General features: G+C 71.6%; 59 protein-coding genes and 1 riboswitch (1 of these 60 cut by a window edge). Of the genes, 32 read left to right on the top strand and 27 right to left on the bottom strand.

The genetic code is table 11. The annotated features are described in order from the left end of the window. Window positions 1-555, top strand: partial view of a phenylacetic acid degradation protein PaaN gene (gene paaN / locus IF46_RS0121075; RefSeq protein WP_030490074.1) — the final stretch only. Its footprint begins 1,119 nt before the window's first position; only the last 555 of its 1,674 coding nucleotides appear in the window; its start codon lies beyond the left edge, outside the window; the stop codon is at window positions 553-555. A 171-nt stretch (window positions 556-726) separates the two neighbouring features. Here paaN and IF46_RS0121080 read toward each other — a convergent pair whose 3' ends face one another. Next, window positions 727-1,257: a GNAT family N-acetyltransferase gene (locus IF46_RS0121080; protein WP_030490075.1), complete on the bottom strand. Its 531-nt coding sequence runs from the start codon at window positions 1,255-1,257 to the stop codon at window positions 727-729. 213 nt (window positions 1,258-1,470) lie between these two features. Between IF46_RS0121080 and IF46_RS0121085 the strand changes: the two genes are divergently transcribed. The 3 genes from IF46_RS0121085 (at window position 1,471) to groL (ending at window position 4,808) form a co-directional block, all read left to right on the top strand. Further along, window positions 1,471-1,674 (top strand): cold-shock protein, encoded by a 204-nt coding sequence (locus IF46_RS0121085; RefSeq protein ID WP_030490076.1) that lies wholly within the window; start codon window positions 1,471-1,473, stop codon window positions 1,672-1,674. A 94-nt stretch (window positions 1,675-1,768) separates the two neighbouring features. Beyond that, window positions 1,769-2,914, top strand: coding sequence for a hypothetical protein (locus IF46_RS0121090; protein ID WP_157563271.1), 1,146 nt, complete (start codon window positions 1,769-1,771; stop codon window positions 2,912-2,914). A gap of 271 nt (window positions 2,915-3,185) precedes the next feature. After that, on the top strand, window positions 3,186-4,808 hold the full coding sequence (gene groL / locus IF46_RS0121095) for a chaperonin GroEL (RefSeq protein WP_030490078.1): 1,623 nt from the start codon (window positions 3,186-3,188) through the stop codon (window positions 4,806-4,808). Between the two features lie 58 nt (window positions 4,809-4,866). Here groL and IF46_RS0121100 read toward each other — a convergent pair whose 3' ends face one another. From IF46_RS0121100 to IF46_RS0121110, 3 genes are all read right to left on the bottom strand, one after another. Beyond that, entirely contained in the window at window positions 4,867-5,115 is a 249-nt protein-coding gene (locus IF46_RS0121100; RefSeq protein WP_030490079.1) for a hypothetical protein, read from the bottom strand. Between the two features lie 79 nt (window positions 5,116-5,194). Continuing rightward, window positions 5,195-6,130 carry a GNAT family N-acetyltransferase gene (locus IF46_RS0121105; RefSeq protein ID WP_030490080.1) on the bottom strand — a complete coding sequence of 312 codons (936 nt, stop codon included), beginning with the start codon at window positions 6,128-6,130 and terminating at the stop codon, window positions 5,195-5,197. A gap of 68 nt (window positions 6,131-6,198) precedes the next feature. Beyond that, window positions 6,199-8,742 (bottom strand): S8 family serine peptidase, encoded by a 2,544-nt coding sequence (locus IF46_RS0121110; protein ID WP_030490081.1) that lies wholly within the window; start codon window positions 8,740-8,742, stop codon window positions 6,199-6,201. A 251-nt stretch (window positions 8,743-8,993) separates the two neighbouring features. On the opposite strand from IF46_RS0121110, the gene IF46_RS0121115 reads away from it, so the two are divergent. Continuing rightward, complete coding sequence (locus IF46_RS0121115; RefSeq protein WP_030490082.1) at window positions 8,994-10,811, top strand: glycerol-3-phosphate dehydrogenase/oxidase; 1,818 nt, start codon at window positions 8,994-8,996, stop codon at window positions 10,809-10,811. An 88-nt stretch (window positions 10,812-10,899) separates the two neighbouring features. Beyond that, window positions 10,900-11,436, top strand: a complete 537-nt coding sequence (locus tag IF46_RS0121120) for a hypothetical protein (RefSeq protein ID WP_030490083.1) — start codon at window positions 10,900-10,902, stop codon at window positions 11,434-11,436. Between the two features lie 12 nt (window positions 11,437-11,448). Here the strand turns inward: IF46_RS0121120 and IF46_RS0121125 are convergent, their stop codons facing one another. Next, on the bottom strand, window positions 11,449-12,849 hold the full coding sequence (locus tag IF46_RS0121125; protein ID WP_030490084.1) for an FAD-binding oxidoreductase: 1,401 nt from the start codon (window positions 12,847-12,849) through the stop codon (window positions 11,449-11,451). Between the two features lie 68 nt (window positions 12,850-12,917). Between IF46_RS0121125 and IF46_RS0121130 the strand changes: the two genes are divergently transcribed. After that, window positions 12,918-13,202 (top strand): DUF4031 domain-containing protein, encoded by a 285-nt coding sequence (locus IF46_RS0121130; RefSeq protein ID WP_030490085.1) that lies wholly within the window; start codon window positions 12,918-12,920, stop codon window positions 13,200-13,202. Here IF46_RS0121130 and IF46_RS0121135 read toward each other — a convergent pair. After that, the gene (locus tag IF46_RS0121135; protein WP_232234103.1) at window positions 13,174-13,830 is read right to left on the bottom strand and encodes a metal-dependent phosphohydrolase; all 657 of its coding nucleotides are present in this window, start codon (window positions 13,828-13,830) and stop codon (window positions 13,174-13,176) included. The genes IF46_RS0121130 and IF46_RS0121135 overlap by 29 nt on opposite strands. A 106-nt stretch (window positions 13,831-13,936) precedes the next feature. Here IF46_RS0121135 and IF46_RS0121140 point away from each other — a divergent pair, with 106 nt between their 5' ends. Next, window positions 13,937-15,172, top strand: a complete 1,236-nt coding sequence (locus IF46_RS0121140) for an FUSC family protein (protein WP_051724050.1) — start codon at window positions 13,937-13,939, stop codon at window positions 15,170-15,172. A 24-nt stretch (window positions 15,173-15,196) separates the two neighbouring features. Here IF46_RS0121140 and IF46_RS0121145 read toward each other — a convergent pair whose 3' ends face one another. Next, complete coding sequence (locus IF46_RS0121145) at window positions 15,197-16,465, bottom strand: aminotransferase class V-fold PLP-dependent enzyme (RefSeq protein WP_051724051.1); 1,269 nt, start codon at window positions 16,463-16,465, stop codon at window positions 15,197-15,199. Between the two features lie 46 nt (window positions 16,466-16,511). Continuing rightward, window positions 16,512-16,632, bottom strand: a riboswitch (SAM riboswitch). Window positions 16,633-16,655: 23 nt separating this feature from the next. Here IF46_RS0121145 and IF46_RS0121150 point away from each other — a divergent pair. Continuing rightward, window positions 16,656-18,146, top strand: coding sequence for a PrsW family intramembrane metalloprotease (locus IF46_RS0121150; RefSeq protein WP_030490089.1), 1,491 nt, complete (start codon window positions 16,656-16,658; stop codon window positions 18,144-18,146). Window positions 18,147-18,165: 19 nt separating this feature from the next. Here the strand turns inward: IF46_RS0121150 and IF46_RS34845 are convergent, their stop codons facing one another. Together IF46_RS34845 and IF46_RS0121160 are read right to left on the bottom strand one after the other, a co-directional pair. Beyond that, window positions 18,166-18,333 carry a hypothetical protein gene (locus IF46_RS34845; protein ID WP_198041491.1) on the bottom strand — a complete coding sequence of 56 codons (168 nt, stop codon included), beginning with the start codon at window positions 18,331-18,333 and terminating at the stop codon, window positions 18,166-18,168. A gap of 93 nt (window positions 18,334-18,426) precedes the next feature. After that, window positions 18,427-18,765: a GroES family chaperonin gene (locus tag IF46_RS0121160; RefSeq protein WP_030490090.1), complete on the bottom strand. Its 339-nt coding sequence runs from the start codon at window positions 18,763-18,765 to the stop codon at window positions 18,427-18,429. A gap of 154 nt (window positions 18,766-18,919) precedes the next feature. Between IF46_RS0121160 and IF46_RS0121165 the strand changes: the two genes are divergently transcribed. Beyond that, window positions 18,920-20,248, top strand: coding sequence for an AI-2E family transporter (locus IF46_RS0121165; protein WP_051724052.1), 1,329 nt, complete (start codon window positions 18,920-18,922; stop codon window positions 20,246-20,248). A gap of 24 nt (window positions 20,249-20,272) precedes the next feature. Here the strand turns inward: IF46_RS0121165 and IF46_RS0121170 are convergent, their stop codons facing one another. Beyond that, window positions 20,273-22,477, bottom strand: coding sequence for an ATP-dependent DNA helicase (locus IF46_RS0121170; protein WP_030490092.1), 2,205 nt, complete (start codon window positions 22,475-22,477; stop codon window positions 20,273-20,275). Between the two features lie 103 nt (window positions 22,478-22,580). Here IF46_RS0121170 and IF46_RS0121175 point away from each other — a divergent pair, with 103 nt between their 5' ends. The 4 genes from IF46_RS0121175 (at window position 22,581) to IF46_RS0121190 (ending at window position 25,854) form a co-directional block, all read left to right on the top strand. Beyond that, window positions 22,581-23,087, top strand: coding sequence for a DUF402 domain-containing protein (locus IF46_RS0121175; RefSeq protein WP_030490093.1), 507 nt, complete (start codon window positions 22,581-22,583; stop codon window positions 23,085-23,087). 52 nt (window positions 23,088-23,139) lie between these two features. After that, complete coding sequence (locus IF46_RS0121180) at window positions 23,140-24,081, top strand: PPK2 family polyphosphate kinase (protein ID WP_030490094.1); 942 nt, start codon at window positions 23,140-23,142, stop codon at window positions 24,079-24,081. 128 nt (window positions 24,082-24,209) lie between these two features. Further along, window positions 24,210-24,836: a DUF47 domain-containing protein gene (locus IF46_RS0121185; protein WP_030327784.1), complete on the top strand. Its 627-nt coding sequence runs from the start codon at window positions 24,210-24,212 to the stop codon at window positions 24,834-24,836. 4 nt (window positions 24,837-24,840) lie between these two features. Further along, window positions 24,841-25,854 carry an inorganic phosphate transporter gene (locus IF46_RS0121190; protein WP_030490095.1) on the top strand — a complete coding sequence of 338 codons (1,014 nt, stop codon included), beginning with the start codon at window positions 24,841-24,843 and terminating at the stop codon, window positions 25,852-25,854. A 57-nt stretch (window positions 25,855-25,911) separates the two neighbouring features. Here IF46_RS0121190 and IF46_RS0121195 read toward each other — a convergent pair whose 3' ends face one another. The 4 genes from IF46_RS0121195 to IF46_RS0121210 all read right to left on the bottom strand — a co-directional run bounded on the left by IF46_RS0121195 (window position 25,912) and on the right by IF46_RS0121210 (window position 28,612). Continuing rightward, complete coding sequence (locus IF46_RS0121195) at window positions 25,912-26,880, bottom strand: Gfo/Idh/MocA family protein (RefSeq protein WP_030490096.1); 969 nt, start codon at window positions 26,878-26,880, stop codon at window positions 25,912-25,914. Between the two features lie 186 nt (window positions 26,881-27,066). Next, window positions 27,067-27,555, bottom strand: coding sequence for a hypothetical protein (locus IF46_RS0121200; protein WP_157563274.1), 489 nt, complete (start codon window positions 27,553-27,555; stop codon window positions 27,067-27,069). A gap of 128 nt (window positions 27,556-27,683) precedes the next feature. Further along, complete coding sequence (locus IF46_RS0121205; protein ID WP_030490098.1) at window positions 27,684-27,878, bottom strand: DUF397 domain-containing protein; 195 nt, start codon at window positions 27,876-27,878, stop codon at window positions 27,684-27,686. Next, window positions 27,866-28,612 carry a helix-turn-helix domain-containing protein gene (locus tag IF46_RS0121210; RefSeq protein WP_030490099.1) on the bottom strand — a complete coding sequence of 249 codons (747 nt, stop codon included), beginning with the start codon at window positions 28,610-28,612 and terminating at the stop codon, window positions 27,866-27,868. The genes IF46_RS0121205 and IF46_RS0121210 overlap by 13 nt, the downstream gene beginning before the upstream one ends. A gap of 846 nt (window positions 28,613-29,458) precedes the next feature. On the opposite strand from IF46_RS0121210, the gene IF46_RS0121215 reads away from it, so the two are divergent. Then, on the top strand, window positions 29,459-30,292 hold the full coding sequence (locus IF46_RS0121215) for an NUDIX hydrolase (RefSeq protein WP_030490100.1): 834 nt from the start codon (window positions 29,459-29,461) through the stop codon (window positions 30,290-30,292). A gap of 54 nt (window positions 30,293-30,346) precedes the next feature. On the opposite strand, the gene IF46_RS0121220 is transcribed toward IF46_RS0121215, so the two are convergent. The 8 genes from IF46_RS0121220 to IF46_RS0121255 all read right to left on the bottom strand — a co-directional run bounded on the left by IF46_RS0121220 (window position 30,347) and on the right by IF46_RS0121255 (window position 37,993). After that, window positions 30,347-30,667, bottom strand: coding sequence for an SH3 domain-containing protein (locus IF46_RS0121220; protein WP_157563277.1), 321 nt, complete (start codon window positions 30,665-30,667; stop codon window positions 30,347-30,349). Between the two features lie 188 nt (window positions 30,668-30,855). Continuing rightward, window positions 30,856-31,632: a phosphate ABC transporter ATP-binding protein PstB gene (gene pstB / locus IF46_RS0121225; protein ID WP_030327780.1), complete on the bottom strand. Its 777-nt coding sequence runs from the start codon at window positions 31,630-31,632 to the stop codon at window positions 30,856-30,858. Between the two features lie 17 nt (window positions 31,633-31,649). After that, window positions 31,650-32,738, bottom strand: coding sequence for a phosphate ABC transporter permease PstA (gene pstA / locus IF46_RS0121230; RefSeq protein WP_030490102.1), 1,089 nt, complete (start codon window positions 32,736-32,738; stop codon window positions 31,650-31,652). Next, complete coding sequence (gene pstC, locus IF46_RS0121235; RefSeq protein WP_030490103.1) at window positions 32,735-33,826, bottom strand: phosphate ABC transporter permease subunit PstC; 1,092 nt, start codon at window positions 33,824-33,826, stop codon at window positions 32,735-32,737. Before pstC ends, pstA begins: the two co-directional genes overlap by 4 nt. A 27-nt stretch (window positions 33,827-33,853) precedes the next feature. Next, complete coding sequence (gene pstS / locus IF46_RS0121240) at window positions 33,854-34,960, bottom strand: phosphate ABC transporter substrate-binding protein PstS (protein WP_030490104.1); 1,107 nt, start codon at window positions 34,958-34,960, stop codon at window positions 33,854-33,856. Between the two features lie 292 nt (window positions 34,961-35,252). Continuing rightward, on the bottom strand, window positions 35,253-36,179 hold the full coding sequence (mshD, locus tag IF46_RS0121245) for a mycothiol synthase (RefSeq protein WP_030490105.1): 927 nt from the start codon (window positions 36,177-36,179) through the stop codon (window positions 35,253-35,255). A 58-nt stretch (window positions 36,180-36,237) separates the two neighbouring features. Then, entirely contained in the window at window positions 36,238-37,119 is an 882-nt protein-coding gene (locus tag IF46_RS0121250; protein ID WP_030490106.1) for a polysaccharide deacetylase family protein, read from the bottom strand. A 154-nt stretch (window positions 37,120-37,273) separates the two neighbouring features. After that, entirely contained in the window at window positions 37,274-37,993 is a 720-nt protein-coding gene (locus tag IF46_RS0121255) for a winged helix-turn-helix transcriptional regulator (RefSeq protein WP_181518701.1), read from the bottom strand. Window positions 37,994-38,234: 241 nt separating this feature from the next. Between IF46_RS0121255 and IF46_RS0121260 the strand changes: the two genes are divergently transcribed. The 7 genes from IF46_RS0121260 to IF46_RS0121285 all read left to right on the top strand — a co-directional run bounded on the left by IF46_RS0121260 (window position 38,235) and on the right by IF46_RS0121285 (window position 43,301). Next, window positions 38,235-39,293, top strand: coding sequence for a hypothetical protein (locus IF46_RS0121260; RefSeq protein ID WP_030490108.1), 1,059 nt, complete (start codon window positions 38,235-38,237; stop codon window positions 39,291-39,293). A 104-nt stretch (window positions 39,294-39,397) separates the two neighbouring features. Next, the gene (locus IF46_RS0121265; protein ID WP_030490109.1) at window positions 39,398-40,186 is read left to right on the top strand and encodes a DUF2993 domain-containing protein; all 789 of its coding nucleotides are present in this window, start codon (window positions 39,398-39,400) and stop codon (window positions 40,184-40,186) included. Between the two features lie 104 nt (window positions 40,187-40,290). Then, a complete protein-coding gene (locus IF46_RS35645; RefSeq protein ID WP_310503780.1) occupies window positions 40,291-40,368 on the top strand; it encodes an Ms5788A family Cys-rich leader peptide in 78 nt (25 codons plus the stop codon). A 206-nt stretch (window positions 40,369-40,574) separates the two neighbouring features. After that, window positions 40,575-41,423 carry a sulfurtransferase gene (locus IF46_RS0121270; RefSeq protein ID WP_030490110.1) on the top strand — a complete coding sequence of 283 codons (849 nt, stop codon included), beginning with the start codon at window positions 40,575-40,577 and terminating at the stop codon, window positions 41,421-41,423. A 2-nt stretch (window positions 41,424-41,425) separates the two neighbouring features. After that, entirely contained in the window at window positions 41,426-41,746 is a 321-nt protein-coding gene (locus IF46_RS0121275) for a DUF1416 domain-containing protein (RefSeq protein ID WP_030490111.1), read from the top strand. A gap of 192 nt (window positions 41,747-41,938) precedes the next feature. Beyond that, window positions 41,939-42,394 (top strand): winged helix-turn-helix domain-containing protein, encoded by a 456-nt coding sequence (locus tag IF46_RS0121280; RefSeq protein ID WP_420063583.1) that lies wholly within the window; start codon window positions 41,939-41,941, stop codon window positions 42,392-42,394. Between the two features lie 55 nt (window positions 42,395-42,449). Next, window positions 42,450-43,301: a hypothetical protein gene (locus tag IF46_RS0121285; RefSeq protein WP_030490113.1), complete on the top strand. Its 852-nt coding sequence runs from the start codon at window positions 42,450-42,452 to the stop codon at window positions 43,299-43,301. Between the two features lie 19 nt (window positions 43,302-43,320). On the opposite strand, the gene IF46_RS0121290 is transcribed toward IF46_RS0121285, so the two are convergent. The 3 genes from IF46_RS0121290 to IF46_RS0121300 all read right to left on the bottom strand — a co-directional run bounded on the left by IF46_RS0121290 (window position 43,321) and on the right by IF46_RS0121300 (window position 46,206). Continuing rightward, entirely contained in the window at window positions 43,321-45,375 is a 2,055-nt protein-coding gene (locus IF46_RS0121290) for a glycogen debranching N-terminal domain-containing protein (RefSeq protein WP_030490114.1), read from the bottom strand. Then, window positions 45,372-45,752, bottom strand: coding sequence for an SCP2 sterol-binding domain-containing protein (locus IF46_RS0121295; RefSeq protein WP_030490115.1), 381 nt, complete (start codon window positions 45,750-45,752; stop codon window positions 45,372-45,374). The genes IF46_RS0121290 and IF46_RS0121295 overlap by 4 nt, the downstream gene beginning before the upstream one ends. Window positions 45,753-45,831: 79 nt before the next feature. Continuing rightward, entirely contained in the window at window positions 45,832-46,206 is a 375-nt protein-coding gene (locus IF46_RS0121300; RefSeq protein WP_030490116.1) for a DsrE family protein, read from the bottom strand. Window positions 46,207-46,218: 12 nt separating this feature from the next. Between IF46_RS0121300 and mtfM the strand changes: the two genes are divergently transcribed. Further along, window positions 46,219-46,323, top strand: a complete 105-nt coding sequence (mtfM, locus tag IF46_RS35540; RefSeq protein ID WP_030327764.1) for a small membrane protein MtfM — start codon at window positions 46,219-46,221, stop codon at window positions 46,321-46,323. Window positions 46,324-46,328: 5 nt separating this feature from the next. Next, entirely contained in the window at window positions 46,329-46,916 is a 588-nt protein-coding gene (locus tag IF46_RS0121310) for an FABP family protein (RefSeq protein ID WP_030490117.1), read from the top strand. Here the strand turns inward: IF46_RS0121310 and IF46_RS0121315 are convergent, their stop codons facing one another. Continuing rightward, entirely contained in the window at window positions 46,917-47,795 is an 879-nt protein-coding gene (locus IF46_RS0121315; protein ID WP_051724063.1) for an aminotransferase class IV, read from the bottom strand. It abuts the gene before it with no gap. Between the two features lie 30 nt (window positions 47,796-47,825). On the opposite strand from IF46_RS0121315, the gene IF46_RS0121320 reads away from it, so the two are divergent. The 4 genes from IF46_RS0121320 to IF46_RS0121335 all read left to right on the top strand — a co-directional run bounded on the left by IF46_RS0121320 (window position 47,826) and on the right by IF46_RS0121335 (window position 51,307). Further along, the gene (locus tag IF46_RS0121320; RefSeq protein WP_084597983.1) at window positions 47,826-48,293 is read left to right on the top strand and encodes a Fur family transcriptional regulator; all 468 of its coding nucleotides are present in this window, start codon (window positions 47,826-47,828) and stop codon (window positions 48,291-48,293) included. Next, window positions 48,290-49,402: a YgfZ/GcvT domain-containing protein gene (locus IF46_RS0121325; RefSeq protein ID WP_030490120.1), complete on the top strand. Its 1,113-nt coding sequence runs from the start codon at window positions 48,290-48,292 to the stop codon at window positions 49,400-49,402. The genes IF46_RS0121320 and IF46_RS0121325 overlap by 4 nt, the downstream gene beginning before the upstream one ends. Before the next feature lie 23 nt (window positions 49,403-49,425). Next, window positions 49,426-50,253: a 3-keto-5-aminohexanoate cleavage protein gene (locus IF46_RS0121330; RefSeq protein WP_030490121.1), complete on the top strand. Its 828-nt coding sequence runs from the start codon at window positions 49,426-49,428 to the stop codon at window positions 50,251-50,253. Between the two features lie 94 nt (window positions 50,254-50,347). Further along, window positions 50,348-51,307, top strand: a complete 960-nt coding sequence (locus IF46_RS0121335; protein ID WP_030490122.1) for an asparaginase — start codon at window positions 50,348-50,350, stop codon at window positions 51,305-51,307. A 7-nt stretch (window positions 51,308-51,314) separates the two neighbouring features. On the opposite strand, the gene IF46_RS0121340 is transcribed toward IF46_RS0121335, so the two are convergent. Next, a complete protein-coding gene (locus IF46_RS0121340) occupies window positions 51,315-52,112 on the bottom strand; it encodes an alpha/beta fold hydrolase (protein WP_030490123.1) in 798 nt (265 codons plus the stop codon). Between the two features lie 112 nt (window positions 52,113-52,224). Between IF46_RS0121340 and IF46_RS0121345 the strand changes: the two genes are divergently transcribed. The 4 genes from IF46_RS0121345 (at window position 52,225) to IF46_RS0121360 (ending at window position 54,729) form a co-directional block, all read left to right on the top strand. Further along, window positions 52,225-52,818, top strand: a complete 594-nt coding sequence (locus tag IF46_RS0121345) for a helix-turn-helix domain-containing protein (RefSeq protein ID WP_030490124.1) — start codon at window positions 52,225-52,227, stop codon at window positions 52,816-52,818. Next, on the top strand, window positions 52,815-53,459 hold the full coding sequence (locus tag IF46_RS0121350; RefSeq protein WP_030490125.1) for a hypothetical protein: 645 nt from the start codon (window positions 52,815-52,817) through the stop codon (window positions 53,457-53,459). Before IF46_RS0121345 ends, IF46_RS0121350 begins: the two co-directional genes overlap by 4 nt. 71 nt (window positions 53,460-53,530) lie before the next feature. Beyond that, the gene (locus IF46_RS0121355; protein WP_030490126.1) at window positions 53,531-53,845 is read left to right on the top strand and encodes a DUF2516 family protein; all 315 of its coding nucleotides are present in this window, start codon (window positions 53,531-53,533) and stop codon (window positions 53,843-53,845) included. After that, window positions 53,842-54,729: an alpha/beta fold hydrolase gene (locus IF46_RS0121360; RefSeq protein ID WP_030490127.1), complete on the top strand. Its 888-nt coding sequence runs from the start codon at window positions 53,842-53,844 to the stop codon at window positions 54,727-54,729. Before IF46_RS0121355 ends, IF46_RS0121360 begins: the two co-directional genes overlap by 4 nt. Window positions 54,730-54,761 lie beyond the last annotated feature (32 nt).

Genomic DNA, 54,761 nt, shown 5'->3' on the forward strand with positions numbered 1-54,761 from the left:
ATCGCCGCCGCGGTCGGCAAGCTCACCGCCGACCCGGCCCGAGCCGTGGAGCTGACCGGCGCCATCGTCAACGACGGGGTGCTGGAGCGGCTGGCCGAGGTGACAAAGGTCGGCGAGCCGGTGCTGGAGTCGCGCGCCGTGGCCCATCCGTCGTACGCCGACGCGGTGGTGCGTACCCCGACGATCGTGAAGCTGGCCGCGGACGACGCGGAGACGTACGGCCGGGAGTGGTTCGGGCCGATCTCCTTCGCCATCGCGACCGACTCCACCGCGCACAGCCTGGAGCTGCTGCGCCGGACGGTCGGCGAGAAGGGTGCGCTCACCGCCGGGGTCTACTCGACCGACGAGGCGGTGCTGGACGCTGCCGAGGCGGTGGCGGTCGAGGTCGGGGTGCACCTGTCCTGCAACCTCACCGGCGGGGTCTTCGTCAACCAGTCGGCGGCGTTCTCCGACTTCCACGGCAGTGGTGCCAACGCGGCGGCCAACTCGGCATTGACGGACGGGGCTTACGTGGCGAACCGGTTCCGGATCGTGCAGTCTCGGCGGCATGTCTGAGTGTGTGGTTGCGGTTGGGGTTTCCGGGGCAGCCCGACCCGCTCCGGGCGGTCAGGCTTGATCCCTGCGCGGGTCGGGCTGCCCCGGAAACCCTTTGTGGGCACGGTTGTGCCTGACGCATCCGGCCTTGGGAAACAGCACAGTGGTCTTGCCCTGGGAGGGTTTTTGGGGTCAGGCGGGTCGGCGCATTTGTAGTTCGGTCAGGGCTGGGATGGCGGGGTGGGGGACTCGTACGCCGGTGTCCTCGAAGCCCAGACGTTGGTAGGCGCGGCAGGCGCGGTCGTTGCCGACCACCACCTCCAGCAGCAGCTCTGGGCGGCCGCAGGCTCGCGACCAGGCCGCTACCCCGTCGATCAGCTCGCCGAGAAGTCCACTGCCCCGCCAGGTCGGCGTGACGTACACCGCGTAGATCACGGTCAGCCCGGGTTCGTTCGGGGCGGTCGTGCCACCGGCGTGCCCGACCAGCCGCCCGCCCGGATCGGCGACGAACTGCGCGTTACCGGAACCGGCCGAGGTGTACGCGACCCGGGCCGCGTACTCGTTGTGTGGTCGGGCCGCCGCGTCCGCCAGGGTCTCCAGGAAGGCCAACGGCGCGTCGGCGAGCATCTCCAGACGCAGCGCCCGCATCCGGGCGGCGTCCTCCGGCCGGACCCGGCGGATCTCCGCGAGTCGCAGGGCGGTTGAGCCGGTATCGGTGGTCATGCCCGCATGCCTACCACAGGGAAAGGATGCCATTGGACGCTCCCGAAGTGTGTCCGATTTGTGGCCGTGCGCGGCCGTCACTCCTCGTGTAGCGTGCGATTTCGGTCACCTACTTCAATGGCGGTCATCGATCGCTGAATCGGTGGTCCGACGGTGCCCGGCTGTGCCGTGCGCCGGGTCAGGCAACGCCGCGCAGAGTGAGGGAAGTGCACCGTGGCACAGGGCTCCGTGAAGTGGTTCAACGCCGAAAAGGGTTACGGCTTCATTGCCGTGGACGGCGGTCAGGATGTGTTCGTCCACTTCTCCGCGATCGAGATGGACGGTTACAAGGCGCTCGACGACGGTCAGCGGGTGGAGTTCGAGATCGCCCAGGGCCAGAAGGGCCCGCAGGCTGAGCGCGTCCGCGTCATCGGCTGAGCTTCCTGGCCGAACGGCCCCGTGAGTCGGGGCTGCGGCAGGGCGCGCGGCCGGGAAGATCGTGAACCGTTCCAGCCGAAACCGAGGAGCGTTCATGACCGACCAGTCGCCCCCGCCCACTCCGTCCCCCGGGCCGGGGGAGCCCGACCCGTCCGAGCCGTACGCCGGCAGCCCCGGTCAGGTCGGCCCGCCGCCCGGTTGGGGGTCGGGCATGCCCCCGGCTGGCCCGCCCTCGGGCTGGGATCCCGCGCAGGGCGCCTGGGGTGCGCCCCCACCGCCGCAGGGTTGGGTGTTCCCGCCCACCGGCGGCTACCCGCCTGGGGCGGGCCCCTACGGCGGGCAGCCGTGGTATCCGGGGGCGCCGGTCGGCTGGTACCCGCCGGGTTATGGGTTCGACCCGAACGACGCCCTGGTCACGCCGCCCGGTGCTGGTATCGGCGGCTGGTTCAACCGGTGCGGGGGAGCGCTGCGTCGGGGCTGGCGACAGTTGGTGCCCATCATGCTGCTCACCCAGGTGCTGCCGGCGGCGGTGCTCTCGGTGATCTCGCTCGGGCTGGATCCGTCGGCGAGGTGGGCCGCTCAGGCCGAGTCGAGTCCGACCCCCGTGCTGCCGGACAACTTCGGCGCCGAACTGCTGAGCCTCCTGGTCGTGCTGATCGGTGGCAGCCTGTTGGTCGGGTTGGTGCAGGCCGTCGGGTGGGCCGCCGGCACCTGGGTGATCACCCAGCAGGCCGCCGGCCAGCCGGCCAGCCTGGAGGCGGCGCTGCGCTACGGCGTGCGTCGGGCGCTCGGGCTGTGGGGCTGGACTCTGCTGATCAGCCTGCTGGTCGGTGTCGGTCTCTGCTTCTGCGTGCTGCCGGGTGTCTACCTGCTCTTCGCGCTGAGCATGGCTGGTCCGGTCTACCTCTTCGAGCGTCACAACCCGATCGGTCGATCGTTCCGGATGTTCCACGACCGGCTCGGTCTGCTGCTCGGCCGGGTGGCCCTGGTGGCCCTGGCGGTGATCGTCGGCACCCTGATCCCTGGCGGCCTGGAAGGGGTGGGCACCTCCGGGCTCGGTGAGGATCCGTTCGCCTCGCCGGGCACCGCCGTCGTGGCGGTGGTGGTGATCGGGATCACGGCCGTGCTGGCCCTGCCGGCCCACCTCGCCCAGCTGATCGGTCTGCTGGTGACGTACGCCGAGCAGCGTGCCCATGAGGCGCCGGTGAACACCGCTGGACTGGCGGCGGAACTCGGCTGAGCGGCGGCATCGTGCTTGCACTCGGCAGGGGAGAGTGCTAAACAAGTCATTGGCACTCGCATACCGCGAGTGCCAATGGTCGGGACGGTGGGGCCAGGTTGCATCGGCGTGGAGACGCCGGGCAGCACATGGCCGGTCGTCGCGGGCTATCCGGCCCGGCCGAAGGACGTCGTCGTCGCCAGGTGGCGACGTCCCAAGGTGCGTACACCAGGCGGCCCATCCGGGGCACACATCTCGGGTGGCCCGTGAGTGTCCAGGAGGACAACGCCGTATGGCCAAGATGATCGCTTTCGACGAAGAGGCTCGCCGCGGCCTCGAGCGGGGCATGAACCAGCTCGCCGACGCCGTAAAGGTGACCCTCGGCCCGAAGGGCCGCAACGTCGTGCTCGAGAAGAAGTGGGGTGCCCCCACCATCACCAACGATGGTGTGAGCATCGCCAAGGAGATCGAGCTCGAGGACCCGTACGAGAAGATCGGCGCTGAGCTGGTCAAGGAGGTCGCCAAGAAGACCGACGACGTTGCCGGTGACGGCACGACGACGGCGACCGTCCTGGCCCAGGCCCTGGTCCGCGAGGGCCTGCGCAACGTGGCCGCTGGCGCCAACCCGATGGCCCTGAAGCGGGGCATCGAGGCTGCGGTCGCGAGCGTCTCGGAGGAGCTGTCCAAGCTCGCCAAGGACGTCGAGACCAAGGAGCAGATCGCCTCCACCGCCTCCATCTCCGCTGGCGACAGCACCGTCGGCGAGATCATCGCCGAGGCGATGGACAAGGTCGGCAAGGAAGGCGTCATCACCGTCGAGGAGAGCAACACCTTCGGGCTGGAGCTCGAGCTCACCGAGGGTATGCGCTTCGACAAGGGCTACATCTCGGCCTACTTCATGACCGACCCGGAGCGTATGGAGGCCGTCTTCGACGACCCGTACATCCTGATCGCCAACAGCAAGATCTCGTCGGTGAAGGACCTGCTCCCGATCCTGGAGAAGGTCATGCAGTCGGGCAAGCCGCTGCTGATCATCGCCGAGGACTTGGAGGGCGAGGCCCTGGCCACCCTGGTGGTCAACAAGGTCCGTGGCACCTTCAAGTCGGTCGCCGTCAAGGCGCCGGGCTTCGGTGACCGCCGCAAGGCCATGCTGACCGACATCGCCATCCTCGCCGGTGGCCAGGTCATCAGCGAGGAGGTCGGCCTCAAGCTCGACGCCGCCAGCCTCGACATGCTGGGCCGCGCCCGCAAGGTCGTGGTGACCAAGGACGAGACCACCATCGTCGACGGTGCCGGTGACGCCGAGCAGATCCAGGGCCGGGTCAACCAGATCCGGGCCGAGATCGACAAGAGCGACTCCGACTACGACCGCGAGAAGCTGCAGGAGCGGCTGGCCAAGCTGGCCGGCGGCGTTGCGGTCATCAAGGTCGGCGCGGCCACCGAGGTCGAGCTCAAGGAGCGCAAGCACCGCATCGAGGACGCCGTTCGCAACGCGAAGGCCGCCGTCGAAGAGGGCATCGTCCCGGGTGGTGGCGTCGCGCTGGTGCAGGCCGGCAAGACCGCCTTCGACAAGCTCGACCTGGTCGGCGACGAGGCGACCGGTGCGAACATCGTCAAGGTCGCGCTGGACGCCCCGCTGCGGCAGATCGCCGTCAACGCCGGCCTTGAGGGCGGCGTTGTGGTGGAGAAGGTCCGTAACCTCGAAGCGGGTCACGGTCTCAACGCCGCCAACGGCGAGTACGTCGACCTGCTGGCCGCGGGCATCATCGACCCGGCCAAGGTGACGCGCTCGGCGCTGCAGAACGCCGCTTCCATCGCGGCGCTGTTCCTCACCACCGAGGCTGTTGTCGCGGACAAGCCGGAGAAGACCCCGGCTGCCCCGGCTGGCCCGGGTGGCGGGGACATGGACTTCTGAGTCCAGTTCCGACACACCGAACGGGGCGGGCCGCTGACGCGGTCCGCCCCGTTCGTCGTCAGGTCGGTAGTGGGCGCTGGTCGCGCCGTTTTTGTGCCCGGTCGTACGGCCCAAGCAGTTGGATCGGCGCGTCCACCATCTCCTGCGGCTCCTCGACCACCGACGACTCGCCGTCGGTGGTCATCTCGGCCAGTTGCTCGGCGTCGCCGTAGTCGAGCCGGTCGAACGGCAGTTGGCCGGGGAGTTCACCGACCGGTTTCCAGGTGATCGGCGGGCCGTCCTCGGTCTGGTTGTCATCCGTGGTCATGGCTGCCTCCTCTACCGAAACGGTAGGGGGCGTCGATGGCCGACGCGGGCGAATTGGATCTACGTCCTGTTTGCCCCAGTTAGGCCGTCGGTAGGGTCCGCCGGTACAGGAAGAAGACCCGCTCGATCCACGCACCCGCGCTGCCCGAGTAGAACGGCACCGGCCCCACCCAGCCGATCTGTGCCCGGTCCAGCCCCGCCGCCCGCTGGTCGCGCAGGCACCGCCGCAACAGCACCCCACCGATGCCCGACCCCTCCGCGGCCGGCGCGGTGCCCATCGGCCCGAACCAACTCGGCCGGGACGACCCGTACGCGGCGAAGCCGAGCAGCTCGCCGTCCCGCTCCGCGAGGTGGCAGCCGGCGTCGGCACGACCCACCGACCCGGTCAACTCGCCATCCCAGGTGCCGCCGAAGGTGGACCGGGCGAACGCGGTCAGCGCCGGCAGGTCCGCCGGCTCCGCCCGGCGTACGGTGACGCCCTGGTCGGCCAGCCGTCGCTGGGCCGCCTCCGTGGACCGCAGTGCCGGCGACCCGTCGTACGACAGGTCTGCGGTCATGTTCCAGGCGGTCCGGTCCTGCTGGTAGCCCAGCGCGAGGGCGGCGCAGACCGCCGGGGTGTAGCGGACGTCGATGCCCGGCCACGCGTAGTACGGCGGATTCCCGGCTAGCAGCACCTCGGTCGCCCCGCGCGCGGCGAGCACCCGCTCGGCCCGCTGGAGCAGCGCCCGGCCGACGCCTCGACGGCGCTGATCCGCACGGACCGCGACCAGGTCGACGTGCCCGATTCCCGGCTCGGTCGACGACATCGAGCAGATCGACACCCCGACCAGGTCCGTGCCCCGGTACGCGCCCAGCCCGACCACCGGCCGGTCAGCGGCGGCCCGGGGCCAGAGCACGTCCACGATCCAGGCCGCCTCGGCGGCGTCCTCGGGCAGGTCGAGAGCCTGCTGGCAGAGCTGTACGACGCTGGGGACCAGGTCGGCGGTCAGCTCGGTGACGGTGATCTCGGCGTCCATGGTCGCCGACCATAGATCACCGGGTGTCGCGCCGCACCCCCGCGGGGCACATCAGGAAGGAAACCTGCCTATTGCTGGGCGGCGCGAACGGCGGCGAAAGCGTCGACCTGGCCGGCGCCGGTGACGTTCGACGGATCACCGCAGGCGTCAGAGGGGCTGTCGGAGCGGTAGGTAGGCGTCGCCGCCGTGGCGGTGTCCCGCAGGATCTGCCGGGTCCGGGTCACGTCGCCGATCAGCGTCGGGTTCGCCGACCACATCAGCGCGACCACGCCGGCCACCTGCGGAGTCGCCATCGAGGTGCCGTCCAGTGCGGCGTACGTGCCACCCGGCATGGCCGACACCACGCCCACACCCGGGGCCAGCACGTCCGGCTTACCCGGGCCGTCCGGCACCGGCCCGCGCGAGGAGAAGTCGGCGACCCGCCGCTGGGCGTCTACCGCGCCCACGGTCAGCACGTCTGCGAACGGGGCTGGCGGATCGTCGATCGACGCGCACCACGGGCCGGTGTTGCCGGCGGCAACGGCCACGAAGATCCCGGCGGCGTCCAGCGCGGCGGTGGCCGGCCGCAGAACGCGCTGGTCGCAACCCTCGATGGGCGGGCAGCCCCACGAGTTGGTCAGCACCTGCGGCGCGCGCTCCGGACGGCCGTCGGTGAACGGGTCGCCGCCGGCCGGAAAGGGCGCCAACATGAACTGGAGACAGTCCAGGTAGTGCCCGGGGCTGCCGAGGTTGCGGTCCAGGTTGACGCAGCCCACCCACTGCGCGTCCGGTGCCACCCCGATGCCGTCCCGCCCGACCGCGCTGCCCACCGTGTGGGTGCCGTGCCCGCCCTGGTCGGTCGGGCTGCGGGTGCCGTCCCACGGGTCGTACCAGGAGTCGTCCCCGCCACGGAACCCGGCACGCAGCGCCGGATGGGTGCCGTCCACCCCCGAATCGGAGCTGCCGACCACGATGCCCGTGCCGGTGACCCGGAGCTGGGACCACACCCGGTCGGCGCCGATCTGGCGGATGTTCCACTCCGGGCCGGTGGGCTTGGGTGCGGTGCCCCGGCTCTGCCCGGCCGGGGCAGGCAGCGGTCGCAGGCGCTGGCTGACCAGCACCCGGGCGACCTCCGGTCGACGGGCGAGCCAGGCCCGCACCGCCGGGCCGCCGTCCACCTCGACCGCGTTGACGAGGTAATACGACACCGGGTCGAGGCGCAGGCGGGTGAGCCCTCGCAGCAGGTCGCCTTGGCTCTGCTCGGCGGTCGTCACGAGCCGCCGGTAGACCTCAGCGGCGCGGGTGTCCCGCCCGGCCCGGCCCGGTGCGGCGGCCGGAAGGTCACTGAGGTCGGCCTGCGCGCGCAGCACCACGAAGAGCCGCTCGCCGTGCAAGCCCGGTTGGCCGGGGCCGAGATCGACCACGCCGAACGCCACCAGCAGCACCACGGCTGCCACTGCGGCGGCCCGCCGGTTCGGGGGACCTGCCGTCGGCCGGGCGAGCAGCACCGCGTACCCGATGGCGACCAGGACCGCGACGGCGAGCCCGACGCCGGCGGCGGCCGCCACCCAGAACGGAACGTCGCGGGTGCCGACCAGCAGCAGGGTGATCTCTTCCGGGTCGGTGAAGGCCAGCGGGCCGAGCGCGGCCAGGCCCACGAGCCAGCCGGTCGCCGTTGCACCGGCGCGGTTGGCCTCGACCGGGTCGGCGGTGGGTCGCCAGCTCGCGGCCCAGAGCGCGGCCAGCGCGAAACCTACCGGTGGCAAGGTCAGCAGCGCGGGCAGCTGCGCGCCGGACTGGCCGGTCCCGGCCGCGAGCAGCAGCAGCGCCACCCCGGCGACCAGGCCACCGACCAGCACCAGCCGAGCCGGCCGGGCCGGTCGCCCCGCCGCGAACCGGGACCAGAAGCTGGCCTCCAGCAGAGTCGCGGCCAGCACCCCGAGCGCGGCGGCCGCCAGCACCGCGAGCACGGTCTCCAGGAGCCCGCCGAGCGCGCCCAGCCAGGCCCACGGCAACAGCAGCGCCAACCCGGCGGCGACCGCGAGCAGCGGCACCGGGCCAAGCCCACGCAGCCCCCGCCGCCGCCCGGCCGGCACCGCACTCCCGGCGGCCTCGGGCCGCGCGGTGTCGCCGTTCCCGGCGGCCTCGGGCCGCGCGGTGTCGCCGTTTTCGGTGGGTGCCGCGCCGCTGGCCATGCCGGCCGGTCCGGGGTACGCCCACCAGCGCGCCGACCAGCTCACGGCAAGAGCGCTGAGCAGCGTCGCGCCGGCCAGCGCGGCGAGATACGCCTCGTGGTGCACCGGCGGCACGACCCGCAGCAGTGTGAGCAGCCCCAGGGCCAGTGCTCCGAGCAGCCAGACCCTTCCGGTGGCCCGGACCGCGGCCGAGCGGGGCACGACGGCCAGCAGCAGGGCGGGTGTGCCGACCAGCACGACGGCGGTCAGACCGAGCACCGGCCAGAGCCAACCGACCCGGTCCCGCCCGAAGCCCAGCAGCACCTGATCGGTGACCCAGCCACCGGTCTGGGTGGCCACGGTGACCGCGACCGTCCAGCAGCCGACGAGCACGGCCGCGACCACCGGCCATGGGGAATTGCGGTCGCGGACTCCGGGGTACGCAGGCTCACCGTGCATCCGAGAACCTTACGACCACGACGAAGGGTTCCGTTCCGACCGTCGGGTTCCGGAGCTTCAAGGAACCGTGCAGATCTTGGACAGTTTCCGTTAGCCGCTAACGGAAACTGTCCAAGATCTCCGATCGATCGGCCTGGATCGGGTGGCGGCACGTCTCATGCGCTTCGGAGCAGGTGGGTGCGGTAGGGGGCGGGCGGCGAATGTCGACACGGTGGCCTGGCGGTTACGGTGGACGGGTGCGTGACCCCAATATCTCCCGATCCGTCGCCGGTCAGCTCTCACCGGTCCGCCGTGCGTCCGACCTGCGTCGACTGCGTGCCGAGCGCTTCGACGTGCTGGTCATCGGGGGTGGGGTGACCGGGGCCGGTGCCGCCCTGGACGCGGCGTCCCGGGGCCTGAAGGTGGCGCTGGTCGAGGCGCGTGATCTTGCTGCGGGCACGTCCAGCCGGTCCAGCAAACTCATCCACGGTGGTCTGCGCTACCTGGAGCAGTTGGAGTTCCACCTGGTGCACGAGGCGCTCACCGAGCGGGGCCTGCTGGCCACCCGGCTCGCGCCGCACCTGGTCCGCCCGGTGCCGATCATGGTGCCGCTGCCGGCTGGGCGGGGCCTGCGGGATCTACCGGCCCGGGTCTTCCGCCGCTCGTACTACGGCGCCGGTGTGGCCGCGTACGACGCCTTCGCCGGGATCTTCGGCGGTGGCCGGGGGATGCCGTTGCACCGGCACCTGACCCGGGAGGGCGCCCGACGGATCTTCCCGAGTCTGCGGGCCGACGCGCTGGCCGGGGCGATCCGCTACTACGACGGGCAGGTCGACGACGCCCGGTTGGTGGTCACCCTGGCCCGCACCGCAGCCAGCCTCGGTGCCACGGTGGTGAGCAGCGCCCGCGCCGTTGGGTTGATCCGGCAGGCGCGTGAGGTGACCGGCGTCCGCGTCCGCGACCTGGAGGCGCCGGCGGGTTCACCGGACGCGGAGTTCGAGGTGCACGCCCGTACCGTCATCGCCGCCACCGGAGTGTGGAGCGACGACATGTCGCGGATGCTCAACGACGTGGGTCTGCGGCCCGGCGTCCGGGTGCGCGCCTCCAAGGGGGTGCACCTGGTGGTGCCTCGCTCGGCGATCACCGGGGAGACCGGGCTCATCCTGCGTACGGCGAGTTCGGTGCTCTTCGTCATCCCGTGGGGCGGGCACTGGATCATCGGTACGACGGACACCGACTGGCGGCTGGACCGGTCCCACCCGGCCGCCTCGGCCCGCGACATCGACTACCTCCTGCAGCAGGTCAACACCGTGCTGGACCGGCCGCTTACCACCGCCGACATCGAGGGGGTCTACGCCGGCCTGCGGCCACTGCTGGCCGGCGAGGCCGACTCCACCTCCAAGCTCTCCCGTGAGCACGCGGTCTTTGAGCCGATGCTCGGGCTGCTGCTGGTCGCCGGCGGCAAGTACACGACGTACCGGGTGATGGCGTCCGACGTGGTCGACCGGGCCGCGCGCCGGCTCGGCGGCGCCCGCTCGTCGCGTACCGCCGATCTGCCGCTGCTCGGTGCCGACGGGTATCCAGCCATGTGGCGGGACCGGGCCGACCTGGCTCGCCGGCACGGCGTGCCGGTGGGCGTGGTGGAGCACCTGCTGGAGCGGTACGGCACCCTCACCCTGGACCTGCTGGCGCTTGTCGACGCCGATCCGCTGCTGGCGTCCCCGCTGGCCGGTGCCCCGGAGTATCTGGCGGCGGAGGTCACCTACGCGGCGCGGGCCGAGGGTGCGCTGCACCTGGAGGACGTGCTGACCCGGCGGACCCGGATCTCGTTCGAGACCAGCCACCGGGGGCTGGAGTCGGCGGAGCACACCGCCGAGTTGATGGGCGCGGTGCTCGGTTGGGACGCGGCCACCCGGGCCCGCGAGGTGGAGCACTACCGCGCCCGGGTGGAGGCGGAGCGGCAGTCCCAGTTGATGCCGGACGACGCGGCAGCGGACGCGGCCCGGCTCGGCGCACCGGACGTCCGGGGTTACGCGGCCGACCGGGGTGGCGACGACGATCAGGCGGAGCTGCGTCCGTCCGCTCGATGACGAATTGCGACGTTACCGATGGGTAACCATCGATACCGGCCCGGATGGTGGTTTCGGACGCTACCTACGGTGGGGTAGGTTTCCGCCCGTGCTTCCCCGCGCGCGCCCCCGTCTGCTCGTACCCCTGCTCGCCGTCGCGCTCGTCGGTGCCCTGACCGGGTGCTCGCTCTTCGGTCGGGACGAGCCGGGCACTCCGCTGGCGCAACCGTCCGCCGGCGCGGCGGGTGGCGGATCGCAGCTACAGATCCCCGCCACGGTCGCCGCCGGTCAGGTCAGCCTGATTCAGCGGCTCGGCGAGGACGGCCCGCTACGCACCCTCAGCGTCGAGCGCAACGGCGGGTGGCAGTGCATCGACTGCGCCGGCGACGGCGTGACTTCCCGGGGCACCCTCGCACCGGAGCTGACCGAACGGCTCCAGGTGCTGCTCGCCAACCCGGCGCTGGCCGACGAGACCGATCAGGCCCGGCGGTACCGGAACACCTGCATCGACGCGCTGACGTCCAGCCTTCTCACCTCGACCGGGCTGATCACCTCGCAGGACTGCCCAGGTGAGGAGCGCACGCCGGTCGCCGGGGAGATCCTGCTGCTGCTCACCCAGGCGACCCCAGCCGAGATCAAGGGCTGACTCCGCGCCAGGTCAGAGCACCTTGCCCGGGTTGAGCAGACCGGCCGGGTCGAGCGCCGACTTGATCGCCTGATGCACCCGGACGCCGACCGGCCCGATCTCCCGGGCCAGCCAGTCCCGCTTGAGCAGCCCCACCCCGTGCTCGCCGGTGCACGTGCCGCCCAGGTCGAGGCCGAGCCGCATGATCTCGTCGAACGCCCGCCGGCCCCGCTGCACGCTCACCGGGTCGGCCCGGTCGACCACGATGTTCGGGTGCATGTTGCCGTCCCCGGCGTGCCCCACCACCCCGATCGGCACCTCACACTCGGCTGCGATCCGGGCAACCCCGTCCAATAGCGCGGCGAGCGACCCGCGCGGCACCGCCACGTCGTCGATCACCAGACCGCCGTTGCCACCCGGGTAGGCGTCGGCCGCGAACTTCTCCATGGCCGGGTGCGCCAGCCGGCGAGCCTGGAGAAGCGCTGCCGCCTCCACCGCGTCGGTGGCCGCGTAGACCTCGTCGGCGCCGACCGCCTCGCACACCTCGGCCAGCACGGCCAGGTCGCCCGCTGCCCGGGGGCCGGTGTCGACGGCGGCCAGCAACAGGGCCTGCGCGTCGGTCCGCAACCCCATCGGCTGGTACGCCTCGATGGCCCGCAGGTGGGTCTGGTCCAGCAACTCAAGCAGGCTGGGGGTGAGCCCGCGAGCCGCGATCTCGGCCACCGCCGCGCCAGCCGTGGTGGTGGATCCGAAGACCGCCACCAGGGTCAGCGAATCGGCCGGGGCGGGCCGCAGCGCCACGGTCACCTCGGTGATCACCGCGAGGGTGCCCTCCGAGCCGACGAAGAGCCGGGTCAGGTCATAGCCGGCGACCCCCTTGGCGGTACGCCGCCCGGTGCGCAGCACCTCGCCGGAGGCGAGCACCACCTCCAGGCCGAGTACGTACTCGGTGGTCACCCCGTACTTCACACAGCACATGCCACCGGCGTTGGTGGCCACGTTGCCGCCGATCGTGGACGACTCCCAGGAGCCGGGGTCCGGCGGGTACCAGAGGCCCTGCTTGGCCACCGCGCGGGCCAGCGCCGCGTTGACCACCCCGGGCTGGACCACCGCGATCCGGCTCACCGGGTCGATCTCCCGGATCTCGTCCATCTTGACGGTGCTGAGCACCACCGCGCCGTCCACCGCGTTCGCCGCGCCGGCCAGCCCGGTCCGCGCGCCCTGCGGCACCACCGGTACGCCGTGCCGCGCCGCAGCCTGGACCACGGCGACCACCTGCTCGGTGTTGCGTGGCCGGGTCACCACCAGCGGGATGCCGGCGGCGCACAGGTCGGCCTCGTCCCGCTGGTGCATGCGCAGCAGGTCCGGGTCGGTGAGCACGGCGTCGTCACCGAGCGCGGCGCGCAGGTCGTCGAGGAGCGCGGTGGGGGACATGCAGCCGAGGCTAGGTCGCCGACCGGCGATCATCAACATGATCGACTGGGCGGGATAGCTTAGGCATCATGCTCTACCTGGACCGGCCGGCCTGGCCGTGGCGCGGTCGGCTCTGGTCACACCTGATCAGCGACGTCTCGTACGCCGAGTTGCACGCCTTCGCCGAGGCACTCGGGGCACCCCGGCGTGGCTTCGACCGGGACCACTACGACATTCCGGCCGAGCGGTTCGCCGCGGCGGTGTGGCTCGGTGCCCAGGTGGTGCCCAGTCGGGAGCTGGTCCAGCTGCTCCGCGTCGGCGGCCTGCGTCGCCCGAAGCACCTGGTCAGCCCGCGGCCGCCGGCCCTGCGGTGAGCGCGGCCAGCTCGCGGCGCACGTTGTCCCGGGCGGGCTCCTCCCACCGGTTGGCCAGCGGCGGCAGCCGGAACAGCGTGGGCAGCGCCAGCAGGCCGGTCAACACTGCGGCCCGCCCAGCCCGGAAGGCCGGCTCCGGCACGTGGGCGTACTCCTGGCGGATCGCCGTCGCGTAGCGCTCGTAACTGGCCGGCGGCCCGGCGAGCACGGCCAGGTCCGCGTCGCAGAGCAGGGCGCCGTCCCGATCGCCCGGCGCCACCGTGTGCCCGGCGGTGAGCAGCACCAACCGGCGCACCTCGGCCACCGTGGGCGCCGGCACCCCGAGCCCGGTGAGCACGCTCTCGGCCAGCGCGGCGCTGTCCCGTTCGTTGGCGTCGCCAACGGCCCGAGGGTCGTAGACCGCGTCGTGGAACCAGGCCGCCAACCGGACCACGTCGGGCCGACCGGCCAGGTCGGCGTGCTGGTCCACCACGTCGAGCACCGCCGTCAGGTGGGCCAGCGTGTGATAGCGCCGGTGCGGCTCCCGCCACCGGGCCAGCACACTCTCCCCGGCCCGGGACGGGTCCGGATCGGGTCGCGCGCCGGCATCCCGGGCCGCCGCCCGCCACCGCTCCAGCAGATCGACCACCGCCCGAGTCTGCCGCATCCGCCCGCGACGCGTGCGAAGGGAGGATTCAGCGGGCCCACCACGGGTAGTCGCGCCCATGGCAGTGGCCCGCGGCAAGCGACCTCCGATGGTGCGGCGTACCGCGCTGCGCGAGGGGTTGGTGGACATCGACGGCGCGCGCATCGCCGAGGCCACCGAGAAGCTGCGCGACCGTGGCCGGGCCACCCTGCATGACCGGCTGCACCGGGTACGGATGGCCGGCGGACTCGCCGTGCAGGCCGGGCTGGCTGCCGGGCTCGCGTACGTGATCTCGCACAAGGTGCTCGGCAACCCGCAACCGGTCTTCGCGCCGATCTCCGCGGTCGGCACCCTTGCCGCGTCGGTCGGCCAACGGTTCCGCCGGACCGTGGAGTTGATCGTCGGGGTCGGGATCGGGGTGGCGATCGGCGACTTCCTCATCTACCTGCTCGGCACCGGAGCGTGGCAGCTCGGCCTGGTGGTGACGGTGGCGATCCTGTTCACGATCTTCGCGGGGGCGAGCGTGGCGATCGTCATCCAGGCGGCGGCCACGGCGGTGCTGATCGTCACGCTGAGCCCCTCGACCCAGGATCTGGAGATCCCCCGCTTCGTCGACGCGTTCCTCGGTGGCGGGGTCGCGCTGCTGGTCACGGCGGTGTTGCTGCCGCTGAACCCGCTCCGAGTAATCAACCGGGCGGCCCGGCCCGCGCTGGACCTGCTCGCCGCCCAGCTCGATCTCACCGCCGACGGGTTGCGCAGCCGCAACCGGGCCAGCATCCAGCGGGCACTGGATCGGCTGCGCGACAACAAGGAGGAGTTGGCCACGCTGGCCGAGGCGATCGAAGGCGCGAAGGAGACGGCCACGCTCTCCCCGGCCCGCTGGCACCGCCGCGGCGAGTTGACCCACTACGCCGAGGCAGCCGACCCGATCGACCGGGCGATGCGCAACAGCGGCACGCTGATCCGCCGATCCGTCACGCTGATCGAGGACGAGGAGCCGGTACCCGATCCGATGCCGGACGCGATCGGTCACCTCGCCGAGTCGGTCCGGCTGCTCAAGCAGGAGTTCGCCGCCGGCGAGGCGCCGGAGAAGGCCCGGGAGCGGTCGCTGCGCGCGGTCAGCGAGGCCGGCCGGGCGTACGGCGCCGGGGTCGGTTTCTCCGGCAGTGTGGTGATCGCCCAGGTCCGCACCACAGCGAGCGACCTGCTGGTCGCCTCCGGGATCGAGCAGGAGGAGGCCAACAGGTGGATCCGCACCGCCTTCGGGGAGCAGGAGCGCCCGGTCAGTGAGCCCGCCGAGCCCGACGAGGCACCGAAGCCACCCACCGCCCCGCCGGTCGGCTGAGCGCCGGCCACCGCCGGCCGGGCCTCAGCCCAGCTCGGCCAGCGCAGCGAGCAGCCGGTCCACCTGGTCGGCGGTGCTGCCCAGGCCGAGGCTGGCGCGCAGCGCGGTGGGCGGCAGATCCCGCCGGCCGGTACGCCCCGCCGCCTCGCTGAGCAGCCGCCGGGCCAGCGGGTGGGCGCAGAACAACCCATCCCGTACGCCGATGTGGTGCTCGGCGGCCAGCCGGGTGGCCACGTCGGTGGAGTCCCATCCGGCGACCACGAACGAGACGATGCCGACCCGGGGCGAGTCCGGGCCGAAGGTGCGCAGCTCCACCACGTGCGGCAGGGCGGCGATGCCGGTGCGCAGCCGGGCCAGCAGGGACTGCTCGTGGGCGGCCAGCTCGGCCTGGTCCGCGTCGCCGAGCGCCGCGCACACCGCTGCCAGCGCGACGGCGCCGAGCAGGTTCGGGGTGCCGCCCTCGTGTCGCGCCGGGCCGGTCGCCCAGGTCACGTCGTGCGTGGCCGGCCCGACGTGGCTGGTGGCCCCACCCCCGGCCAGGTACGGCCCGGCGGCGTCCAGCCAGTCCGCCCGGCCGATCAGCACCCCCGCGCCGAACGGCGCGTACAGCTTGTGGCCGGACACGGCCAGGTAGTCGACGTCGAGCGTGAGCAGGTCGACCGGGGCGTGCGGGGCGAGCTGTGCGGCATCGAGCACGATTCGGGCACCGTGCCGGTGGGCCACCTGGGCCAGTTCGGCCACCGGCCACCGCTCACCTGTCACGTTGCTCGCACCGGTGACCGCCACCAGCACCGGCAGCGCCGGGCTGCTGCCCCGGCGCAGCTCGGCGAGGGCGGCGGCCAGGTCGCGTACCGCCCCGTCTGGGTCGGTGGGCACCGGCAGCCGTACCGACCCGCGCGGCCAGGGCAGCAGGTTGGCGTGGTGCTCGCCGGCGAACGTGACCACAGTGGTGCCGGCCGGCACGGCCCGCGCCAGCAGGTTGAGCGCGTCGGTCGTGTTGCGGGTGAAGATCACGTGATCGTCGGCGCGAGCGCCGAAGAAGTCACCGATCGTCTGCCGGGCCTGCTCGTACGCGAGGGTGCAGCGCCGCGACAGCGCCCCCGCCCCGCGATGCACGCTGGCGTACCAGGGCAGCAGCTCGGCCACCGCGTCGGCGGCGGCCCGCGCGCACGGCGCACTGGCCGCGTAGTCCAGGTTGATCTCGCCGGGCACGCCGAGGACGTCGAGCGGCGCGGACGGCGCCGCAGGTGCGGCGGGCAGGGTGGGCAGCGAGGGAACGAGAGTGACGGACACGCCGGAACCTCCGGGGTCAGGGACCCCGGGTGCGACATCGGGACGGGGTCCGCGCTTGCCCAGCACACCGATCGGGCTGGGCCCGGTCATCACCCGGGGCACCCCACCGCGAACTCGACGAGGGTTGCCGGCCAGCAAGCCGGGGCTGAACGCTGGCACTCGTGACCTGTCGGCAGCATAGCGGCTACCGATGCGCCCGAACCAGCCGGCAGCGGATGGCTACGCTGACCGCATGGCCGACACCCCGCCCGGTTCACCACTGCCGCCGTCGCCCGCCGCCCCGCCTGCGCCCGCCGCACCGCCGGTGGGCGAGCAGCCCCGGATGCCGCTGCGCCGACTGGGCTGGCGGCGCTTTCTGGTGTTGGCCGGGGTGGTGCTGCTCATCGCGGCGTGCGCGGTGTTCATGGTCTTCACGCTCGGCCAGTCGCTCGGCGCGCAGGCCCTGCTGATCGGGGTGATCGCCGCCATCCTGCCGGTGCCGGTACTGGTCGCCTGCTTCCTCTGGCTGGACCGATACGAACCCGAGCCGCTGAAATATCTGATCTTCTGCTTCGCCTGGGGGGCGTTCGTCTCCACTGCCGCCTCGCTCACGGTGAACGACTTCGCCGCCAACCGTTTCGAGGACTGGGGCCTTCCGTCCGCGCTCACCGGGGTGCTGGTGGCGCCGTTCATCGAGGAGCTGACCAAGGCGCTGGGCCCGATCCTGCTGCTGGTGTTCCGCCGCCGTGAGTGGTCCGGCATCACCGACGGCCTGGTCTACTGCGGCCTCGCCGCGGTCGGCTTCGCGATGGTGGAGAACATCCTCTACCTGGGCGGGTTGGGCTACGCGTCCGGCGCTGACCGGTACGGCCCGGCCACCGGCATCCAGCAGGTCATCGCGATCTTCATCCTGCGGATCCTCCTGTTCGGGTTCGCCCATCCGCTCTTTACCTCGATGACCGGTGTGGGGTTGGGCATCGCCTCCCGCACGGCCGACCGGCGCATCCGGGTGCTCGCCCCGATCGCCGGCCTGCTGCTGGCGATGATGCTGCACGGCACCTGGAACCTGCTGCCGACGCTGACCCAGGCCACCGGCGAGGCCATGATCATGCTGTACGGCTTCCTGGGCCTGATGGTGCCGGTCTTCTTCGGCACCGTGGGGCTGGCGTTGTGGCTGCGCGCCTGGGAGGGGCGGCTCACCGAGCGGGTCCTGCCGGACTACGTACGCGCCGGCTGGCTCAGCCCACCCGAGGTGGCCGCGTTGAGCAGCCTCGGCCGGCGGCACGCCGCCCGCAGTTGGGCCCGGCGGGTGGCCGGCGACGCCGGGGTCCGGGCGATGCGCGGCTACCAGTCCGCCGCCACCCGACTGGCCCTGCTGCGCGACGGGGCGCTGCGCGGCCTGGACCGCAAACCCGCCGACCAGGAGCGGACCGCGCGTGAGGAGCGGGAGTTGCTGGACGCGATCAGCACGTACCGGTCGTTCTTCGTCGGTCGGGACCCGCAGGCCCCGGCAGGGGTCTGGGACGGCAGCCGCTATCTCCTGCGCTTCCCGGACGGTACGCAGCGCCCGGTGGACGCGCCGGACGAGCCGGTGGTGCCGATCCCGGTGGTGCTGGCTGCCGCTCCGGCTCCGATGGGGTACGCCCCGCCCGGCTGGCCCGGCCCACGGTCGGCGCCGCCCTGGCCGCCGACGCACCGCTGAGAGCTGGTGGCCCGGCGGCCTAGCTGATCAGCGAGGTGAGGAAGTCACCGAAGCCCTGGAACATCGCGATCAGCGCGGCCCCGATCGCCCGGAACATCTGTGCGGCACCGTCCGGCCGGAAGGCCACGAAGTAGATCAGGAACGCGACACTGCCCCAGGTCAACAGTTTCTTCACGAATACCGGCATCGTCCCTCCCCAGGGCCACGGTCGCCGGATGGCTTCCCGTCGTGCGGCCGGGCAAACGGTGCGCGGCGGGGCCTGGTGGCCGGGGGAGACGCGTCAGAGGTAGAGGCCGGTCGAGTCGTTCTCGATCCGCTCGGCGGCCACGGCGTGCACGTCCCGCTCTCGCAACAGCACGTAACCGCGGCCGTGCAGCTCGACCTCGGAGCGCTCGTCCGGGTCGAAGAGCACCCGATCGCCGGAGACGATGGCGCGGACGTTCGGCCCCACCCCTACCGCGGTGGCCCAGGCGAGGCGCTTGCCGACCGCGGCGGTCGCCGGAATGACGATGCCAGCGGTGGAGCGGCGTTCGCCCTCGCTGCCCTCCATGCGCACCAGCACGCGGTCGTGCAGCAGGCGGATCGGCAGGCCGGCGTCGAGATCGTTGTCGACGGTCACGCCGCAGACGCTACCGTGTGGCCGACGGCGGCCCGCCGGTGGTTACGCCGGAGGTGGCCGGGGCATTGTGTGGCTGAACTGCCCTACGGTGTCGGGAACGGACGTATGCTGTCCGACCTGTCACCGTTGGTGGGCCGGGTTTCACTGCCAGGAGGTGCGCTTGAGCCGCTTCGAGCGGGTACGCGGGCGGCTTCGCCGCGCCTACCAGTCACGACAGGAGTCGGCGCGCGCCGACGAGGGCACGCCGAGTGACGCGTTGAACGACGCGTTGACCGACGCGTCGGAGGCGGCCCGGGTGGCGTCACCGGCCGTGCCGGGGCCGACCGCGCCGCCGAGCGCCACGGTCCACGGCGCGGAACCTCCGGTGAACCTGCACAGCTCCACCTCCAGTCGAGACGACGCCGACGTGCCGCACGGGCTGCGGATCGCCGCCGCGTGGTGCTGGCGACTGATCGTGATCGGTGTGGTGGCCTGGGCGCTGCTCAGGATCGTCGGCACGATCAAGATCGTGATCATTCCGCTGGCCATCGCGCTGCTGCTCTCCGCGCTGCTCGCGCCGGCGGTGGGTTGGCTGCTGCGGATTCGACTGCCTCGCTCGATGGCGACGGCGGTGGTGCTGGTCGGCGGTCTGGCAGCGGTAATCGGCACGCTGACGCTTGTGGTCAACGAGTTCATCCGCGGCGTACCGGAGTTGAGCGAGAAGTCGTCGGAGGGTGTCCGGCAGATCCAGAACTGGCTGAAGACGGGCCCGCTGCACCTCTCCGACACCCAGCTCGACCGCTACATCGACGAGGCGCAGGCCTGGATCAACGACAACACCTCGAAGTTCACCAGCGGCGCGCTGAGCACCGCCGCCACGCTGGCCGAGGTGCTCACCGGCACGTTGCTGGTGCTCTTCGCGACGTTCTTCTTCCTGCGCGACGGCAACCGGATCTGGCGCTTCCTGGTCCGGCTGCTGCCGGTCGCCGCCCGGTGGAAGGTCGACGACGCCGGCCGGGCCTCCTGGCACACGCTCGGCGCCTACGTCCGCGCGACAGTGCTTGTCGCCTTCATCGACGCGGTCGGGATCGGCATCTTCCTGGTCATCTTCGACATCCCGTTCGCCTTCCCGCTGGCCGCGCTGGTCTTCCTCGGCGCGTTCATCCCGATCGTCGGTGCGGCGCTCTCCGGTGGCGTGGCGGTGCTGGTGGCACTCGTCGACAGCGGCCCGGTCACCGCGCTGATCATTCTCGGTGTGGTGATCGGCGTTCAGCAGGTGGAGGGCCACATCCTCCAACCGCTGATCATGGGACGGGCGGTCGCTCTGCACCCGCTCGCGGTGATCATCGGCATCGCCGCAGGTGTCGTACTCGCTGGCATCACCGGCGCGCTGGTCTCCGTGCCGCTCATCGCGGTGCTGAACACTGCGGTCCGCAGGCTCGCCGCCCGCAGGGTCCCCGACACCCCACCCGACGCCGTAGTAGTCGCCTCCCAGGCCCCCTAGACCCGCGGGACGCCGAGAGGTGTGTCAGGAGGTGGCGAGGCGTTTCAGGGCGCCTCGGGCTACTTCGGGGCGGGTCGTGTACCAGAACGGTGGCAGCGAACGGCGCAGGAACGGCCCGTAGCCTCGGGCCGTCTCCAGCCGGGAGTCGAGCACCGCGACCACGCCCCGGTCGCCGGTCGCGCGGATCAGTCGGCCCACGCCCTGCGCCAGCCGCACCGCCGCGATCGGCACGCTCACCGCCGAGAAGCCGGAACCGCCACCGGCGTCCACGGCAGCCGCGCGGGCAGCCGCCAGCGGCTCGTCCGGGCGGGGGAAGGGCAGCCGGTCGATGACGACGAGCTGGCAGGCGTCACCCGGCACATCCACCCCCTGCCAGAGCGACATCACCCCGAACAGGCAGCTGGCGCGCTCCTCGCGGAAGCGACGGACCAGCAGCGGCAGCGCCTCCTCGCCCTGAAGCAACACCGGCAGGTCGGTCCGTGCGCGCACCAGCTCCGCGGCCTGCTGCGCGGCCCGCCGGGAGGAGAAGAGCCCGAGAGTACGACCACCGAGCGCCTCGACCAGCCCGAGCAGCTCCTCTCCGGCAGCCTCGGGTAGCCCGGAGACGCTGGGGCGGGGGAGGTGCGCGGCGACGTACAGGATGCCCTGGCGGGCGTAGTCGAACGGCGAACCGACGTCGAGTGACCGCCACCCGGGGCCCTCGGTGGCTGGTACGACGGCGTTCGGGGTGACGTCGCCAGCGAGGCGACGGCCCGGAATCTCGGCGGCCGGACGGCCCGGCCCGGTGCGGGCCGCCAGCGCGGCGGCGGCGGGGGTCGGCGGGGCGGGCGGTGGCGCGTCCAGCCCGAGGGCCCGGGCGACCGTGTCGAATCGGCCGCCCAGCGCCAGGGTCGCCGAGGTGGCGACGACGGTGCGTTCGTCGTACAGGTGGGTGGCGAGGGTGCCGGCCACCGACAGCGGCGCGACCACAAGCGCCCGGCGGCTGCCGCTGTCGTTCTTCTCCACCCAGGCCACGTCGTGGTCGGCCTCCTCCAGCAGCCGCTGAGCGGTGGTGGAGAGCTCGTCAAGTGCGGCCTTGGCCTGCTGCTTGCGGACCGGGTCGGGGTCATCGGACTTGACGTCGCCGATCGCGTCCAGGGCGGTGCGGGTCGCCGCGTCGAGCAGCGTGCACGCCTCCCGCAACGGGGTCGGCAACCCGGCGGTGATCCGCCCGGCCGGCGCCTCGGCCAGCCCGACCGCGAGGGCGTCGCCGGCGGCGGTGAGAGCCTCGGCGGTCTCCGGCCGCAGCAGCGTTCGGGCCCGCCGGGTGGTCCGGTCGATCAGCTCCGGCACCAGCTCCGCCTGAGCCGCCGAGGAGACCCGGTCGGCCAGCTCGTGCGCCTCATCGACGATGAGCAGCTTGTGCGGCGGCACGATGTGCCGGTCGGCGAGCATGTCGACCGCGAGCAGGCTGTGGTTTGTCACCACGATGTCGGCCTCCCGGGCGCGGGCCCGCGACGCCTCGGCGAAGCACTCCTGCCCGAACGGGCAACGGGTCGCGCCGACGCACTCCCGAGCCGGCATCGACACCAGCCGCCAGGCCTGGTCGTCGACGCCCGGGTCCAGTTCGTCCCGGTCGCCGGTGGCGGTCTTCTCGGCCCAGTCGCGCAGCCGTTCGACCTGCTTGCCCAACCGGCCCGCCTCACCGAGCCACTTCGTCCCGCCGCCGGGGCGGGCCGCGGGGGCGTCGAAGAGAGTGTCCTCCGGCTCCTCCTCGGTGGAGTTGTCCAGGCGAGCCAGGCAGAGGTAGTGGTGGCGGCCCTTGAGCACGGCGAACGTGGGCCGGCGGCCGAGCACCGGCTCGACCGCGTCGGCGAGCCGGGGCAGGTCGTGGTCGACCAGCTGGGACTGCAACGCCAGGGTGGCGGTGGAGACCACCACCGGGCCGTCCACGGTGAGCGCCGGCGCGAGGTAGGCCAGCGACTTGCCGGTGCCGGTGCCGGCCTGCACGAGCAGGTGCTCGCCGCCGGCCACGCACTCCTCGATCGCCGTGGTCATCTGCAGCTGGCCGGGGCGTTCCGCGCCGCCGGGCACCGCGCCGACCGCCGCTGCCAGCAGCTCCGTGCCGCTGGGCCGGGCACCCCGCCGCCGACCCTTGGCACGGGCCGACGGGGTAGCGGAACCGGTGGCGGTGCGGGGCGGAGTCACCGTGCGACGGTACCCGGCGCCGCCGACACCGAGCGCGCCCATCCGCCGCGTGGCGCGATGTCGGCCCGGCCGGGCGGTTGCGGCCGACACCGTCCGGTTACGGCCGCACTACGACGTGTGGGCGGCATCGGTTAGGGTGCGAATCATGCCGAGCGACATGGTCCGAGTGATCTACCGCAAGTACGACGGCAGCGCCCACCGCGACTACCCGGCCCGCCGTCTCACCGAGGACGATCTCGGCATCTGGCTCGGCGTGCCCGAGGGCACCGAGTCGGTCTACCACGGCCGGCCCTCGGTGGAGAAGATCCCGTTCGTGCTGCTGGTGCCGCATCGGGCGTGGTGGACGGCAATGTTCAACCCACCGCCGCGCACCAGCGAGGTCTACTGCGACATCACCACCCCGGCGCGCTGGGAGTCCGACGACACCGTCCACCTGATCGACCTGGACCTGGACGTCGTGCGGCGTCGGGCCACCGGGCTGGTGGAGCTGCTCGACGAGGATGAGTTCGCCGAGCACCGGGCTCGGTTCGGCTATCCGGACGAGGTGGTTGCCGAGGCCGAGGCCACGGCCCAACGGCTGTTCGGGGCCCTCGGCGACGGCACCGAGCCGTTCGCCACCGCGTACCGCAAATGGTTGGCCCTGGTGGTCTGACGCCGCAGGCTCTCGGCGGGCGGATTGGCGGTGGGTGGGCGATGATCCGTTGATGAGCGCACCCCAGCAAGTGCGGATCGTGGCCCCGGACGGCGGCTCCGTGCGGGAGTTGCTGCAGGTCACCGCGCCGGTGGATCTCGGCGCGATCGATCCGCGGTCCATGCCCGGCCTGCCGGCGCCGGCAGGCCGTGGCGAGCGCCGTAAGACCTGGGCGCGGGAGCAGGTGGAGTTGGTCGGCGACGAGTTGGGCCGGCAGCAGGAGATGCTCTTCGCGATGGCCAAGACCGGGTCGGACCGGCCGGCGCACCGGGTGCTGCTGGTGCTCCAGGCGATGGACTGCGGTGGCAAGGACGGCACGATCAAGCGGGTGGCCGGCGCGATGAACCCGCTGGGCCTGCACATCCGCTCGTTCGGGCCGCCGACCCGGCAGGAGTTACGGCACGACTTCCTCTGGCGGATTCGCCGGGAGCTGCCGCCGCCGGGGTACGTGGGGATGTTCAACCGTTCGCACTACGAGGACGTGTTGATCGCCCGGGTCGGCTCGCTCGTGCCCGAGACGACCTGGCGAGCCCGCTATGACGAGATCAACTCGTTCGAGCGGGAGCTGACCGAGGGCGGGGTGACCCTGGTCAAGGTGATGCTGCACATCTCGTACGCCGAGCAGGGCCAGCGCCTGCTGGACCGGCTCACCGACCCGCGCAAGCACTGGAAGTACAACCCCTCCGACCTCGATTCGCGGGCGCACTGGGACGACTACCAGGCCGCGTACACCGAGGCCCTCAGCCGGTGCGGCACGGACGCCGCGCCGTGGTTCGTGGTGCCGGCGGACCGCAAGTGGTACCGGGACTGGGCGGTGGCCCACCTGCTGCGTGAGACGTTCGACACGCTTGATCTGGGGTATCCGGCTGCCGATTTCGACGTGGCGCGGGAGCGAAAGCGCCTGCTGGCTGGGGGAGCGGCTGTGGGCGGGATCGCCGAGATGAACGGCAGGTGAACGAGCGGTGAATGGCGCCTGGCCAGGGGTGGGCCGGCGAATTCATGGTTCTGCCGTTTCCTAGCATTCACCGAGCGGACGCTCATCGGGCGCCGCCACCCTTCCACCGACGCGACGAGGTCTGTGCTGTGAAGTTTTCCTTCCGCCCCACCGAGGGCGCCTTCTACGAGCTCTTCACCAGGGCCGCGCAGAACCTGGTCCGGGGCACCGCACTGCTCAACGAGCTGGCCCTGCCCGGTGTGGACGTGCAGTCCGTCAGTGAGCGGTTGACCGAGGTCGAGCACGACAGCGACCAGATCACCCACGAGCTGTACAAGAAGATCAACTCTACCTTCATCACGCCGTTCGACCGGGAGGACATCTACCGGCTCGGCTCGCTGCTGGACGACGTCATGGACCACCTGGAAGCGGTCGGCGACCTGCTCTACCTGTACGGGCTGACCGAGCTTCCGGCGCTGCCGCGCGAGCTGCACGAGATGGTGAACGTGCTCGACCAGCAGGCCAAGCTGACCGCCGACGCGATGCCCCGGCTGAAGTCGATGAAGGATCTTGAGGACTACTGGATCGAGTGCAACCGGCTGGAGAACGAGGGTGACCGGATCAACCGGCAGCTGCTCGTCCGCCTCTTCTCCGGTGAGTACGACGCGTTGACGGTGCTGAAGATGAAGGAGGTCGCCGACGAGCTGGAGGCCGCCTGCGACGCCTTCGAGCACGTGGCCAACACAGTCGAGACCATCGCCGTCAAGGAGTCCTGAGCCGGTGACCTTCACACCCGAACTCATCGCCGTGCTGGCGGTGATCGGGGTAGCCCTGGCGTTCGACTACACCAACGGCTTCCACGACGCCGCCAACGCGATCGCGACAAGTGTCTCCACCCGGGCGTTGACCCCCCGGATCGCTCTCGGGCTCGCCGCGGTCGGCAACTTCGTCGGCGCCCACTTCGGCGCCGGCGTGGCCAAGACCGTCGGCGATGGCCTGGTCACCCTCCCCACCGGGGTGAGCAGCCTCGGCGTGGTCTTCGCCGGAGTGCTCGGGGCGATCGCCTGGAACCTGATCACCTGGTACTTCGGTCTGCCCTCGTCGTCCTCACACGCGCTCTTCGGCGGCCTGGTCGGCGCGACCCTGCTCTCCACCGGCGGCCTGGTGCAGTGGGGCAACATCGGCGAGAAGGTGCTGTTGCCGATGGTGCTGTCGCCGATCGTCGGCCTCACCCTCGGTTACCTGCTGATGCTTGCCATCCTCTGGCTGTTCCGGAAGGGCCAGCCGGGCAAGCTCAACCGGGGCTTCCGCTGGGCGCAGACCGCCTCGGCCGCCGCCATGTCGGTCGGTCACGGCATGCAGGACGCCGCCAAGACCATGGGCATCGTGGTGCTGGCGCTCTACACCGGTGGCTTCCAGGAGAGCAAGACGCACATCCCGGGGTGGGTGTTCTGGACCTCGGCGACGATGCTGGCACTCGGCACGTACGCCGGCGGTTGGCGGATCATCCGTACCCTCGGTCGCAAGATCATCGACCTGGGGCCGCCGGAGGGCTTCGCTGCCGAGACCGTCGCCAGCGCGGTGCTCTACTTCAACGCCCTGGTGCTGAAGGCGCCGATCTCCACCACCCACACCATCACCTCGGCGATCATGGGCGTCGGCGCGACCAAGCGACTCTCCGCGGTCCGCTGGAACGTCGCCGGCAACATCGTGCTCGCCTGGATCATCACGTTCCCGGCCGCCGCACTGATCGCCTGCATTATGTACCTGCTGGTCCGGCCGCTCTTCGGCTGAGTTTCGCAGAAGGGCCCCCGGTCACGGTCTCGCCGTGGCAGGGGGCCCTTGCCCTATTCAGACGTAGCGCACGCCGATCTGCTCGCGGACCGTGTCCAGCAGGGTCATCACCTCAAGGGTCGTGGCGTGCGGCACCAGCGGGCTCTCGAGCAGCCCGGCGGCCAGGCAGCGCTGCACCTCGATCGCCTCGTACTGGTAGCCGTTGCCGGCCTCGTCCGCGGTGATCGTCTCCGGCTCCGCGCCGGCCCGGTGCAGGGTCAGCGAACCCGGCCGGAAGAACGGCTCCGGCAAATCGATCCGACCGGTGCTGCCGGTGATCGAGGCGGACAGGTTCGTCGCCCCGACCATGCCGCAGCTCAGGGTCGCCAGCGCGCCGCTGTCGTAGCCGAACAGGATGCCGGTGTTCTCGTCCGTACCCTCCGGACCGAGCTGCGCCCAGGACCGGACGTGCTGCGGCACGCCGAGCAGCAGGTGGGCCAGGCTGATCGGGTAGACCCCGAGGTCGAGCAGGGCGCCGCCGCCCAGCGCCGGGTTGCGCATCCGGTGCTCCGGCGGGAACGGCCCGGCCACCCCGAAGTCGGCCCGGACGCCGCTCACCGTGCCGATCGCCCCCTGCGCGATCAGCTCGACTGCGCGCAGGATGAGCGGGTTGGTGCGCATCCACATGGCCTCCATCAGGAAGACCCCGGCGGCGCGAGCCGTCTCCACCAACTCGGTGCTGGTGGCCAGGTCCAGGGTGAACGGCTTCTCCAACAGCACCGCGCGCCCGGCGGTCAGGCAGGTCATCGCCGCCTCGTAGTGCGCGGCGTGCGGGGTCGCCACGTAGATCGCGTCCACCTCCGGGTCGGCGGCCAACTCCGCCCAGGAGCCGTAGGCGCGCTTCGCGCCGTACGTGTCGGCGAAGCGCCGCGCGCTGTCCGAGGTGCGGGAGCCGACCGCGACCAACTCGGCGTCCGGCACCAGCCGGAGGTCTTCGGCGAAACGGCTGGCGATGTGGCCGGTGGCCAGGATGCCCCAACGAGTCATGCGCGGAACGCTAGCCGAGCCAGATGAACCGCCCGCTGCCCGGCCCGCCCGCTCGCCGGCCGTCCGCGCTGCCCGCAGCGTGATCAACACGAGGTCGGCGATGTCGCGGTATCCCCGCCGGATGCCCCGATTCCGCCGATCTTGAGTCGATCAAGCCCTCGCCTGGCGGATACCCCGAGCGAGTCATCACCTAGGCGCGTGCCCGGTAGCCAAATGAGGCCGAGCTGGAGTGTCACAACCAACAGAAGGCACACCGGTGGACAGGCTCTGGTGAGCAGGAGTCGTTGGCAGGCGGAGGCTCACCGCTAGGCCCAGGCCGGAACAGATGAAGAAGGCCGCGACCCAGGCATCCTCCGAAAACGCCGGGATGGCGAGCAACGCAGACACGACGGCAACCAGCAGCCGCACCAGGATGCCGTTGCGAGCGCCGGTCGCCCAAGCCGCCGCAATCAACGCTGAGCCACCCATCCAAGCCAAGGAGCTGTAGCAGGGGCCGGCGAGGAGGACACCACCTACCAGCCAGCGAATGTCGACCGTCTCACCCGATGCGAGACTTTGCGTGAGGCTGAGCAACACCTGCGCCATTGAGATGACTGCCACCGAGATCGGCCCATTCCACAAGAACCACGCGACCCCCCAGCCAAGCCCGGTTTCGCCATGTGTCTCTGTCTCCAACAGCCCACCCTCGACCAATCGCTGAGCCCTTGCGGCAAGCCCACACGGTCGAATTAAGAACAGCAAGTGCGCGTGATGAAGCGCTCACGCCGATCACGAGGCAAGCGTTTCCTACGGCTACGTTCGGGCTACACCTGGTCGCTGAGTTGCGCGACGAAGGCGCGCCAAGTCTTCGGGGCGAAGGTGAGTGCCGGACCGGTCGGGTCCTTCGAGTCCCGCACGGCCACGACGTCGGGAAGGTTGTCGGCGACCTCGACACAGTCACCGCCGTTGGAGCTGCTGCGCGTGCTTTTGCGCCACTGTGCGCCAGTCAGGTCAGCCATGCTCTTGCCTTCAGGAAGTCGATGGTGTGGCGACGCGGGAGTGCCACCGACCGCAGCGTATCCCAGATGGTCCAGAGCGCGGCGGTGTCATTTGTCAGCCGTCCGGCCGCCTGGTCGTCCAGGTACGCAACGTCGCCATCGTCGGTCGTCGCGATGACGAACGGCCCTGCTTGCCCGGGATGGATGCCCGCGTCCAAGGGCAGCACGTGCAGGAGGATGTTGGGCCGCTGGGCCATCTTGACCAGATGGTCAATTTGCGGGTGCATGACGGCAGGGTCTCCGCGGCGAAGGGCGAACTCATCGATGACCGCAACGAAGAGCGGCGGTTTGCGCCTTTCGAGGACGGCTCTCTGCCGGCGCAATCGCGTTTCGACGTAGTCCGCGACCTCGTCCGGCCCGAGCAATCCGCTGCTCAGCACCACCGAGGCGTACTCGGGGGTCTGCAGTAGACCGGGGATCACCGCCACTTGAAAGGCGCGCAGTGACGTCGCCTGTAGCTCTGTCTCGACCCATGGGCGCAACCACGCCGGTTCACGTCGCTTGAAGACGTCCGGCCAAATGTCCTCAACTTCGCGGCCGAGAGCCTTGGCGGCGGCGGCGCGGTGGCGTGGGTGAGGGACACGCCCTGGCGTAATCCATCGGGCGACCGTCTTCGGATCAACGCGGACCTGCTCGGCAAGGCTCTCAACAGTCTCGCCCGTGTCGGCCATCGCTGCTCGTAGCGCCTGATTCATGGTCGTCTCCCGAAGGACGTCTTTGACGTCTCTAGAACCTATAGCTACAGGGTGTAGCCGTCCAGCCTCAGAAAGCGATGGTGGTCCTCGTGGGACAGCGTGAGCCGGTGGGGCCAAAAAGCTGACAGGGGGAGACCGTGCCGAACGAGCGACCGAAGCCCATAAACCAGCCGTCTACATCGCCACCGGCTCGACCGACCCGGCTCCTCGACCCGCCGTTCCGCGGGTTAAGGCGGGGCACGCGGGCGAACCGCGTTCCGGACCACCACTGGGGCCCGGAGTCCGGCCTCCAGTTCACGGCCGGGGACGTGGTCAGCCTTACCCGCGCAGCGAGCCCGCAGTTCATGCGCCCGCTGACCGTCCGGATCATTCGCGAGTTGACCGATCGGCATCCACCGTACGGATGGACGTGGATTGAGGGTTACGAGCTGAACCCCAAGGGCGTGGCGTTGGCGAAGCGCGAGTTGTTCGTCCTGCGTGAGGGCGTGCGCTGGCTCGTCGCGGCACCGCCTGCCTCGGGCCCGTCAACCGCCCGCCGGGGTTCGGCAAGGACCGCAAGGGCCGACCGATGACCCGCCGCGATCACGACCACCTTCCCGCTCGGCCCACGTGGCGATGCAGGGCTTGTGGGATCGCTTGGCCCTGCTCAGCCGCGAAGCTTCGCCTGCTGGGCGAGTACCGGACCGACCGCTCGGGCCTGCTCGTCTACCTCTCAATCCTTCAGGCGGAGGCCGCTTGCCATCTCGCCGAGCTGAATCCGAGCGCCCCTCCTGCCGAACTGTTCGAGCGCTTCGTGGGCTGGGCGCGCGCCCGGTAGCGCCACCTGCGGACACTAGGCTCGCGGGCATGACGATCGACAGTGACGGCTTCGCCGCCCCGGCCGCCCTGGTCGAGCACGCCCGCCGGTTCCAGGCCGAGGGTGGCACCCCGGCGACGCCGCGGGTCGCGGCCACCGTGTTGCTGCTGCGTCCGACCGACGCCGACTTCGAGGTGTACGTCATCCGCCGGGTCGCCGCGATGACCTTCGGCGGGATGTACGCCTTCCCTGGAGGCGGGGTGGACCGCTCCGACTCGGAGGCGCACCTGGACTGGGCCGGCCCGCCGCCGAGCGAGTGGGCCCAACGGCTCGGCGTGGCACCGCAGGCCGCGCAGGCGGTGGTCTGCGCCGCCGCGCGAGAGGTCTTCGAGGAAGCCGGCGTGCTGCTGGCCGGTCCGGACCGGACGACAGTGGTGGGTGACGTCAGCGGCGACGACTGGGAGGCGGCCCGGCAGGACCTGGAGGGACGCCGGCTCGGCTTCGCCGCGCTGCTCGCCGACCGTCAGCTCACCCTCCGGTCCGACCTGCTGCTGCCATGGAGCCGGTGGATCACACCCGAGTTCGAGCCGCGCCGCTTCGACACGTACTTCTTCGTCGCCCTGTTGCCGGCCGGGCAGCGGACCCGGGACGTCTCCGGCGAGGCCGACCACACCCTGTGGATCCGGCCGGCGGACGCGCTGGCCCGGGCCCAGGCCGGCGAGCTGACCATGCTGCCACCGACCCTGGTCACGCTGGCCCAGGTGGCGGCGGCCGGCGACCTGGCCGGGGTGGCTCGCGCGGCGGCCGATCGAGACGCCGCCACCCCGGTAACCCCGCGCCTGGACCTCCCGGCCGACGGGGAACCCCGCTTTGTCCTTGGGTAGACGAGCAGAACCGGTGGGGTGGAGGGCACTCCTGGTGCCCTCCAGCCAGCGGACTCAGAAGTCGCAGTAGACGTCTGCCGCACCGACCGTGACGGTGATGTAGGCAGAGCTCGCGTAGCCGTCGTAGTCGCTCAGGTAGTACCACTTGACGCCGGAGCTGTTGACGTAGCAGCCGATCTGGACGACCGTCCCGTCGTACAGCCGCTTGATCACCGCGCCTGCCGAGCCCGGCAACGTGCGGACTGCGAGCCCAACGGGGTTCGCGTTGTGCACCTTTCCTGCCGCAATGGCGGCCTGGGCGGGTGATGCTGCCAGCCCCACCATCGCCAGCGCAGCAACCGCCCCGACGGCTGCCCGTACCTTCATTGAACGCATGTGGATCCTCCCCAGTTCGACTGCGTTGCGCATTGATCAAATCACTCAACGCATCGCTGTAGGGAAAAGTCTGAATTAATGGAGGGTGAAGAGTCGATCAAGCTCGATGCCGCTGAGGTTGCTGTGGATACGCGAAGAGGCGCCGGTCAGGTCGACCGACGCCCCTTCGTGGACCGGGAGCCAGCGGCTCAGCCGAAGCGGCCGGTGATGTAGTCCTCGGTCTTCTTCACGCTCGGGTTGCTGAAGATCTTCTGGGTGTTGTCGTACTCGATCAGCCGGCCCGGGTCGCCGGTCTTCTCGATCGAGAAGAAGGCGGTCCGGTCGGAGACCCGTGCGGCCTGCTGCATGTTGTGCGTCACGATGATGATCGTGAACTTGTCCTTGAGCTGGAACATCAGGTCCTCGATCGCCAGCGTGGAGATCGGGTCCAGGGCGGAGCACGGCTCGTCCATCAGGACGACCTGCGGCTCGACCGCGATGGTCCGGGCGATGCAGAGCCGCTGCTGCTGACCGCCGGAGAGGCCCGCGCCGGGCTTGCCCAGCCGGTCCTTGACCTCGCCCCACAGGTTCGCGGCGCGCAGGGCCTTCTCGGCCGCGTCCTCCAGGATCGACTTCTTGCGGACCCCGTTGAGCTTCAGCCCGGCCACCACGTTCTCGAAGATGCTCATGGTGGGGAACGGGTTCGGCCGCTGGAAGACCATGCCGATCGTGCGCCGGACCGCGGTGACGTCCACGTCCCGGTCGTAGATGTCCTGGTCGTCGATGGTCAGGCTGCCCTCGACCCGGGCCCCCGGCAGCACCTCGTGCATCCGGTTGATCGACCGCAGGAACGTGGACTTACCGCAACCGGACGGCCCGATGAGGGCGGTGACCGTCTTCGGCTCGACCGTCAGGTTGATGTTCTCGATCGCCTTGAAGCCGCCGTAGTACGCGGTGACGTTCGTGGCTGAGACGCGCTTGGCCATGGTGGTACCTCCGGGGTTCATCGGCTGAGCCTGTTGCGGCGAGCCAGCAGCTTCGCCGCGATCGTCAGGATGAGCACGAGGGCGACCAGGGTGAGTGCCGCGGTCCACGCCCGTGCCGGTGCGTACTTCGACGCGTCACCGGCCTGCTGGTAGACGAAGAGGGACAGCGACGACTGGTTGTTCTCGAAGGGGTTCGCGTTGATCGCGGCGCCGCCGCCGGCGACCAGAAGGACCGGCGCGGTCTCGCCGGCGGCGCGGGCGATGGCGAGCATGACGCCGGTGACGATGCCGGGCAGCGCCGTCGGCACCACCACCCGCAGGATGGTCTTCCACTTGGGTACGCCGAGCGCGTAGGCGCCCTCGCGCAGTGGTGCCGGGACGAGGCGGAGCATCTCCTCGGTGGACCGGACGATTGTGGGCAGCATGAGCACGCTCAGCGCGAGCGCGGCGGCGAAGCCGGAGAAGCTCGGCCGGCCGTCGTTGAACCACGGCGACACGACCAGCACCCAGAACGCCAGCACGAAGAGGCCGGAGACGATCGACGGGATGCCCGTCATCACGTCCACGAAGAACCGGATCGCGAAGGCGAACTTGCCCCGGCCGTACTCGACGATGTAGATCGCGCAGAGGATGCCGAGCGGCACGGTGATCAGGGCGGCGATGCCGACCTGCTCCAGGGTGCCGACGATCGCGTGGTACGCGCCGCCGTTCGCGTCCCGGGCCCCGATGTTGTTCATCGAGGTCTGGAAGAAGTTGCCGTCCAGCCGCTCGGTGCCCTTGCTCACCAGCGTCCAGACCACGGACACGAGCGGCAGCACCGCCAGCACGAACGCGGAGTGGATCAGCGCGCTCCAGGTGCGGTTGCGGGCCGACCTGCGCCCCTCGACCGCGGTGGCCGCGGCGAAGAGCCCGACCAGGTAGAGCACCGCGCCGAGGGCGACCACGAGAACCGGGCCGCCGATGTCGGTGCCGTAGACGAGCGCGGCGGAGAGCGCCAGGGCCGCCACGGCGATGGCCGGTGCGGCGTACCAGGGCAGCCGCTTGGCCCGCAGCGAGGCGGGCTGGGCCGGCGGTTGGGTGCGGTGGGAGGTGACGGTTGTGGTCATGCGGCCGACTCCGTGAACTCCCGGCGGCGGTAGATGATCGCCCGCGCCGTGATGTTGACGATCAGCGTGATCGCGAAGAGCACCAGACCGGAGGCGATGAGCGCGCCTCGGCCGGTCTCGTTCGCCTCGCCGAACGCGTTGGCGATGTTGGCGGCGATGGTGTTGCCGCCGTTCTGGATCAGGTTGAACGAGATGCCGAAGGTGATGCCGAGGGTCAGCGCCAGGGCGATGGTCTCGCCGAGCGCCCGCCCGAGGCCGAGCATCGTCGCGGCGATGATGCCGGGGCGACCGTAGGGGAGCACCGCGGTGCGGAGCATCTCCCAGCGGGTGGCGCCCAGGGCGAGGGCGGCCTCCTCGTTCGCGGTCGGCGTCTGCAGGAACACCTCGCGGGAGAGCGAGGTGATGATCGGCAGCACCATGATCGCGAGCACCAGGGCGCCCAACATGACGGACGCGCCGAACGGGCCTTCGCCGCCGAAGAGCGGGATCCAGCCGAAGTGGTGGTTCAGCCAGACCGAGAAGTCCCGCACCGGGCTGCTGAAGATGTCCCGCCCCCAGAGGCCGAAGACCACGCTCGGCACGGCGGCGAGCAGGTCGACCAGGAAGCCGAGCGCGGTGCCCAGCCGGCGGGGCGCGTAGTGCGAGAGGTAGAGCGCGATGCCCAGCGCCACCGGCACTGCCATGAGCAGCGCCAGCGCCGAGCTGAGCACGGTGCCGAAGGCGAGCGCGCCGATGCCGAACTTTGGCTGCGGATCGTTGGGGAACCAGCCCTCGTAGGACCAGAAGTTCTCTGTGTTGGCGCGTAGGGCCGGCACCGCCTTGGCGATCAGGAAGATCGCGATGGCGGCGATGATGACCAGAACCGTTGTGCCGGCGGCCAGTGTGAGACCGCGGAAGGCCCGCTCGGCGCCGAACTTCCGGCTGCGCGGCAGCGCGCCGCCGCCGCCCAGCCCGGTGCCACCAGGGGATCGGGTGCTGACTGGTGCCTCGGCCATACGCGCCGAGGCACCGGCGGGCCGCTCGTGACTCTGAGTCACGCGCGTCCCACCGGTGCCGGCGTCGGCCGAGCGGTGAGGGGTTTCACCCATCTGCTCGCTCGATTCGGGTTGGTTGGGTCAGGAGAGGTTCTTGACCGCGGTCTCGACCTTGGCGCGAACCGTCTCCGGCAGCGGGGCGTAGCCCAGGTCGGTCAGCGAGTTCTGGCCCTCGGTGCTGGCGGCGTAGCCCAGCAGACCCTTGACCAGCTTGAGCTTGTCGGCCGCGAGGCCCTTGCTGCAGACGATCTCGTACGTCGCCAGGACGATCGGGTAGGCCCCGGCCTCCTTGGTGTTGTAATCGATCTTCAGCTTGAGGTCGTCGCCCTGACCCTCAACAGCGGCACCGGCGATGGTCTTCCCGGCCGACTCGGCGGTCAGCGCGGCGAACTCGCCAGCGCCGTTGCCGATCTTGGTCATCTTCAGGCCGGCGTTCTCGGCGAAGGACCACTCCATGTAGCCGATGGAGCCGTCGGCAGCCTTGACCTTGCTGGCCACGCCGTCCGAGCCCTTGGCACCGGTGCCGCCCGGGGCCTTCCATGCCTTGGCGTTGCTGAAGGTCCAGTCCGCCTCGGCGGTCTTCGAGAGGAACTTGGTGAAGTTGTCGGTGGTGCCCGACTCTTCCGACCGGTGGACGGTCTGGATGGTGGTCGCCGGGAGCGTGGCACCCGGGTTGTCGGCCTTGATCGCCGCGTCGTCCCACTTGGTCACCTTGCCGGCGAAGATCTTCGCCAGGGTGGCCGGCTTGAGCTGCAGGTTGTCCACGCCGCTGATGTTGTAGGCGACGGCCACCGGGCCGATAACCATCGGCAGGTGGATGGCCTTGCCACCGACGCACTTGGCGTCGGCCTGCGGCTGCTCCTCCGGCTTGAGGGCGGAGTCGGAGCCGGCGAAGTCGGCGGTGCCCGCCTTGAAGGCTTCGACGCCGGCGCCGGAGCCGGTGGGCTCGTAGTTGATCGTGGAGCCCTGGCACTTCTGCTGGTACGCCTTGATCCACTCGGCCATGGCGTTCTTCTGCGCCGACGAGCCCTGGGCGTTCAGCGTGCCGGTGGCGCAGTCGACCGCGGCGGCCGAGCCCGAAGCGCTGGCGCCGGGAGTGGGCTCGTTGTTGTCCGAGCCGCATGCGCTGAGACCGAGCGTCGCAGCAAGAGCGAGGCCGGCAATCGCGCCGTACCGCTGGAGCTTCACCTGAGGGGTTTCCCTTCGCGTCTGACTTGGCACCCCGATCCCGGGGCCCGAGGACCGGCAGTGACCGGCTGACACGAAAGTTAGAAGTGCCAGGTAGCCGGTTCGCCGGTCGCAAGTGAACGCAAGGTGAACACGTACGGCCGTCAAGGTGACCGGTCGCTGAGGGTGAGTTGTCCGTTAAGTGAACCGGGGTACGCCTGTCGGAAGTATGGGCATATTTCCGGTTAGGCGTTATATCCCCGACGCCCCGCCGTTATCCCCCGGTGACCCGGTCGGGACGACGGTCGGCCGGTCAGCCGAGGTGGTAGTTGATGTGCGCGGACCAGCGGGCGAAGCCGAGCCGTTCGTAGAGCGCGACCGCCCCGGCGTTCGACTCGTCGACGTAGAGCATCACCCGGTCCAGACCGCGCTTGTCCCGCAGATGTGCCAGCCCAGCGGTGGTCAGGGCCCGGCCGAGCCCGCCGCCGTGCGCGGTTGGCTCCACACCCAGGACGTACACCTCGCCGATGCGGGCCGACCCGGGGCGCTCATGCACCTTGGTCCAGTGGAAACCGAGCAGCCGGCCGGTGGCGGTCTCCTCGGCGAGCAGGAAGCCGGCCGGGTCGAACCACGGCTCGGCGAGGCGGACCCGCAGGTCGTCGGAGGTCCACCGCCCCTGCTCGGGGTGCTCGGCGAAGGCCCGTGCGTTGAGGGCCAGCCAGGCCGCGTCGTCCGCCCCGGGCCGGTACGCCCGCAGCGCCACCCCGTCGGGCAGGCGCGGCTCGCCCAGCGGAGCGGCCAGTGGTCGGCGCAGCTGCCAGAGCACCCGGGCCCGGGTGAACCCGAGGTCGACGCCGAGCGCCGCCGCCGAGGGGTGGTCGCCGTGCGCCCACGCCCGCAGCGGCCCGGTGGCCGAGGCGAGTACGCCCCGGGCGAGCGCCCGCCCGGTGCCCCGTCGGCGGTACGCGGGGTGCACCACCAGCTCGACCCCGATCCCGCCGACCGGGTCGGTGGTGTCCAGATGGGCGTACCCGGTGAGCGTGCCGTCGTCGGCGCGGGCGATCAGGTGCACGGCGGGGGCGTCGGGGTCGCGCAGCCGGAGCAGGACGTGCTCGTCGAGCGGGTCAGCTCCGTCGGTGTCGCCCGCGGCGCTGGCGAGGGCCAGCACGTCGGCGATCTCCGCCGACGCCAGTCGGTCGGTCCGGGTCACCTGGTCGCTGGTCGGCTCCGCGCTGCTCATTGGGCCACCGTATCCGTTACGTGTCGTGCCGCCCGGACCGTCGCCGTAAAGCTGCGGCTCACGTCGGGTCGGTGGGGAGGGCCTCCAGCTCGAACCGCGCGGTCAGGTCGGGCAGGATCCGGCGCAGCGCGTCCACCGTGCCCTGGCGGTCCCCGCCGGCGTCGTGCAGCAGTACTACCGAGCCCGGTGCGGCCTGGGTCAGCACCGTCGCGGTGATCTTGCTGGCTCCGGGCAGATCCCAGTCCGATGGATCCACCGACCAGTGCAGCGGGGTCATGCCGAGCTGCCGGGCCACCGACACCACCGGGTACGTCCAGGCCCCGCCCGGCTGGCGGTACCAGACGATCGGCGCGTCCGGCACCGCTGCCCGGATCGCCGCGTTGGTGCGCAGGAGGTCGGTGCGGATCGCGTCGGCCGACCGGGCGCCCAGGCCGACGTCGTGGTGCCAGGAGTGGTTGCACAGGGTGTGCCCGTCGTTCACGATCGACTGGACCAGGTCGGGGTGGTTCTGGGCGTTCTCGCCGACCACGCAGAACGTGGCCCGCACGTCGTACTCGCGCAGCAGGGCGAGGACCTGCGGGGTGTAGCGCGGGTCCGGTCCGTCGTCGAAGGTCAGCGCGAGCCGTGGGCTGCCGGTGGTGGCGTGCGCGCCGAACAGCTTGTCGCCGCCGGCGTCCTGGCCGGATCCGTCCTGGCCGGTCTCGGCCGGGCCGGCATCGCTGCTGGCGCTCGCGCTGGCGCGAGGGGCGCCGCCGGGCTCGCCAACGCTGGGCTGGTCGGCGTAGTGCGGCCCGTCGGCGCTCGTGGTGACCCCGGTGGCGTCTCGTGGGGCCTGGTCGGGGACGAGGCTGCGACCCAGCACGTACGCCGAGCCGAGCAGCCCCGCCACCACAAGCGTCACGATCCCCGCGGCCCGCGCGGTCGAACTGCCCCGCGTCACGACTTCCGCCTGGCTCGCCGGTCAGCCCGGCCCGTCGCCCCCGTGTTCAGTGCGCGCACCGTCACCCCTTTCTCCGACAAACCCGGCAGTCAGAATAGAACCGCCAAGCTGCGCAAAAAGGGCATATGGGAAATCGTCCAGGGTGGTCCGCGGATCAGACCGGCAGGGGTGCGTGCTCCGCCTCGGGCAGCGACCGCGACGGCGGAACGACGAACTTGTAGCCGACCTGGCGAACGGTGCCGATCATCGACTCGTACTCCGAGCCGAGCTTGGCGCGCAGTCGCCGGACGTGCACGTCTACCGTGCGGGTGCCGCCGAAGTAGTCGTAGCCCCAGACCTCACGCAGGAGCTGGTCCCGGGTGAACACCCGGCCGGGGTGCTGGGCCAGGAACTTCAGCAGCTCGAACTCCTTGTAGGTGAGGTCGAGCGGACGGCCCTTGAGCTTGGCCGCGTAGGTGTCCGGGTCGATCGTCAGCTCGCCGGCCCGGATCGAGCCACCCGCGCCAGCCGTCGCGTTGCTGAGCCGGCCCACCGCCAACCGCAGCCGCGCTTCCACCTCAGCCGGGCCGGCCGAGGCGAGAATGACGTCGTCGACACCCCAGTCGGCGTTCAACGCGATCAGACCGGCCTCGGTCACCACCGCGACCAGCGGCACGCCGAGCCCGGTGGCGTGCAACATTCGGCAGGTCGCTCGGGCCTCGCTCAACTCCGATCGAGCGTCCACCATCACCGCGTCCGGGCTGGGGCCCGCGACCAGGGTGCGAACGTCACGCGGCGCGGTGCGGACCGAGTGCGGCAGCAGGTCGAGTGCCGGCAGCACAGCCGACGGTTCACCTGCGCGCGCGGTCACCAGCAGCAGGATCTCCACGATCACCTCCGTCCCGGCGGCACGTGGCCGCACGCGACCAGTCGCACTCATCAAGGAGCGCGCTGAGAAATTGCGTGGTCCCGGCGTCGCTGACGGGCGGGTAACGCGTTGAGCGTAACCGATCGCCTCGGCCGCGCCGTCAGGTCATTTCCTGTTTGTCTAGCTTGCCCCTGATCGTGGCATGGATTTTAACGTCGTTGAAACCCGTGGCCACCGCCTCGGGCGGTCGGTCTGGCACGATCGGGTCGTGTTTCCCTCCACCTCGCCCGAGGCCGGCCGCGAATCGTGGCCCGCCGGGCCCCATCCGGGCCCGGCCGCCGCACCGACCCGTGGCCACCCGCCCGCGCCGCGGACCGGCCCGGCCACCACCGATGGCGATCACCGCGAACGGGGTGGGCCTCGCCGTGCCCGTCGCTCCGGCGAGCCGGCCCGCCGATCCGAAGACGAGATCGACGAGCCGGAAGAGGAGGTCATCCCCCCGGTCGAGGTGCGCCGCCAACTGGCGCTGACCATCGCCGGCTTCGCCGCGCTGCTCGGTGTCGGCCTGGTGCTCGGCGCGCAGACGTCGGGCCCCGGCAACCGGCTGCCGTTCGCCTTCATCATCTTCGGCGTCCAACTGCTGTTCGTGCTCGCCTGGACGATGGCCATGCGTCCGCCCGCGTTGCTTGTGGTCGCCGGGATCAGCGCCGCGGTCGCGGCGTTCGCCGACATCGCCGCGGTCCAGAGCGACGTCGCCGGCCTGGCACCGCTGGGTTTCCTGGCTGCTGGCGGGTTCCTCGCCGCGGTGCTCGGCCAGTTGGTTCGCCGGGTCGACCGGGTCCGGGTCACCGACTCGCTCGGCGCCACGCTGCTCATCGTGGTCGGGGTGGTGGCCTTCGGCACCCTGATCGTGCTCAGCCGGATTCCGGCCGGCACCCAGGCGATCACCGTCTGCCTGACCGCGAGCGGCGTCGCGCTGACCGTCGCCCGACTCACCGACGCCGTGCTGCCCTGGCCCCGGCTGGCCCCACAGGTGCCCCGGGGTGCCGCTGGCGTGGTGGCCGGCGCGATGGTCGGCACGCTTACCAGCGCTCTGCTCGGCAGCTACCTGGTCGCCCCCTTCACGCCGACCCGGGCCGCCGTGATCGGCCTGGTCGCGGCAGTCACCGCCGTCCTCTCCGACCTCGCCGTGGGGTACGCGGAGGCGGGCCGGCTGATGGCCGGGGAACCGCCCACGATGTGGGTGGCCCGGCACATGCAGGGTCCGCTCGGCGGCTTCGCCCTGGCGGCACCCGCCGCGTACGCGATGTGCATGCTCTTCCTCTGAGCCACGGTTGAGCGCCGAGCCGGTCGGGTACCTACGGGTGCGCCGCCCGGCGGCATCGGTACGGACGACCCGTCGCGGCGCGACGGGCGAAGACAGGAGGCGGCGTGGCGCAGGACTATCCGGCGTACGAGGCGCGACCCCGACGGCGTGGCCGCAAGCTGCTGATCGGGCTGTTCGTTCTGCTCCTGCTGCTGGCGGGGTTGCTGGTGGTCGCCGACCGGGTGGCGGTCGGGGTGGCCGAGCGGATGATCGCCGACCGGGTCGGTCAGGAGGTCACCAAGCAGGGTGCGCAATCCGCCGCGCCGGAGGTGCAGGTGGCCGGAACTCCGTTCCTCACCCAGGTGCTCGATGGCCGTTACGAGCGGATCTCGATCAAACTGCGGGACGTGCAGGCCCCGGTCGAGGGCGACACCGTCCGGCTGCCGGTGCTCGATGTGACCGCCCGCAACGTGCGGGCCTCACTGGACACCCTGCGCACCGGCCAGGGTGACGTCGTGGCGGACACCGTCAACGGCACCGGCACGATCAGTTACGACAGCCTGGCCGCGTTGCTGAAGCGTCCTGGGCTCAAGCTCGGCGAGCAGAACGGCAAGCTCGCCGTCACGGCCCCGGCCGACATCCTCGGTCAGAAGCTCACCATCAGCGGCACCGCCGACGTCACCGTCGCCGACAACGGCGCTGTTGCCCTGCGCTTCAACGACCTGGACGCCGCGGGTCTGCCGAACCTGCCGTTGGCCCGCGCCTTCCTGAGCAACTACGCGAAGGGCATCTCCATCGACGTCCCCCTCCCGGACCTGCCGTTCCAGCTCGCCGTCCGGGAGGTCCGTGCACTGCCGGAGGGGCTGGCCGTCACCGCGGACGCGAAGAACGTGCCGATCAACTCCGTTAGCTGAACCCGGGTGCGCCGTGGGACGCCGACTTCCTTGACGGCCCGGGCGATCCCGGATGGTGGTCGGCCCAGTGGCAGCACGGTCACTGACTGGTACGCTCCCTGACCATGGGGACCCACCTCACCAAACGGCGCGCGGTCGACCTGTGCCGCGTGGCCACCTGCCTGTGTCGCCCCGTCATCTGACGGCGGGGCTGTCTCCGGCCGCCTGACGGCGGCCACCGGCACAGGGTTCTCGCACCCTCCGGTCATCCCACCGAACGCCCGGCAGCGGCGCCGTCGCACGAACCCGTGATCCCGTCCTTCCGCTGGGTCCCGCGCGTGGTGCGACAGATACATCTATCGATACTCGCGCGTTGGCTCACCATCCATCCTCACCAGGGAGTGATTCGATGAGTCGCGACACCGCACTCGTTTCGGCCGAGTGGGCCGAGAAGAACCTCGACGCCCCGGGCGTCGTCTTCGTCGAGGTCGACGAGGACACCTCGGCCTACGACACCGGCCACATCGCCGGCGCCATCAAGATTGACTGGAAGACCGACCTCCAGGACCAGGTCCGTCGGGACTTCGTCAACAAGACCCAGTTCGAGGCGCTGCTCTCCGAGCGGGGCATCAGCAACGACGACACCGTCATCCTGTACGGCGGCAACAACAACTGGTTCGCCGCCTACGCCTACTGGTACTTCAAGCTCTACGGCCACCGTGACGTGAAGCTGCTCGACGGCGGTCGCAAGAAGTGGGAGCTGGACGCCCGCCCGCTGGTCACCGACGCGGTGTCCCGCCCGGCCACGCAGTACGTCGCGCAGGAGCCGGACACCTCCATCCGGGCCTTCCGCGACGAGGTCGTCGCCGCCATCGGCACCAAGAACCTGGTCGACGTGCGCAGCCCCGACGAGTTCGCCGGTCGCCTGCTCGCCCCCGCCCACCTGCCCCAGGAGCAGGCGCAGCGGGCCGGCCACATCCCCACCGCGATCAGCGTGCCGTGGTCCAAGGCGGCCAACGAGGACGGCACCTTCCGGTCCGACGACGAGCTGCGCAGGATCTACGGCGACGCGGGGCTCGACGACGGCAAGGAGACCATCGCGTACTGCCGGATCGGTGAGCGCTCGTCGCACACCTGGTTCGTGCTCCAGGAGCTGCTGGGTCACCGTAACGTCAAGAACTACGACGGCTCGTGGACCGAGTACGGCTCGCTGGTGGGTGTGCCGGTGGCGCTTGGCGATGAACCCGGGGAGGCCTGATCATGACTCTCCCCATCGCTGCGGGCTGCGCCGCACCGGACCAGGCCGCGCCGCTGCCGGCCGGCTTGGACCTGGAGAAGGAAACCGTCATCACCGGCATCGTCCGCTCCGCGGAGGCCGAGCCGGTGCCCGGCGCGTACGTCCGGCTGCTCGACTCGACGGGTGAGTTCACCGCCGAGGTGGTGACCTCGGCCGCCGGCCAGTTCCGGTTCTTCGCCGCGCCAGGTTCCTGGACGCTGCGGGCGTTGTCCCGACACGGCAACGGCGACACCGCCGTCACTGCCGGCCGAGGTGTCAACGAGGTCGCCGTCACCGTCGCCTGACCCACTGCTCTGATCGACCGGGGCCGGTCACCCTTGCCGGGTGGCCGGCCCCGGTCGTTGCCCCGAAGCGTCGGCACGCCGGAGCGGGTGCCGAAGTCCATCGGCATGCGTCACTATCTACGGGTGGAATTCAGGGATGAGAGTGGCGTGTCCGACGAAGGGATCCCCATCGTCGTCTGCGTGAGCACGGACCTGTCGGTGCGGGATCGGGTGTTGAGCCGACTTGACGGGCTCGCCCCGGTGCTCAGCTGCGCCGACCTGACCGAGCTGCGCGAGCTGCTGTCATCGCCGACGGACCCGGCGTCGGCTGTCGGGCCGGTCCCCCCGGTGGTGCTGCCGCAGGGCCCGGCCGAGTGGGGCGAGCTGGTCGTAGACCGGGCCGGAGGCCGGGTCACCTGGCGTGGCGACCCAGTCCCGCTCACCCCCACCGAACGGGAGCTGCTCGCCCTGCTCATCGGCCCGCCGCTGGTGGTGTGGAGTTACGAACAGCTCTGTGTCTCGGTGTTGGGTGGCACGGACACCGCGGGTCTGCAATCCACGATCAAGCGGCTTCGGCGCAGGCTGCGGGGCCTGCCGGGTGGGCCGCAGGTGCACACCGTGCGCGGGATCGGCTACCGACTCGACCCTCCGCCCCGGCGGGGCGACTGACCTGCCGACCGCCTCCGCCGCTGGCCCGGCGGCGGACGCGTGACACCATGGCCGGGTGAGCGGTGCTGTGCAGACGGGTTGGGCCTCTCCGGCCGGCCCCGCCGCGCCGGCACCGGCCCGGTCGCGGCGGCGTTGGCTGCTTGTCGCGACCACGGCCTGGGCCGTGTTGCTGGCCGGGCTCACCTGGACCTCGGCGCGGAACGACCCGCCAACCGTGCGCGAACAGCGCTCCCTCGATCAGGCTGGCCCGGTGGTCGACCGGGCGGTCGGTGAGTTGGCCCGCGCGGCCGGCGCAGCGGGCCTGCTGGAGCTGGGCCCGGCGCGGATCGCGTCCGGTTGCCGGGTCACCCCGTTCGCCGACGGGGCGAGGCTGCGGCGTGAGGTCGGGGTGCTCGCGCCCGCCGGTGACGAGCAGGCCGTGCTGGCCGGCATCGCCGAGCGGCTGCCGGCGAGCTGGCGGGCCGGGGTGGGGCGTGGGTTGGGCGGCCCCGAGCTGCGCGCCGACGCCGGAGAATTCGTCGCCGTCGAGGGGCGGCCGACCGTCGACGGCCGGCTGCGTCTGATCGTCGACACCGGTTGCCGACCGGTCGGCGACGGCTACCCGCCGACCTCGGCCACCGCTGCCGGCCCGGAGACCGCCGCGCTGACCGCCGCGCTGCGGGCGCTCGACCGGCCCGACGCCGCGCCGGAGCTGGTCACCGCGCCCTGCCCGGGCGGCGGGCTGGCCCGTACCGTGCGCTCGTCGGTTGGTCCCGGCCCGGCGGCCGCACTCGCCCCGCTGGCCGGCAACGCCCCACTGCTGGATCAACCCCCGGTGTACGCGTACCGCGCCGGCGATGTCACGGTGCTGGCCGAGATCAGCCCGGACGCCACCCGACTGGCCGCCACCGTCGGTTGCCCGGGTTGAGCCGAGCAGCCCGCTCGGGTCAGCCGTCGCCCGGCTGATCCTGCGGGCCACGGCTGCGGCCCAACGCGTCGACCATGCCCCACCGGCCGGGGATGTCCAGTAGCTCGACGCGGCCCATCCCCGGCGGCACGGCCGGGTCGATGATCAGGTGCTCGCCCTGCGGCTCCAACCCCAGCATTACCCGGAGCAGCAGCAACGGCGTGCCGGTCGACCATGCCTGCGGGCTGCACGCGGTCGGGTACTCCACCGGGTAGTCGGTGAGGTCCCGGGCGTAGCCGGCGAACGCCTCCGGCAGCCGCCCCTGGAAGTACTGGGACGCGGCCAGCATCGCGTCGCAGATCAGCCCGGCCTCGTCCCGGAAGCCGTACCGCCACAGGCCCCAGGCGATGATCGAGTTGTCGAACGGCCAGACCGTGCCCACGTGGTAGCCGATCGGGTTGTACCGCCCCTCGTCGGTGGCGAGCGTCCGCACTCCCCAGCCAGAGAAGAGCCGTGGCCCGAGCAGGTGCTCGACCACCTTGCTGGCGCGGGACTCGTCCACGATCCCGCTCCACAGCAGGTGCCCGATGTTCGAGGTCAGCGCGTCCACCTGCCGGCCGTCGGCGTCCAGCGCGAGCGCGTAGTGCTCGCGGTCGGCGATCCAGAAGTCGCGGTCGAACCGCCGTTTGAGATCGGCGGCCTGCCGCTCCAGCCCGTCGGCGTACTCCGGGTCGTTCCAGAAGGTCCGGGCCAGCCGGGCGGCCCGCATCTTCGCGTCGTACGCGTACCCCTGCAACTCGCAGGTGGCTCGGGGGAAGCCGGGCATCTGGCCGTCGGCGTACGAGATGGCGTCCCAGGAGTCCTTCCAGCACTGGTTCTGTAGACCGGTCTCCGGGTTGCGGGTCTGGTACCAGAGGTAGCCGGTGCCGAGCAGGTCACCGTAGGTGTCGATCCATTCCAGCGCCGCCCGGACCTGCGGCTCCAGTCGACGCACCAGCGCGGCGTCGCCGGTCCAGCGCTCGTACTCGTCGATCAGGATGATGAACAGTGGCGTCGAGTCGGCCGCCCCGTAGTACGGCGAGTGCGGCTGCTCCTCGAAGCCGGCGGTCTCCCCGTACCGCAGCTCGTGCAGGATCTTGCCGGGTTCCTCGTCCCGGAAGTCGTCCACCCGCTGCCCCTGCAGGCCGGCCAGCATCAGGATGGTCGGCGGGACCAGCTCTGGCAGGAACGGCAGCACCTGCAACGAGGTGATGATGCTGTCCCGGCCGAACAGGGTCATGAACCAGGGCAGTCCCGCGGCGATCAGCCGCACGCCAAGGGCGATCGACTCGTAGCGCAGTGCGGCAAGGTCGTTGAGGCTGCGCCGGTACGCCCCGGCCAACGGCTCGCAGTCGCAGCCGAGCTTCGGCGCCCGGTCGATCAGCTCCTGCTGTTCGGCTCGGATGACGTCGGCGTTGCGGCTGCCGCCGTATGGCAGGGTGGCCCGGATGTCCTCGCCCTTAGCCCCGTAGACGACGCTTGACACGTGCAGCCGGGTGGTCCACTTGCTGTTGCGGGCGATCCGGATCCGGAAGGTCATCCCGGTGTCGTCGACCTGCGCCGGGGCGGTGGTGGTGACCGTCGTCTCCCGGTGGAACGCCTCTCGCCGGTAGGTCAGCCGCAGCTCGTTTTCGGATACCGAGACTGTCGTTTCGCCCCGCTTCTGCCGGGGGCGCTTGATCTCGAACAGGTCGGCGAAGTCGGCCCCGATGTCGAGCCGGACGGTGAACTCGACGTCCGCGCCGGTGTGGTTCAGCACGGTCAGCTCCTCCTCGAAGCTGCCCACGATCGCCCGGCTGCGGATCACCGACGCCTTCGCGTCCAGGTAGTGCGTGGGTTCGCCGGGGGCGAGGAAGAACTTGGTGCGGTACGACTCGTTGTCGTCGACGGAGAGGGCGTGCAGCCGCTTGCCGTCCAGGGTGAGCAGCCACGTGGACAGGAATCGGGTGTCGAAGGAGAACAACCCGGTAGGGAAGTCGTAGGACGGCTCGATGTCCCCCCGCCGGTCGCTGACCAGGAAGGTGTTGCCGTCCAGGATGCTGACGAGTTCCTTCACCTCAGTCGTCCGGCCGCTCGACGGGCCGTTTCGCGGGGGTCGCGGGTGCCGGGTGGGCTCGGAAAGAACCGGCGGAAGGCGAGGAAGAGCACCACGTTCCCGCTGAACGTGCTCTCGTTGCGCAGCACCGCGGCGACCCCCTGGGCCTCGCCGGTGATCAGTCGGTCGAAGAGGGCGGCGCTGCTGTACCAGATGGCGTCGGCTGGGCCACGCCCGCGAGTGACCTGCACCGACCCGGGCCGCATCCGGACCAGCCAGTGTTCGGTGCGGTGGTCGTCGCCGAGGTCGATCTGCAGAGTGCCATCGGCCAGACCGCCCAGGATGTCGGGGGCGCGCGACGGCAGCGCTTCGAAGAACCTCTCCACCGCCTCGGTCACATCCGAATCGTAGGCAGCCGTCCGAGATGTCGGGTCGGTATCGGCACTCCGCTCGGATCGCCCCACCGCCGCCGTGCGGTCAGTAGACGAGTGCCTGCGCGCCCTCGGCCATCGCCTCCTCGACGAAGACCGCGGCGCCGGCGATCCGGACCCCGGGCAGTACGTCGTCCGGGCCGATCTCTCGTCGGGCCGCGCACTGGGTGCAGGCGGTCACCCGACCGCTGGTCAGGATGACGTGCAGCAACTCGGCCAGCGGCGCGGAGTGCGGCAGCTCGAACTGCTGTGCGCGACCGGGCAGCGCGAACCAGGTCGACTCACCGGTCAGCCAGAGCGAGACGTCCACGCCGGCCGCGACCGCCGTCGCGGCGACGGTGAATGCCTGTGCGCACCGCTCCGGAGCGTCCGCCCCTGCGGTGGCCTTGACGACGAGAGTGCGGGCCATGTGGCCCAGCATAGGATGGCCGGGATGGTTACCGAGATCGGGTTTGTCAGCCTGCTGGTCGCTGGCCTGGGCGGGCTCGCCGGTGGCTTGGTCTACCTAGCCGTACGCATTTCGAGAGGACGCTGGTGACGCCTGTGAGCGAGAACCCGCTGCAGCCGCCGTGGCTGAACGCGCCGCCGGTCGAGGAGTACCCGTTCGAGGAGAGTCACGACCTGCGGGTCGGGCCGAAGCTGCACCCCGCGCTGGATGCCCTGCTGCCGTACATCGGCCTGTGGCGCGGCCGGGGCAAGGGCGGCTTCCCCACCATCGACGACTTCGACTACGCGCAGGAGATCCGGATCAGCCACGACGGCCGACCGTTCCTGCACTACGAGTCGCGTGCCTGGATCCTCGACGAGCAGAGCAAGCCGGTCCGTCCGGCCGGGCGTGAGGTCGGCTGGTGGCGGCCGGTGCTGGTGGATGGCCGGGCGACCGATGAGCTGGAGGCGCTGCTGACCACCCCGACCGGGGTGATGGAGCTGCACCTGGGCAAGCGCACCGGCACGCAGCTGGAGTTCGCCACCGACGCGGTCATCCGGACTCCCACCGCCAAGGAGGTCACCGGTGGGCACCGGCTCTTCGGCATCGTCGAGGGTGCGCTGCTCTACGCCCAGGAGATGGCCGCCATGGGGCACGGGCTCAGCCCGCACCTCTCGGCGCGCCTCGTCCGGGTCGGCGGCTGACTAGACGGGGAAACCCAGCAGGGCTTGCAGGGCGGGGGTACGCGGGCAGCGAGCCCGACGTACCCCGTCCAGCGTGTTCACCTCGGCGGCTCCGCGCAGCGACGAGGTGAACCACACGCCGTCCGCCGCGTGCAGTTCGGCGGGGGTGACCATCCGTTCGGCGGCGCTCAGGCCCAGCTCGGTGGCGTGAGCGAGCAGCCAGGCCACTGTCGTGCCGGCGAGGATGCCGGTGCTGGCGGCGGGCACCGTGCAGAGCGTGTCGTCGGTGAGCCACACCACGTTGGCGGTGGGACCCTCCAGCGCGTATCCGTCGGAGGAGATCCAGAGCACGTCGTCCACGCCGGCCCGGCGGGCCCAGCGGCGGGCGGCGCTGCTGACCGCGTACGACGTGGATTTGATCCCGGCCGGCAGCCAGCTCAGCTCGGTCCGGGCGGCGGCGGGCAGCCCCAGCGGCAGGCTGGCCACGGCGATTCCGTCCCGCCGGGCGGCCCGGGAGGCCGCCGGCACCTCGGCCAGCGTGGCGTAGACCGTCGGCGGGCCGCCGGCCTCCGGGCCTCGCGTGCAGACCAGCCGAAGGGCCCCTTCCACAGGTGCTGGCCAGCCAGCCCGTACCTCGTCCAGCAGGTCGATCAGCGCCGCGGTGGGGGGCAGGGCCAGCTCGACGGCGGCGGCGGCCGTGGCCAGACGGGCCAGGTGTTCGTCGCGCAGCCACGGCCGGCCGTGCCGCAGGTGCATGGTCTCGAAGAGGCCGTCGCCGTGCAGCACCCCGAGGTCGTCACCGCGGAGCACCGGGTCGCCGGGCGGCACCGGGCCGAGCCCCAGAACGGCGATCCGCGCGGTCGGGTCGGCCGCGACCTTCCCGACGGACGACGTCACCATGACCATCGAGCGTAGCGGTGGTCGATCGCGATGCGGGGCAGAGCCTGGCGGCCGAACTATGATCGGACGGTGTCCGAATCCTCCCTCGCGGAAATCCTGCGGGCCCGTGGGCTGCGTTTGACGGCTCAACGGCAGCTCGTCCTCCAGGCGGTGCTCGATCTGGGCCACGCCACACCGGAGCAGGTGCACACCGCAGTCCGGGAGGTCGCCGCCGGCGTCAACATCACCACCATCTACCGCACGCTTGAGCTGCTGGAACGGCTCGGTCTGGTGACCCACACACACCTGTCGCACGGCTCGCCGACCTACCACGCCGCCGGTGAACACCAGCATGTCCACCTGGTCTGCCGGGAGTGCGGCGCGATCGACGAGATCGAACCGGAGTTACTCCGCCCTCTCGCCGACCAGTTGGCCACGCAGCGCGGGTTCCGGGTGGACATCGGGCACGTGTCACTCTTCGGCGTCTGCGCACGCTGCGAGAACGGGGACCACAAATGATCGACATCGCGGGTGCGGTGGCCGTCGAGAGCATCGACGAGGCCAGCCGTGACCAGCCCGATCCGGCGCACGTCGCGGTCGGGGTGCGGGGGGTGGCCGCGCACTACGGCGACCCGCTGCGCGAGCAGCGCACCCTCGACACCGAGGTCGGCCTGGTCGACCGGTCGCATCGCGGGGTCATCGCGGTGCCCGGGGAGGAACGGGCCGGTTGGCTGCACACGATCACCTCGCAGCACCTGAGCGCCCTCACCGCCGGCGAGGGCACCGAGTTGCTGGTGCTGTCGCCCAACGGCCACGTCGAGCAGCACGCCATGGTCGCCGAGGACGGCGAGACCACCTGGCTCGACACCGAGCCGGGGGCGACGGCGGGCCTCCTGGCCTATCTGGAGAAGATGCGGTTCTTCAGCAAGGTCGAACCACGCGACGCGACGGCCGAACGCGCGCTGCTGTCGCTGGTGGGGCCGGCGGCCACGGAGGCGCTGGGCACGCTCGGCGTGACCGGGCTGGCCGCGCCGGACCTGGTCGCGGTGCCGGGTCCGAAGTTCCCGCACGGTGCCGTGCCACCCCGGGCGAGTGTTCGCTACGACGTACGACCGCTGCCGATCGGCGGCTGGGCCCGACGTGGTCCCCTCGGGGTCGACCTGCTGGTGCCCCGCTCAGCGATGGACCAGGTGGTGGCGGAGCTGCGCGGCGCCGGTGTGCCGGTCGCGGGGCTCTGGGCGTACGAGGCGATCCGGGTGGCCGCCCGACAGCCCCGGGTCGGGGTGGACACCGACCACCGGAGCATTCCGGCGGAGGTCGACCTGATCGCCCCGGCGGTGCACCTGGACAAGGGTTGCTACCGGGGCCAGGAGACGGTGGCCCGGGTGCACAACCTGGGCCGGCCGCCGCGTCGCCTCGTACTGCTGCATCTGGACGGGGTGACCACCGACCAGCCGCCGGTGGCCGGCACGCCGGTGACCCTCGACGGCCGGGCGGTCGGCTTCGTCGGCACCGCCGTGCTGCACCACGAGCTGGGTCAGGTCGCCCTCGCGGTGGTGAAACGGAACATCCCGGACGATGCCGCGTTGCGGATCGGCGAGACCGCGGCGGCGATCGACCCGTCCTGAGCGGTCCGTCTAGGATCGCCGGCATGACGACAGGGACGTTGATCACGGTGGCCCCGACCGGCGCTGAGTCGGCCAAGGCGCAGGTGCCGGCGCTGCCGGTAACCCTCGACGAGCTGCTGCTCACGGCCAAGGAGTGCGAGGCGCTCGGCGCCGCCGTGATCCACGTCCACATCCGCGACGACGAGGCTCGGCCGACGCTCGACCCGGTGCGCCTGGCCGACACGGTGGCGGCGCTGCGGGAGAGCACCGACCTGATCGTGCAGCTCTCCTCCGGCGGCGCGGTGACCGACCCGGAGGCCGCCCGGCTCGCCGTGCTCGACGCCCGTCCGGACATGGCCTCCTGCACCATGGGCACGGTCAACTTCGGTGACGACGTCTTCCTCAACCGCTGGGAGTTCATCGTCGACCTGCACACCCGGATGCAGGAGCGCGGGATCGTGCCGGAGTACGAGATCTTCGACCTCGGCCACCTCTCCGCGTTGCAGCGGTTGCTCGGCAAGTACGGGCTGCCGGCCGGCGGGCACGTGCACGTCGACTTCGTGATGGGCGTGCCGGGCGGTATGCCGGGCACCACCGAGACGCTTGTCGCGGCCCACCGGATGCTGCGGGACCTGCCCGAGGGCACCACGTTCTCGGCCACCGGCGTCGGCCGGAGCACCATCGCGGTGCTGCTGGCCGCGCTGTCCACGGGCGGTCACCTGCGGGTCGGCATGGAAGACACCGTGACGTACGCGAAGGGCCGCCCGGTCGAGTCCAACATGCAGTTGGTCGCCCGCGCGGTCGGCTTCGCCCAGCTCGCCCAGCGCCCGCCGCTGACCACCACCGAGGCCCGCGCGCTGCTCGGGCTGTAAGGCCGCGCCTGTCCGGCGCCCCTGTCACCCGAGCGGTGGACGACCTGGTCACCCCGCCGCCGGGCACCCCCGCAGCGTCGGTACCGTCCAGCGCGTGACGAAGACGTACGAGGGCGGCGTGCCGCTCGCCGAGGTGGTCCGGTCCGGGTTCGTGGAGGGTGCGCACCGTGGCTCGGTGGTGGTACTGGACGCCGCAGGTGTGGCGGTGGCGTCCGCCGGGGATGTGACCTCGCCGGTCTTCCCGCGCTCGGCCAGCAAGCCGATGCAGGCGATCGGGATGCTCCGGGCCGGCCTGGCGTTGACCGACCCGGCCGACGTGGCGCTGGTGTCGGCGAGCCACGCGGGCGAGGACTTTCACCTGGCCCGGGTCGGTGCGCTGCTGGAGCGCGCCGGGCTGGACGCGTCGGCGCTGCACTGCCCGCCGGACCTGCCGGTGGGCGTGGCGGCCCGGGAGGCGGCGCTGCGCGCCGGGGGTGGCCCCACCAGGGTGCAGATGAACTGCTCCGGCAAGCACAGCGGGATGCTGCTGACCTGCGAGGCCGCCGGTTGGCCGCTGGACGGTTACTGGCGACCGGAGCACCCGCTTCAGCAGCGGTTGCGGGCCGCCATCGAGGAGTTCACCGGTGAGCAGGTGGCGGCGGTGGGCGTCGACGGCTGCGGCGCCCCGGTGCTCGCGGTGTCGCTGACCGGCCTGGCCGGGGCGTACCTGCGGCTGGTCGACGCCGAGCCCGGCTCGGTGCCGCGCACGGTGGCCGACGCCATGCGCGCGCACCCGGAGATCGTGGGTGGCACCCAGGCCGACGACACCCGGCTGATGCGTGGTGTCCCGGGGTTGCTGGCCAAGGTCGGCGCCGAGGGCGTGCTCGCCGTGGCGGTGCCGGGCGTCGGCGCCGTCGCACTCAAGATCGACGACGGCGCCGACCGGGCCCGGATGCCGGTGCTGGTCTCCGCGCTACGCCGGCTCGGCGTGCAGGCACCGGTGCTGACCGAATACGCCGAGGTGCCGCTCTTCGGCGGCGGCGTTCCGGTCGGGGCGGTCCGACCGCTGTGGTGAGCGTGGTCTAGCTCAGGAAGTCGAGCAGCGCGGCGTTGACCGCCTCCGGACGCTCCAGCGGCAGCAGGTGCGCGGCGTCCGGCACGTTGGGCAGTCGCAGGGCGCCGGGCACCTCGGCGGCGATCCGGTCGGCGAGCCGACTGATGTCCGGCACGTCTGCGGCACCCGCCGTGACCAAGACCGGGATCTTCAGCTCGCCGAGCCGGCCGATCGCCGGTGGCATCAGCTCGCCGACCTCGACCGCGCCGAGCGCCAGTTCGGCGGCGAGGGCACGCTGGTCCATCTCCTGCGCGAACGCGAGCAGGTCGGGGTCGACGTCCTGCGGCTGGCGTCCCGGGCCGACCACCCAGAACCGCACCTCGCCGGCCGCCCCGGCCACGAAGTCGTCGGGGTCGACCTCGCCGACCAGGTCGTCCCAGAGGTCGTTCGCCTCATCGGACCACTCGTTGCCGGAGACCGCCGTGTCGAACAGCGCGAGCGCGGTCACCCGGTCGGGGTGGGCCAGCGCGGTGTCGATGGCGACCGATCCACCGAAGGAGCAGCCGACCAGGCTGGCCTGGGGCAGGTCGAGCGCGTCCAGCAGCCCGGCCACGTCGTCGTGGTGTGTGAACGGGGTCGGGGGCAACTCCGAGTCGCCGTAGCCGCGCAGGTCCGGGACGATCACCCGGTGTCGGGCGGCGAGTGCGGACAGCTGTCCCCGCCACATCCGCCGGTCGGCGATGCCGGCGTGCAGCAGGACGACGGGCGAACCGGTGCCGGCCTCGTCGTACGCGATGCTTGCTCCATTGACTGTGATCTTGTGCACGGACGGACCGTACGGATCGGGCGAGCGGCGCGCAAACGGGGTGCTGAGACCTTGCTAACTATGGTTAGCGTTTTGCTTGCAAGAGCTAGCGCGGCCGATTAGCGTCGTTGTCATGGCCACACCCAAGGACCTTCCCGATGTCGGCGGGTTCATCCGCGATCTGCGGCGCAACGCCAAGATCTCGCTACGGCAGCTCGCCGAGCAGGCAGGGGTCAGCAACCCGTACCTCAGCCAGATCGAACGCGGCCTGCGCAAGCCGAGCGCCGAGGTGCTCCAGCAACTGGCGAGCGCGCTGCGGGTCTCCACGCCGGCGATGTACCTGCGCGCCGGTCTGCTCGACGACAAGGAAGGCCACGGGGTGCTCGCCGCCATCGCCGTGGACGCCGACCTGACGATGGCGCAGAAGCAGTCGCTCAGCCAGATCTACGAGACGTTCCGCCGGGAGAACACCCGGCTGGCCGAGGCCCAGGCCGAAGCCGAAGGCAGCGGCACGGTCGGGGCCACCACCCCGACGGACGTCGCCGACCAGCCCGCCGACCTGGCCAACCTGGCCGCCACCGGCCCCACCACCACAGGCGGGACCCCCACCGAAGCGGTGCTGGAGTCGGTCGCCGTCACCGAGGCGGGCACCGCCCCCGCACCCGGCAGCACCAACATCCCCCAGAAGAAGAAGGCCGCCGAGGCGGCCGAAGAGGAGACGTCATGAGCGAGCCGAAGACCAACCGCATCCCCGCCCCGATCTACGCCGCAGCCGGTGCCGGTGAGCTGGCCATCGAGCAGCTGCGCAAGCTGCCGGCCGTGGTCGGCGTCCTCGGCACCCGGGTCGTCGCCGACCTGGGTGGTCGGGCCGTGCTGACCGGCTTCGAGCTGCGGCAGAAGGCCACCGAGACGCTGCGCACCGCCAATGAGACCGCCGACCTGGCCAAGCTGCGTGAGGTGGCCGACATCGACAAGCTGCGCGCCGCCGCGACCCGCAATGCCGCCCTGGTGGTCGCGAGCGCCCAGGCCGCCCAGGAACGCGCGTTCGCCGCCTACGGCGCGCTTGTCGCCCGGGGTGAGCGGGTCGTCGGCGCAGGCGTGCTGGAGGCCGCCGAGACGGTCAACGCCGACATCGAGGCCACCGAGGCCGTGACGCCGGCCACCACTGCGGCCGTCGCCACCGCCCCGGCCACCCCGACCGCAGCCCCCGCCGACGTGCCGACCCCGGCCGACGTGGCCGAGATCGCCGAGGCCAAGCCGGCCGCCGTCAAGAAGGTCGCCCGCGCGCCCAAGGCCGCCAAGCAGGCCGAGACCCCCTCGGCCAAGCTTCCCCGGGCGACCAAGCAGACCCGCCCGGCAGCCGAGTAGTTCGCCGCGTCCACGACCCCGGCGGCGTCCTTGTCGGACGTAGCCGGGGTCGTGGACATAAACTGGCCGGCATGGCCAACGCCGCGCCGATCTTCGCCTTCGCCGTCCGTGACGTGATCGAGCTGATCCTGCTCGTCTTCGCGCTGATCGTTCAGGGCGTAGCCCTGGTGCACGCCATCACGCAGCGCTCCGACGCCTTCCCCGCCATCGGGACGCTGCCCAAGGGCGGCTGGGTCGCCATCCTGGCGGTCTGCCTCGTGCTCACCCTGCTCGGCTTCGGCCCGATCAGCCTCTTCGGACTGGTCGGCATCGCCGCCGGTCTGATCTACCTGCTCGACGTCCGGGTCGGCCTCCGTGAGCTCGGTGACGGTAAAGGGTCCTGGTGAGAGGTTTTCGCTGGCCGCCCCCACCCGACAGTGGTCCCCGCACCTGGGGGCCCGGCCCGGGTGGGCCGCGTACCGGCCGGCCGGCACTGCCGGAGCCGGAGACCGAACTGGTCACCACCCCACACGGCGTACGGCTGGAACGGCTGGTCACCGGCACCGGTGATCCGGTCACCGTCTTCGCGCACGGGCTGGGCAACGGCATCGCCACCACCCGCCCGTTCGGCAGTGGGGTGAACGGCCGCAAGGTGTTCTTCCAGTTCCGGGGGCACGGCCGTTCCGAGGCGCCGGACGGGCCGTGGGACTACCTGGACCTGGCCCGGGATCTACGCGCCATCGCTGATCTCGGCGGGGCCAGCCGCGCGTTCGGCGCGAGCCTCGGCGCGGGTGCCCTCTGCCGTCTCCTCACCGAGAGCCCGGAGCGGTTCGACAAACTGGTCTTCTTCCTGCCAGCGGTCCTCGACGAGCCGCGCGGGCCGGTCGCCTGGGAACGTATGACGGACCTGCTGGAGGCGGTGGAGAGCGGGGACGCCTCGGCGGTCGCCGACGTGGTGACCCTGGAGCTGCCCCCGGCGGTGCGCAACACCCCGGCCGGCTGGGCGTACCTGCGGCAGCGGCTCGACCAACTGCTTCGCGACGGTCTGGCCCCCGGCCTGGCCACGCTCGCCGCACAGACACCGCTGCGCCAGATCGTTGACCTGTCGGCGGTCACCGCGCCGGCGCTGGTGATCGGCTGCGCGGGCGACGACCTACACCCGGTCGAGGTCGCCGAGCAGCTCGCCGTCGCGTTGCCCCAGGCCACCCTGCATGTGTACGACCGACCCGGCGTGCTCTGGTCGGAACGCGCCGACCTGCGGGACCGCATCTCCGGCTTCCTGAACGACTAGCCGGCCCTGCCGCAGCCGGATCGGGTCGCCAA

The organism is Micromonospora chokoriensis, from assembly GCF_000718555.1.
GTDB classification, from domain to species: Bacteria; Actinomycetota; Actinomycetes; order Mycobacteriales; family Micromonosporaceae; genus Micromonospora; species Micromonospora chokoriensis_B.

What these genes read in the sequence shown, in the direction of transcription:
- IF46_RS0121100 (WP_030490079.1), bottom strand. Translation starts at nt 5,115, where the DNA reads ATGACCACGGATGACAACCAGACCGAGGACGGCCCGCCGATCACCTGG.
- IF46_RS0121345 (WP_030490124.1), top strand. Translation starts at nt 52,225, where the DNA reads ATGGCCACACCCAAGGACCTTCCCGATGTCGGCGGGTTCATCCGCGAT.
- IF46_RS0121220 (WP_157563277.1), bottom strand. Translation starts at nt 30,667, where the DNA reads ATGCGTTCAATGAAGGTACGGGCAGCCGTCGGGGCGGTTGCTGCGCTG.
- mshD (WP_030490105.1), bottom strand. Translation starts at nt 36,179, where the DNA reads ATGAGCAGCGCGGAGCCGACCAGCGACCAGGTGACCCGGACCGACCGA.
- IF46_RS0121355 (WP_030490126.1), top strand. Translation starts at nt 53,531, where the DNA reads ATGGCCAACGCCGCGCCGATCTTCGCCTTCGCCGTCCGTGACGTGATC.
- IF46_RS0121205 (WP_030490098.1), bottom strand. Translation starts at nt 27,878, where the DNA reads ATGGCTGACCTGACTGGCGCACAGTGGCGCAAAAGCACGCGCAGCAGC.
- IF46_RS0121195 (WP_030490096.1), bottom strand. Translation starts at nt 26,880, where the DNA reads ATGACTCGTTGGGGCATCCTGGCCACCGGCCACATCGCCAGCCGTTTC.
- IF46_RS0121170 (WP_030490092.1), bottom strand. Translation starts at nt 22,477, where the DNA reads ATGGGCGCGCTCGGTGTCGGCGGCGCCGGGTACCGTCGCACGGTGACT.
- IF46_RS0121150 (WP_030490089.1), top strand. Translation starts at nt 16,656, where the DNA reads ATGCGCCCGAACCAGCCGGCAGCGGATGGCTACGCTGACCGCATGGCC.
- IF46_RS0121090 (WP_157563271.1), top strand. Translation starts at nt 1,769, where the DNA reads ATGACCGACCAGTCGCCCCCGCCCACTCCGTCCCCCGGGCCGGGGGAG.
- groL (WP_030490078.1), top strand. Translation starts at nt 3,186, where the DNA reads ATGGCCAAGATGATCGCTTTCGACGAAGAGGCTCGCCGCGGCCTCGAG.
- pstA (WP_030490102.1), bottom strand. Translation starts at nt 32,738, where the DNA reads ATGACCACAACCGTCACCTCCCACCGCACCCAACCGCCGGCCCAGCCC.
- IF46_RS34845 (WP_198041491.1), bottom strand. Translation starts at nt 18,333, where the DNA reads ATGCCGGTATTCGTGAAGAAACTGTTGACCTGGGGCAGTGTCGCGTTC.
- IF46_RS0121320 (WP_084597983.1), top strand. Translation starts at nt 47,826, where the DNA reads ATGCGGGGCAGAGCCTGGCGGCCGAACTATGATCGGACGGTGTCCGAA.
- IF46_RS0121080 (WP_030490075.1), bottom strand. Translation starts at nt 1,257, where the DNA reads ATGACCACCGATACCGGCTCAACCGCCCTGCGACTCGCGGAGATCCGC.
- IF46_RS0121110 (WP_030490081.1), bottom strand. Translation starts at nt 8,742, where the DNA reads ATGCACGGTGAGCCTGCGTACCCCGGAGTCCGCGACCGCAATTCCCCA.
- IF46_RS0121180 (WP_030490094.1), top strand. Translation starts at nt 23,140, where the DNA reads ATGAGCGCACCCCAGCAAGTGCGGATCGTGGCCCCGGACGGCGGCTCC.
- IF46_RS0121325 (WP_030490120.1), top strand. Translation starts at nt 48,290, where the DNA reads ATGATCGACATCGCGGGTGCGGTGGCCGTCGAGAGCATCGACGAGGCC.
- IF46_RS0121175 (WP_030490093.1), top strand. Translation starts at nt 22,581, where the DNA reads ATGCCGAGCGACATGGTCCGAGTGATCTACCGCAAGTACGACGGCAGC.
- IF46_RS0121350 (WP_030490125.1), top strand. Translation starts at nt 52,815, where the DNA reads ATGAGCGAGCCGAAGACCAACCGCATCCCCGCCCCGATCTACGCCGCA.
- IF46_RS0121130 (WP_030490085.1), top strand. Translation starts at nt 12,918, where the DNA reads ATGCTCTACCTGGACCGGCCGGCCTGGCCGTGGCGCGGTCGGCTCTGG.
- pstC (WP_030490103.1), bottom strand. Translation starts at nt 33,826, where the DNA reads ATGGGTGAAACCCCTCACCGCTCGGCCGACGCCGGCACCGGTGGGACG.
- IF46_RS0121105 (WP_030490080.1), bottom strand. Translation starts at nt 6,130, where the DNA reads ATGGACGCCGAGATCACCGTCACCGAGCTGACCGCCGACCTGGTCCCC.
- IF46_RS0121275 (WP_030490111.1), top strand. Translation starts at nt 41,426, where the DNA reads ATGACTCTCCCCATCGCTGCGGGCTGCGCCGCACCGGACCAGGCCGCG.
- IF46_RS0121315 (WP_051724063.1), bottom strand. Translation starts at nt 47,795, where the DNA reads ATGGTGACGTCGTCCGTCGGGAAGGTCGCGGCCGACCCGACCGCGCGG.
- IF46_RS0121140 (WP_051724050.1), top strand. Translation starts at nt 13,937, where the DNA reads ATGGTGCGGCGTACCGCGCTGCGCGAGGGGTTGGTGGACATCGACGGC.
- IF46_RS0121300 (WP_030490116.1), bottom strand. Translation starts at nt 46,206, where the DNA reads ATGCTGGGCCACATGGCCCGCACTCTCGTCGTCAAGGCCACCGCAGGG.
- IF46_RS0121330 (WP_030490121.1), top strand. Translation starts at nt 49,426, where the DNA reads ATGACGACAGGGACGTTGATCACGGTGGCCCCGACCGGCGCTGAGTCG.
- pstB (WP_030327780.1), bottom strand. Translation starts at nt 31,632, where the DNA reads ATGGCCAAGCGCGTCTCAGCCACGAACGTCACCGCGTACTACGGCGGC.
- mtfM (WP_030327764.1), top strand. Translation starts at nt 46,219, where the DNA reads ATGGTTACCGAGATCGGGTTTGTCAGCCTGCTGGTCGCTGGCCTGGGC.
- IF46_RS35645 (WP_310503780.1), top strand. Translation starts at nt 40,291, where the DNA reads ATGGGGACCCACCTCACCAAACGGCGCGCGGTCGACCTGTGCCGCGTG.
- IF46_RS0121125 (WP_030490084.1), bottom strand. Translation starts at nt 12,849, where the DNA reads ATGTCCCCCACCGCGCTCCTCGACGACCTGCGCGCCGCGCTCGGTGAC.
- IF46_RS0121215 (WP_030490100.1), top strand. Translation starts at nt 29,459, where the DNA reads ATGACGATCGACAGTGACGGCTTCGCCGCCCCGGCCGCCCTGGTCGAG.
- IF46_RS0121210 (WP_030490099.1), bottom strand. Translation starts at nt 28,612, where the DNA reads ATGAATCAGGCGCTACGAGCAGCGATGGCCGACACGGGCGAGACTGTT.
- IF46_RS0121270 (WP_030490110.1), top strand. Translation starts at nt 40,575, where the DNA reads ATGAGTCGCGACACCGCACTCGTTTCGGCCGAGTGGGCCGAGAAGAAC.